The sequence below is a fragment of the Cupriavidus sp. U2 genome, from assembly GCF_009663685.2.
In the GTDB taxonomy this organism is placed as follows: Bacteria; Pseudomonadota; Gammaproteobacteria; order Burkholderiales; family Burkholderiaceae; genus Cupriavidus; species Cupriavidus necator_C.
In genome coordinates this window covers 57,672-106,358 of record NZ_RCOG02000021.1, presented here as the reverse complement: position 1 = coordinate 106,358, position 48,687 = coordinate 57,672, and the positions used below count along the sequence as shown (strand labels likewise).

At 60.2% G+C, this 48,687-nt stretch carries 38 protein-coding genes and 2 pseudogenes (1 of these 40 cut by a window edge); 18 read left to right on the top strand and 22 right to left on the bottom strand.

Features of this window, described 5'->3' with window-relative positions; genetic code table 11:
• The 8 genes from D9X30_RS16420 to D9X30_RS16385 form a co-directional block, all read right to left on the bottom strand.
• The coding region (locus D9X30_RS16420) for a transposase (protein WP_502799640.1) at nt 1-250 on the bottom strand (250 nt) is incomplete at its 3' end.
• Between the two features lie 291 nt (nt 251-541).
• Nucleotides 542-3,481 carry a Tn3 family transposase gene (locus D9X30_RS16415; protein WP_153950387.1) on the bottom strand — a complete coding sequence of 980 codons (2,940 nt, stop codon included), beginning with the start codon at nt 3,479-3,481 and terminating at the stop codon, nt 542-544.
• Nucleotides 3,482-3,923: 442 nt separating this feature from the next.
• Nucleotides 3,924-5,378 carry a toll/interleukin-1 receptor domain-containing protein gene (locus D9X30_RS16410; RefSeq protein WP_153950388.1) on the bottom strand — a complete coding sequence of 485 codons (1,455 nt, stop codon included), beginning with the start codon at nt 5,376-5,378 and terminating at the stop codon, nt 3,924-3,926.
• Between the two features lie 22 nt (nt 5,379-5,400).
• Nucleotides 5,401-6,444: a GPW/gp25 family protein gene (locus D9X30_RS16405; RefSeq protein ID WP_153950389.1), complete on the bottom strand. Its 1,044-nt coding sequence runs from the start codon at nt 6,442-6,444 to the stop codon at nt 5,401-5,403.
• A 404-nt stretch (nt 6,445-6,848) separates the two neighbouring features.
• The gene (locus D9X30_RS16400) at nt 6,849-7,106 is read right to left on the bottom strand and encodes a hypothetical protein (protein WP_153950390.1); all 258 of its coding nucleotides are present in this window, start codon (nt 7,104-7,106) and stop codon (nt 6,849-6,851) included.
• A 17-nt stretch (nt 7,107-7,123) separates the two neighbouring features.
• Entirely contained in the window at nt 7,124-7,411 is a 288-nt protein-coding gene (locus D9X30_RS16395) for a hypothetical protein (RefSeq protein ID WP_153950391.1), read from the bottom strand.
• Nucleotides 7,412-7,591: 180 nt separating this feature from the next.
• The gene (locus D9X30_RS16390) at nt 7,592-11,932 is read right to left on the bottom strand and encodes an AAA domain-containing protein (protein WP_153950392.1); all 4,341 of its coding nucleotides are present in this window, start codon (nt 11,930-11,932) and stop codon (nt 7,592-7,594) included.
• Nucleotides 11,933-12,152: 220 nt separating this feature from the next.
• Nucleotides 12,153-13,364 carry a DUF4236 domain-containing protein gene (locus tag D9X30_RS16385; RefSeq protein ID WP_194946625.1) on the bottom strand — a complete coding sequence of 404 codons (1,212 nt, stop codon included), beginning with the start codon at nt 13,362-13,364 and terminating at the stop codon, nt 12,153-12,155.
• A 154-nt stretch (nt 13,365-13,518) separates the two neighbouring features.
• On the opposite strand from D9X30_RS16385, the gene D9X30_RS16380 reads away from it, so the two are divergent.
• From D9X30_RS16380 to D9X30_RS16370, 3 genes are all read left to right on the top strand, one after another.
• Nucleotides 13,519-13,668 (top strand): hypothetical protein, encoded by a 150-nt coding sequence (locus D9X30_RS16380; RefSeq protein ID WP_153950394.1) that lies wholly within the window; start codon nt 13,519-13,521, stop codon nt 13,666-13,668.
• A 128-nt stretch (nt 13,669-13,796) separates the two neighbouring features.
• On the top strand, nt 13,797-15,500 hold the full coding sequence (locus tag D9X30_RS16375; protein ID WP_153950395.1) for a site-specific integrase: 1,704 nt from the start codon (nt 13,797-13,799) through the stop codon (nt 15,498-15,500).
• A gap of 350 nt (nt 15,501-15,850) precedes the next feature.
• The gene (locus tag D9X30_RS16370; protein ID WP_502799639.1) at nt 15,851-16,111 is read left to right on the top strand and encodes a site-specific integrase; all 261 of its coding nucleotides are present in this window, start codon (nt 15,851-15,853) and stop codon (nt 16,109-16,111) included.
• 296 nt (nt 16,112-16,407) lie between these two features.
• Here D9X30_RS16370 and D9X30_RS16365 read toward each other — a convergent pair.
• From D9X30_RS16365 to D9X30_RS16345, 4 genes and pseudogenes are all read right to left on the bottom strand, one after another.
• Nucleotides 16,408-16,707: pseudogene (locus tag D9X30_RS16365) on the bottom strand (IS30 family transposase); the annotation flags it as partial.
• Between the two features lie 195 nt (nt 16,708-16,902).
• On the bottom strand, nt 16,903-18,168 hold the full coding sequence (locus D9X30_RS29810; protein ID WP_349632232.1) for an IS30 family transposase: 1,266 nt from the start codon (nt 18,166-18,168) through the stop codon (nt 16,903-16,905).
• 596 nt (nt 18,169-18,764) lie between these two features.
• A complete protein-coding gene (locus tag D9X30_RS16350; protein ID WP_153949716.1) occupies nt 18,765-19,136 on the bottom strand; it encodes a type II toxin-antitoxin system VapC family toxin in 372 nt (123 codons plus the stop codon).
• A complete protein-coding gene (locus D9X30_RS16345) occupies nt 19,133-19,330 on the bottom strand; it encodes a type II toxin-antitoxin system VapB family antitoxin (RefSeq protein ID WP_061960214.1) in 198 nt (65 codons plus the stop codon). The genes D9X30_RS16350 and D9X30_RS16345 overlap by 4 nt, the downstream gene beginning before the upstream one ends.
• A 148-nt stretch (nt 19,331-19,478) precedes the next feature.
• On the opposite strand from D9X30_RS16345, the gene D9X30_RS16340 reads away from it, so the two are divergent.
• Both D9X30_RS16340 and D9X30_RS16335 read left to right on the top strand, forming a co-directional pair.
• Entirely contained in the window at nt 19,479-20,213 is a 735-nt protein-coding gene (locus D9X30_RS16340) for a type IV toxin-antitoxin system AbiEi family antitoxin domain-containing protein (RefSeq protein WP_228771075.1), read from the top strand.
• Between the two features lie 98 nt (nt 20,214-20,311).
• Complete coding sequence (locus D9X30_RS16335; protein ID WP_153949718.1) at nt 20,312-20,983, top strand: hypothetical protein; 672 nt, start codon at nt 20,312-20,314, stop codon at nt 20,981-20,983.
• Nucleotides 20,984-21,080: 97 nt separating this feature from the next.
• Here the strand turns inward: D9X30_RS16335 and D9X30_RS16330 are convergent, their stop codons facing one another.
• The 6 genes from D9X30_RS16330 to D9X30_RS16305 form a co-directional block, all read right to left on the bottom strand.
• Nucleotides 21,081-21,350, bottom strand: a complete 270-nt coding sequence (locus tag D9X30_RS16330; RefSeq protein WP_153949720.1) for a hypothetical protein — start codon at nt 21,348-21,350, stop codon at nt 21,081-21,083.
• 347 nt (nt 21,351-21,697) lie between these two features.
• Nucleotides 21,698-25,573, bottom strand: a complete 3,876-nt coding sequence (locus D9X30_RS16325) for an autotransporter outer membrane beta-barrel domain-containing protein (RefSeq protein ID WP_153949722.1) — start codon at nt 25,571-25,573, stop codon at nt 21,698-21,700.
• 352 nt (nt 25,574-25,925) lie between these two features.
• Nucleotides 25,926-26,948, bottom strand: coding sequence for an LLM class flavin-dependent oxidoreductase (locus D9X30_RS16320; protein ID WP_153949724.1), 1,023 nt, complete (start codon nt 26,946-26,948; stop codon nt 25,926-25,928).
• A gap of 84 nt (nt 26,949-27,032) precedes the next feature.
• Nucleotides 27,033-27,893 carry an oxidoreductase gene (locus tag D9X30_RS16315; protein WP_153949726.1) on the bottom strand — a complete coding sequence of 287 codons (861 nt, stop codon included), beginning with the start codon at nt 27,891-27,893 and terminating at the stop codon, nt 27,033-27,035.
• Between the two features lie 39 nt (nt 27,894-27,932).
• Nucleotides 27,933-29,126, bottom strand: coding sequence for an MFS transporter (locus D9X30_RS16310; protein WP_153949728.1), 1,194 nt, complete (start codon nt 29,124-29,126; stop codon nt 27,933-27,935).
• A gap of 136 nt (nt 29,127-29,262) precedes the next feature.
• Nucleotides 29,263-29,994 carry an SDR family oxidoreductase gene (locus D9X30_RS16305; RefSeq protein WP_153949730.1) on the bottom strand — a complete coding sequence of 244 codons (732 nt, stop codon included), beginning with the start codon at nt 29,992-29,994 and terminating at the stop codon, nt 29,263-29,265.
• 111 nt (nt 29,995-30,105) lie between these two features.
• Here D9X30_RS16305 and D9X30_RS16300 point away from each other — a divergent pair, with 111 nt between their 5' ends.
• The 4 genes from D9X30_RS16300 to D9X30_RS16285 all read left to right on the top strand — a co-directional run bounded on the left by D9X30_RS16300 (nt 30,106) and on the right by D9X30_RS16285 (nt 34,783).
• Nucleotides 30,106-31,014, top strand: a complete 909-nt coding sequence (locus D9X30_RS16300) for a LysR family transcriptional regulator (protein ID WP_153949732.1) — start codon at nt 30,106-30,108, stop codon at nt 31,012-31,014.
• Nucleotides 31,015-31,308: 294 nt separating this feature from the next.
• Nucleotides 31,309-32,775, top strand: a complete 1,467-nt coding sequence (locus D9X30_RS16295) for an ATPase domain-containing protein (RefSeq protein ID WP_153949734.1) — start codon at nt 31,309-31,311, stop codon at nt 32,773-32,775.
• A gap of 5 nt (nt 32,776-32,780) precedes the next feature.
• Entirely contained in the window at nt 32,781-33,158 is a 378-nt protein-coding gene (locus tag D9X30_RS16290; protein ID WP_153949736.1) for a response regulator transcription factor, read from the top strand.
• A gap of 896 nt (nt 33,159-34,054) precedes the next feature.
• Nucleotides 34,055-34,783, top strand: a complete 729-nt coding sequence (locus D9X30_RS16285; protein ID WP_153949738.1) for a response regulator transcription factor — start codon at nt 34,055-34,057, stop codon at nt 34,781-34,783.
• Between the two features lie 1,268 nt (nt 34,784-36,051).
• Here the strand turns inward: D9X30_RS16285 and D9X30_RS16280 are convergent.
• Both D9X30_RS16280 and D9X30_RS16275 read right to left on the bottom strand, forming a co-directional pair.
• Nucleotides 36,052-38,301 carry an ATP-binding protein gene (locus D9X30_RS16280; RefSeq protein ID WP_153949740.1) on the bottom strand — a complete coding sequence of 750 codons (2,250 nt, stop codon included), beginning with the start codon at nt 38,299-38,301 and terminating at the stop codon, nt 36,052-36,054.
• 715 nt (nt 38,302-39,016) lie between these two features.
• Nucleotides 39,017-39,175, bottom strand: a complete 159-nt coding sequence (locus tag D9X30_RS16275; protein WP_153949742.1) for a hypothetical protein — start codon at nt 39,173-39,175, stop codon at nt 39,017-39,019.
• Between the two features lie 236 nt (nt 39,176-39,411).
• Between D9X30_RS16275 and nhaA the strand changes: the two are divergent.
• Nucleotides 39,412-40,778 (top strand): annotated as a pseudogene (gene nhaA / locus D9X30_RS16270) (Na+/H+ antiporter NhaA).
• A 475-nt stretch (nt 40,779-41,253) separates the two neighbouring features.
• Complete coding sequence (locus D9X30_RS16260; RefSeq protein ID WP_153949743.1) at nt 41,254-43,689, top strand: CheR family methyltransferase; 2,436 nt, start codon at nt 41,254-41,256, stop codon at nt 43,687-43,689.
• A 40-nt stretch (nt 43,690-43,729) separates the two neighbouring features.
• On the opposite strand, the gene D9X30_RS16255 is transcribed toward D9X30_RS16260, so the two are convergent.
• Nucleotides 43,730-44,014: a hypothetical protein gene (locus D9X30_RS16255; RefSeq protein WP_066737583.1), complete on the bottom strand. Its 285-nt coding sequence runs from the start codon at nt 44,012-44,014 to the stop codon at nt 43,730-43,732.
• 392 nt (nt 44,015-44,406) lie between these two features.
• Here D9X30_RS16255 and D9X30_RS16250 point away from each other — a divergent pair, with 392 nt between their 5' ends.
• Nucleotides 44,407-44,739 (top strand): hypothetical protein, encoded by a 333-nt coding sequence (locus tag D9X30_RS16250; RefSeq protein WP_194946592.1) that lies wholly within the window; start codon nt 44,407-44,409, stop codon nt 44,737-44,739.
• Here D9X30_RS16250 and D9X30_RS16245 read toward each other — a convergent pair.
• Nucleotides 44,717-45,283 (bottom strand): transglutaminase-like domain-containing protein, encoded by a 567-nt coding sequence (locus D9X30_RS16245; RefSeq protein ID WP_249640983.1) that lies wholly within the window; start codon nt 45,281-45,283, stop codon nt 44,717-44,719. The two genes, D9X30_RS16250 and D9X30_RS16245, sit on opposite strands and share 23 nt — an antisense overlap.
• Before the next feature lie 177 nt (nt 45,284-45,460).
• Here D9X30_RS16245 and D9X30_RS16240 point away from each other — a divergent pair, with 177 nt between their 5' ends.
• From D9X30_RS16240 to arsH, 6 genes are all read left to right on the top strand, one after another.
• Nucleotides 45,461-45,790, top strand: a complete 330-nt coding sequence (locus D9X30_RS16240) for an ArsR/SmtB family transcription factor (RefSeq protein ID WP_153949744.1) — start codon at nt 45,461-45,463, stop codon at nt 45,788-45,790.
• Between the two features lie 3 nt (nt 45,791-45,793).
• Nucleotides 45,794-46,282 carry an ArsI/CadI family heavy metal resistance metalloenzyme gene (locus D9X30_RS16235; protein WP_153949745.1) on the top strand — a complete coding sequence of 163 codons (489 nt, stop codon included), beginning with the start codon at nt 45,794-45,796 and terminating at the stop codon, nt 46,280-46,282.
• Between the two features lie 87 nt (nt 46,283-46,369).
• Nucleotides 46,370-46,882, top strand: a complete 513-nt coding sequence (locus D9X30_RS16230; protein WP_153949746.1) for an arsenate reductase ArsC — start codon at nt 46,370-46,372, stop codon at nt 46,880-46,882.
• Nucleotides 46,879-47,943, top strand: coding sequence for an ACR3 family arsenite efflux transporter (gene arsB, locus D9X30_RS16225; protein ID WP_153949747.1), 1,065 nt, complete (start codon nt 46,879-46,881; stop codon nt 47,941-47,943). The genes D9X30_RS16230 and arsB overlap by 4 nt, the downstream gene beginning before the upstream one ends.
• A gap of 8 nt (nt 47,944-47,951) precedes the next feature.
• Nucleotides 47,952-48,374 carry an arsenate reductase (glutaredoxin) gene (gene arsC / locus D9X30_RS16220; protein WP_153949748.1) on the top strand — a complete coding sequence of 141 codons (423 nt, stop codon included), beginning with the start codon at nt 47,952-47,954 and terminating at the stop codon, nt 48,372-48,374.
• Nucleotides 48,371-48,687 carry the 5' portion of an arsenical resistance protein ArsH gene (gene arsH / locus D9X30_RS16215; RefSeq protein WP_153949749.1) on the top strand. 448 nt of this gene lie beyond the right edge of the window, so the window shows 317 of its 765 coding nt (coding positions 1-317); its start codon is at nt 48,371-48,373; its stop codon lies off the right edge, out of view. Before arsC ends, arsH begins: the two co-directional genes overlap by 4 nt.

The window sequence follows — 48,687 nt, the reverse complement described above, 5'->3', positions numbered from 1 at the left end:
GCGAGGCCGGGACCACAGCTTCGCCAGCGCTCACAGCGGCCAGGCTTCCTTCCTGGTACTGCTTGCGCCATGCGAACACCTGATTGGGATTGAGCCCATGCCGTCGGGCAACCGCCGAAACCGTGGCACCCGGCTCCATCGTTTCCTGAACGATGGCGAGCTTTTCTTGGACTGAACGGCGCCGCCGCCGCTCAGGTTCGGTAAGAATTTCGATGCTTTCCACGATTTGCCTAGGCTTGAAACTAGTCACAAGACTACCTCTTATTGTAAGAGGTGCCGGGTGTCCTGAGATTCAAGGGGCCGCTCCATTCGGCACCAGGTGCGTGATACCGTGGGGCATATTTAAGACAACGGATGTTTCACGCTTGTACTAATCGCAGGTCGGCACCGTCGCGGCACGTATTGATGGCGCCCCGTGATACAGACGAATACAAAGATTTTGGTAAAAAAGGCCCGGTAGCTCTTGAATACGAGGGGCGCTTCAGGCAGGAAAGCCTCCGCGAGATCGTAGTCTTCTCCACTCAACCAACTATGGATTAGGTCATGCTGTACGCGAGGTCGTCGGCACGTTCTGCGCGCTGGTTGCGCTCGGCAGTAGCCGGTGCGCGTAGCGAGCAATCGGGAAATCGAAAGTACCACGCAAGTTGATGCCTTCCAAACGAGTCGGAGCGATCTGGCGTAGGTCTCCGGCACGCATGGATTCTCCGCCGATGACCTCTATTGCCTCCAGAGCCTGCTGCATGTGCAGTGTGTTCCAGGCCATCACGGCGTTGGTCAACAGCGTCAACGAAGACGAGACCGCTGCCAGCGACGCATCGTGCCGAGCCAGTTCCAAGGGGATTTTTCCGTAGTGGATGGCCCGCTGGACGGTGTGCACAGCCTCGCCGCGATTCAAGGCATGCTGCATCTCCTGGCGGAACGCAGAGTTCGTAAAATAGTCGACGAGGAAAATCGTACGGAATAGCCGTCCCAGGTGCACCCCCGCGTCATACACGTGCTGGCCCCTCGCCGCCGCGCCGAAACGTGTCAGCGCCTGCACCGCCGTGCATTGGCCGGTCTGGACCGATGCCGCAATCCTGACCAGTTCATCCCAGGCAAGTTCGATCAATACCAGACGGACGTCGGCGTCCGCTACTGCGGCCAGTTCTGGCGGCACTTCATGGCCTTTGGGTACATGCAGCCGGCGATCACGCAGATGAGAAAGTCGCGGGCAGAGATCGAAGCCGAGCAGCCGTGACAGACTCATGGCGAAGTCGGTGTAGCCGTGGGTATCAACGGCGAGCTGCGTTACGTCTTCCCCGCCATTCTGGCGAATCACGCCCTCGATGGCGGCGCCGGCTTGTCTCTCATTCAGGAGGATTGGCTGGTCGTAGAAAATGCCCCACCGGTCGCGGACATGGGTGTACATCCCAATCGAAGCGGTACGCCGACGTGGGTCAGCCCGCGCTTGCCAGACCGAGCGCGTCGTCTCCAGCGACATCATGTCGGAAGACGCCAACTCGGCGCGCCCCCAATGCCGGGCGATGGGATGCTGATGCATGAAAGCAAGCACTGAATCAGCGGCTTTACGCAGTTTCCGCTCGTCCGCGATACGATGCATCATCTGACGAATCGCGCTTGGTGAAAGTTCCGGCACCATGCGAGCGAGGTCCGTCGCAGACATCGAGGTCCCGTGCGCGAGCACAGCGGCGTAGACCATGAGCAGCTCACTGCGAGAATACGGTTCTCGCCCCAGCAGAAGCCAACTGAAATGAGTGTGGCTGTCGATTTCCAGAAGAATTTCAGGCAGTTGTCCGTCTGGGTGCCGGTCAAATAGCGCACGCCGCAGGGCCTCAACCGAAGCTTCGGGCCGCTTCGCCTTTAATGGATCAACATGGATGGCGCTATCGATCCTTAGCTCGCCCCGCACGGCGGCATCGCGCAGCCGGGCGAGCCCCGCGTCGAGGTGCTCGACCACAGGTTCCAAAAATGCTCTTGCGTCCTGCGGCAGTTTGAGATGGCCATAGAAGTGGTTGCGCCGCGCCTGCCAATCCTGGCCGGAAATCAGCATGGTTGCTTGGCTGCGGAAGGCGAAGCTGTGATCCAGGAATACCGAGCCATTGCGTAGCGCCACCCGCAGGGCAAACAGCGTTCCCCATTCGAAGGCGGCCAGCGCTCGCTTACGGTCCTGCCCCTCCAGTACTGGCTGCCAGGCTCGCCCGAAGCGCACGGCAACCCGATTTGGTAGCCAATTAGCCTTCCGCGCATAGAGATTGTGCAAGATCTCCATTGCCTCTATCACTGGATGGGCGGACTGCGTGGCGAATGGCAGCTGGACCAGCCTGCCCAGCATGGCTCTCGCAAGCCGATGCCGCAACAGCAGTTGCTCTCGAATCATGCTGGCACGGCTTCGCAGGCGATGCTGGCTCGTTGCGGCGTCGGCCAAAGCATCCAATTGTTGGCAGAGCGTTTCTCGTGTGAGCGTGTCATCAGCGATGAGCCCTTTGACGGCTGCCGCAAATTCTCGCAGCTTGATTTCTGGATCCGGCCGGCCAGCGTCAATGAGCCGTCCTGCGTCGTTGACGGATTTGCGGATCCAGTGGCGCAGCATGGACGACATCTGGTCCGTGGCAGCACACAAGGCATAGCGCAAGAAGCAAGCAGACTCCAAGCGGCGGGATTGCTGCACCATGCGTTTGCTGACCGAGGCCGGTCGATTGGCGCAACGTCTCGCGTAGTGCCGTACCACCGCCTCATTGCAGACGGCCGGCCAGCGATGTTGGACGCCCAACTTGTACAGCCGCTCGATCTTGTCAAACAGCTCCCCCATTTGATGCGTGGAGCTGCGCAATGGAACCGCCCACAGCCATTGCTGCAGACTTGCTTGATTGCCTTCCGGACGAGGTAGCAATGCCCCCCAAGCGTCAAGCGATGCCTCGCCATATGCGAGCACCAACGCGTCAGTCAATGCCGCCTCGGAAACCTCCACGGCCTGGCTAATGAGGCGTTTCAGCGCACGGTCATGCGGGATCAGAACACGATGCTCGTACAGCCACCGCTTGAGCTCGTGCAGCATGTCACTGCGACTAGGTTGTCCCGCTAAGCGCTCTTTGAGCCAACGCGTCACGTAGCGTCGCTGATGCTCAGCCATCGGGCTGAAACCGAGCGCCTGATAGGCGAGCATCTGATGGTCCACCAGCGTGTCGGTGCGCCGGTCATAGAGGGCGCTCAGCGTGCCCATATCCGGTGGCGTGATGCCGAGTTGGGCGCCAACATATGCCCAGAGAAATTTCGGAACCTGCTTGGAGGCGTCAAGGGTGCGGCCCGTCATACGCACAAAGCCGATGTGGACGGCGCAGGCCAGCCGGTACAGCTGGCTGCGCCGTGCGTCGATCAGGGCGCGCTCCTTGGGAGAGAAAGTGAAGAAAGTGGCTAGCTCGAACTCGCTGAGCTCGCGCGGCATCTGTCGCATGCCGAGATACGCCAGTTGCCAGTGATCCATCGCGCTTTTCTCCCAAGCGGTAGACGGACCGCCGAGATTAACGGCAAGGACACGGAGACGCAATGAGCTGCCTGATACGTGCCTCGTGCGCCACTTATTACGTGCAAAATCTTGAGTCAGTAACCCATTGATTTACATGGCTATCGTGTTGGCCGTTGCCCGGAAACCCGCATGAATACTCGGGGTCGCTATCCCGGCAAACTGCAGCAATATCAAGGGCACCCCTATTCCGGGGCATAAACTACAGGGTGATTTTTCCGTTGTGTAGGATTCATGCCTTGTGTGGCGTGCCCTAAGCCTGCCCGAACACTGTGTTACTCGCGCATGGGCTGATCGCTACACCACATCGTACGCACTAGGTTCAAGATCCGAGCGCATCGCTCGATCACGGTTGGAGTTGAATACCATTACGCTTGGCTGGCCTCGCCCAGCAGGGCAAGTGCTACTTGGTCAGTTCGTTCAAGTTGATGGCCTCGATGAAGTTGAAGTCGCTGAAGTGACCCCTACCGAGTCGCCCAAATCCCTTGAGCCGCTCATTCGCGCTATCCAGCTTTGCTTTCAAGGTGGCACCCGTATCCACTCCTAGGGCGGCGTGAATTCCCCTTCGGACTTCTTCGTCTGCTGCTCGCATGAAGAGCGGAAACTTGCTCGAGTACGAGCAGTACACCGTAGTTCTCGCCCCCCAAATGCCCGGCCAAACGTTGCTCGGTTGTACACCGAGCCGCGCAACGCTCTCCAGCATCAGGAAAACGTCCGCTTCCATGAGTTCAACGAAACTCGTCTTATCGGCGGAGCATCGCTCCTTGAGGAGGTCTGCGCTGACTGATACTCGATTCAGCTTCAGTTGCTGGTTGCGATGCTCGTCGAGAGATACGAGACCTGCATCGAACACTGTGCAGCTTGACGCCTTGAATTCTCCTTGACTGCTTTTAACGACGTACGCAGCGCTGACAAGTCTGCGCAACGACTTCCAGCGCCCGTGCCGAATAAGCGCAGCGGTTTGAATAAGAAACGCTTCAAGTGCGAAATACGAGAATAAGTCGGACCATCCCGGGTAGTACTCCCCCGATGCAACGGGAGGTCCGAAGTGCCCACCGATTCCCTCCATCAGTTTCAGGAATGGGGAAACCGAACTCGGGTCGTCGAGCGAGAACGCGGCCACGGTTTCCGCGTAGTCAGCAACCTGGTCCCGGAGGCCTTTCGTGCTCGCGATAGCCTGGTATACACCTTCGTGATACCCATTCCCGGTGGGCGTAACGTACAGCTTTTCGAGCTCCGTTAGTACACCCTTAATGAACAACATTTCTAGGCCCTGCCGGTTCGGCTTGCCGTCCTGGACGGCTCGAATCGCAGCTCCCAACTCCTTGACGTAGCTTGCCCCCCCACTGGTCACAAAGGCCGGAATGCCGCCGAGCTTTGGCTTCTGATGGAACGGTTGCTCATAGATAAGTCTCAAGAGTTGGTCAAGACCGTTGCCGTACAGTTCTTCCGAAGATACGTCAATGTAGATGAGGCCTTTCATGAAGACCGGAAGGCACGGTTGTCCCTCGTCGTCATACTCGCAGACGACAGGGATGAACTTGTTTTGCTTGACCTTCCCGTAGAGCTCTTGCGAGATAATTTGCGACTCTGTTCCAACGCCGCCGGCACGATAGTTTGCCTTCTCCTGGTATTTTCGGTCGCACAAGACTAGAACCTTCAAGACGTCCGCGTCGACGACCATAGATTCCATGAAAACATACTTGTCCTGGCCGGGCTTGAGGTCCCATTTGTCGAGAATCGCATCAACTCCATGGTTGCGTAGCGAGGTCGCCAAGCCCAAGACAAATTGCTCGTGCTCTGCATCCGTCCAACTGTACGAAATGAAAACCTTTGGGTGATGGGTAGTCCTGCTCATGTCTCAGTGGATTTCCGTTGTTCTACTTGTTCGGCAGCTGATCCCACATGGGATGCCGCAGCGGCCGATCACCTCGCGGCAAGAAAATTGAAATCACTTGCTCCCATGGTCCGACACCCTGCACATCGAGCTTGAATCTGAAGTCTTGCCAATCGGTGTCCCGTTGCGCCGCAATCTTCTGAACATCATGTACGCGCAGCACGCTCTGAAGCAGGGTATAAGCGCTGTTCTGCACGCGGTCGCGGTACGGCACGCATGCCAGCCTTATAACCTCCAGCTTGATCCGGCGCTGCAACCACGGGGAATCTTCGAATTCGTCAAAGTATTCCTTTATGCGGGAACCTGCTTTGGGATGGAACGGAGACTCGCCCTGCAGCATGGATAGAGTTTCTTTGATCCGCTGAGGCAACGCATCGATTCCTGAAACCATTCCAATGTCACCATTCTCGACGAAGAGATCGTTTGCAGCATTTGTTGCCAGGGTCGCCCCTAGCTTGTGAGCGTCGACGCAGGGAAAACGGTCTTTGACTGTGCACATCAGTTCAATTGAATTTCCCCGCCGAAGCCACGACGGCTCCGTGGCAAGCTGCCGACCATCACCAAGCGCATTGACGACAAGATAGCGGTCGAAAGGATCATGAGCATCAAATCGCTCGCTAAAGTCAATCAGTGCTCGAATGTCTCCATCAACAAAGTGGTCAATCCGAACTGACCAGTTCTTGCCGGAGGTGCCCAAGAGCTCACCGACACCGACGACATGCGGGCCTACGGCGACGAGATCTGCACCACGCATGAATCCGCGCCCTGCGTTCAGCTCGTTCGCAATGGCCTGCTCGTGGTCGTTCTTCATCCGCCTGAGGACGTCAGCGGTGTAGCGAACCACGTCGCGATCAATTTCGACGCTATGCGTCGCACAGAGCCAAATACCGTTCCGAATGTTCCTCCGTTCATCTCGCGTCATATTCGCGTCGTAACGTCGGCCATTAGGTGCCGCCGCATAGATGTGCGCGGCTACACCTACGTCGACAACTGCGTGAGGCGATTCGTTGCTGGGACCGGTGGTCAAGGCGCCACAGCCTGGCATTGAGCAACGGAAACCGGCCCGCATCGCAAGGTGGCGTCTCGTCTCTGGTCGAAACTCGTCTCGCTTACTGGAGGCCATGATTTTCCGAAAAATGTTGTTAGCACTTATTCGAGCCAGTTCCAGGCGTAGGCCCCGGCTAGAATCACCAGAACGACTAGCATTAGAATTCGCCTTCCCCCGCGCGTTGTCGGCGAGTCCCCTTGGCCACCGGAGAGCACGCCTACCACAATCATGGCTAAAACAGCCACCGCGACCACGCCTTTCGCCAAGCCTCGGAACACGGATTGAGCGGCCCTCGCCGCACTAAAGCGGGGGCGGAACAAACGCCGCGAAGGCTCAATCCCCCGCTTAAACTCGGTCACATACCGTCACCTCTTTTCCATTTTCTAAATCGCCCCAGCTTTTCGAACCATGAGTTCGGTAGCAATTGCGTCGAGCGCTTGCACCACGTTCGCTTCGGGGACCTTCTCTTGGAGCTGCTTGTTAACAACGCCACTAAGCAGCCAATGCATTTTGGGCGCCCCGTGCAGCAGTTCCCACAGCAGTTCGACTGGCAGCTCCTTCGCAAGGGCAACCAGCGCAGCGTAGTCGGCAAGAGTCGGCTCTGCTCCATCAACAAGGGCATTGAAACGTTGCAAGTCCACGATATCGCTCCAACCGGCTACCGGTCGGCAACGGGACGCTCGCGCGCCAGTTTTCTCGACGTTCGTACAGATTGCGGAGCTGCATTTCCAGGCACCCCATCGGTCAACACAGCGCCATGCCTTTCAAATTTGATCCAGGCGCTGTCGACGATTGTGCGAATATGCGAAAACTGCCGGACGAATTGACAGTATGCGGGATTTTCCACACCGGTCTCACGTTCCTGCACGCTCCTGATGAAGCTGTCCCATGGCCTCGCATCCGCAAACCATGCACATATCCGGCTGATCTTCTCTTCGTCGCTCATACTTTTCCGTTGATCTAGAGGCCTGCTGGCAACTTATCATGCGGCCCGGACGGCATTCGGTGACCCTCGACCACGCATCCTTCACAACGTTCGGTGAATGTCGCTCAAGCTCAAGGAACTGCTGGAACACGGGCACCCGGTGAATGACTCCCGTCCAAAAATGCCCTTGCGAGACAACATTTACCCCCAACGCCGATAGCTCCTTGCCTTGGTCCTATTCCAGCCGCGCTTTCCGTGGGCTGCCTTGCGAGGCTTGGAGTCGGTCGCCTTGCAAGACATGCACACGCGCCCGTAGCCGCCCTGCCCCGACTTGAGCGCAGGATCATAGAAATCCCCTAACGAAAGTATCTCTTCGCAACGTGAGCAGGCCTTCATCTCCTTGCTGGCAAGCCCGGCCGCCTGGGTCTGCAAGTCCACAACGCTTTCGGAGATCATCTCTCCCAAGGCCATTTCGACCAAGTCCGTCATTCGGCCCGACAACGTGAGGATCGGGTCCACACCCAGATTGAATCGATTAATGCGGAGGAAGCGATAGCCGTAACTCTCCAGGGTCAGTTGCCGCTCAACATCCGCGCCATTGAGGTAGCGTTGGTGGTTCCCAACATGGATCTGCCGCCCTTTCTGGAAGTGGAACTCGAATCCGTCATACTCGATGACGATATGTAAAGGGCCCTTTTCAGTGCGGTAGATCACAAGGAAGTCCACGCGCCAGGCTGGATGCTCATACGTAGGATCAAGCTGGCGGAGATAGTCGCCCACCGGGAACTGGGGAATGATTTCGATCTCGTCCTGGTGTTCCTGCACAAACGGTGTCTGTTGGAGCCAATCGAGGACCTTTGCCTCCATTGGACTGGACGCATCCGTTTGGTCGGCCGAGGCCGCGCCCCGTTCAAGGATATTGGCGTAGTAGTTCAGCGCCTGCCCTATCGCTCCTTTGTATTCGGAAAGGGGCATTGAGTGGACAAACCACACCATCTCCTGAGCCCGGCTGAATCCGACGTTCAGACGCTGCACCTTGAGCTTGTCTTCGACCGACTCCTGTGCGTTCTCCAGGGCCACCGGGAAGATGAAATTGAGTGCATCATTGCCAGGCGTTGCCACCAGCGAATACATGATAAGGTTGCGCTCCTCGCCCTGACACGAGTCGAAAGTCATCACCTTTAAGCGAAGCTTGTCCTCGAACTCGCGGCCTCTGGCGTGACCGAAAAGCAGCTTCGAGAGGTAGGTCTGTTGCTCCCTGAATGGTGTAATGACGCCCACCGTCGGCGGGTCCTCTTCCTCGATCAGATCGAGGAGCTGCTCAAGAATGAAATTCCCCTCGGCCTCATTGAATCCCCTTGTGCACCGATAGTCCTCGGTATCCACCTCGTCGAACTGGACGACCTCATCGACCGGGACGCCGCGGATCTTGATCGCTTGTAGCTGGTGTCCATAGAACGTGCTCGACGAATAGCCGATCAGTTCCTTGTAGGAACGGAAATGCTTGCGCAGCATGACGGAGTAAGACGCCCCGAGATTGCAGAACTCGAGAATCGACCGCTTCACGTCGAACATCGAAAGGCGCTCAAGGGCATCGGCCTTATCGCTGATCTCAGAACGGAAGTGGTTGACCAAGTCCGCGCGATACTTGTCATTCGTCGCGATGCTGGCGTTCGATGACTTGACGTTCGAGAACTGCTTGCTGTCGCCCAGAACGACAACCTTCTTCGCGCGCAGCAGCGCTGGCAAAGCTTGCGCCACGCTCACCTGCGACGCCTCGTCGATCACCACTACATCAAACAGATCCGGCGCCAGCGGCATGAACTCACCGAACTCACGGATGCTCGCGACGATCACCGGGAATGAGTTTCGAACGCTGGCGAACTTCTCTTCCGGAAATTTCTGCCCACTTGCGATCACGCCTGCCAACGCACGCGCATCCGCACGATGCTCGTCCATGAACTTGATCAAACGTCCATCCACGTGGGAGTTCATGATCGACGTATTGAGGCGCTCAAGCGAATCCTTGGTTCCTACATAGTCGAACGCCGGGGCTTTCGCGAAGGCGGCGTGGTTCTCAAGCCATTCGCGCAGAAACACGATGGCCAACACCCACAGGCTGGCGTCCGCCTTCGGTTGCGCCATCAGTGCGTCGAAGATTGCGGGATTCGCCTTCTGCAGAGCGCCGAAAGCCTTTAGCGCGATAGCTGCGGCCGGGGATGGTTCCTCCCCACGCGCCAGACGTTGATACGCGAGCGCGAAGTGGGCGTCGAGTTTCTCTGCCTCGAGAGCCCGTTGTAGCAGATTGGCACCCACCACAAGGTCATAAAGTGCGAAGGCGTCTTGCTTAAGAAAGAGCGGTCGGCTCGTTGGAAGCTGATTGAGCCTTTCCTCCAACTCCCTTACCCTGGCTCCTCTGAAGAGATAGCCGAATAGCGGCATCCGTAGATGCTGGTATTTAACGAGAAGATCCTGAGTCGCTCTCACCTGTTCGGGCGTGAGCTTGTCAAAGAGGTTCCAGCTCGTTGACTCCGCGCGCGGCGCGGTCGTGCTCATGCATGCGTCCAGGCGCACCCGCTCTCGCAGGGCCGTCGCGTCGTCAGCGCCGTCAGCGATGAGCTGCGCCAAGTACTTTTGAAGCGCCTCACTCTGTTCGACGATCGCCGCCAACTCTGGCAGCAAGCTTGAATCGGAAACCTTGCGAATTTCCCCGAGGATGTTCGGCGCACGGTCCGCCAACTCGAACTCGTGCTGATGCATTTGCTGGAGGGCGGCGATTCGCACCTGGCCCAGAACCTCGACAGTTTTGTCAATCGATTGCTTGAGTTCCGTGGTGCGCATCTCACGCTCGGCATCCAGTGCCTCGCGATTGGCCCGCGTCGCTTTCGCGTAGGCGCCGATTTGCGTGACGGTGGCGTTAGACGTCAGCTTACGGAAGTTGGCGTTCTGCTGACCCAGGCGGAGGATGGGATTGGGGAAGTCGCGATCATGGCGCACCCGGGACATCGCCTCGGAAAGCTTCGATACGACGACATCTAGCGCCTCGGTCTTGTCGGACAGGACCAGGCATGACTTGTTGTTGAAGGCGCAGTCTGCCGCAATCGCTGTAATCGTGTGTGACTTCCCGGTGCCCGGCGGCCCCTCGACGACGACAATCTTGCCGTTTGGATTCCTGACCGCGAGCAGCACCTTACGCTGCTCCTCGTTAAGCGGGATGGGTGAGTCGAACACCATCCGCTCCACCAGCGGCAACTTCTCCCATTCCTCTTCGACCTCGGCGCGAATCGACCCCGCGTTGCCCATCAGGACACCTTCGACAAGTCCCTTGAACAGATCCGCAACGTTCGAGCCGCCGCGGTTGAACTGATCGATGATCTCCTCGTAGTCGTTGATGAGCGCCTCATCTGAACGCTCAAAGGCCGCGAGGTAGAGAGCGCTCGAGAGAGACACGCTCGCCGTCGCCACTTCTGACGCGGTCGAGGAAAAGTCGATCTGGCCGCCAAGATCCGTTGCATTCGCCACCTTGCGAAAGAGCGTCCGTACGACCTCAAAGATGCTCTGCTGAGGTGTGATGTAGGTAATGCGTTCAGTGATTGGGCTGACCCACTCCCGCTTCAGACCAGCCCCCAGTTCTTGAAGGACGAAGTCGATCGCCGAGCGGTTCGCGTAGAGATGGTTGACGATCTTCAGGGAGTAGCCAGTGCCATCCTCGCTGCGCGTGACATGGATGGGGACGAAGAAGAGCGGGTACTGAGCATTGCGATACTTCAGCGCACCGAGATAAAGATAGAGTTGCATGGAGTCGCCGGTGGCGACATACGTCTCAATATCCCTGAACTCAAGATATGCATCAGCCGCGACGAAGTTCTCAAAGAATGCCTGCAGGCCGGCACGCATCCCTTCCATGTTGAGGAAGTTGATTGCGGCATCCACGAGCGCCGCATCCTCACTTGTCGCCAGAAGCTTCGCCAACACCTCCGGCAAGACCCGATTCAGGTCACCGCAGACGCGGGCGATCAGGTCGGACTCTGCCGCGAGCAGCGAATCTATTACCGAGTAGGCTTGCTGACGCAGGGGGCCATCAAGGTGCGCCACCAACGGCCTGATCACCTGCGCCCCGACCTTCTTAGCTAACTCTTCTTGGACTGAATCGATCCACTGCTCGGGATTCTCGACGGCGGAAGTGTAGGTACTCCGCGCAAATTCAATGACGGCATTGCGGACTGAGACAAGAGCCGTTTCGGGAATGGCGTGGATCTGCTCTTGAATGACCTTGCGAAGCGAGGCGCTGACCGGGCGGGTATAACGCCTTGGCGTCATCGGCAAGGTCAGCTCTTCCCCCGTTGGCTTGCTCAGCAACGCCCACAACTCCAGGTCGAGCGCAGGATATGGAGCGGTCCGCATCCCGGCCCGAAAGCCCGTGTCGGACGTCAGGACAATCCGCCTGCGGGGCGCTTGTGCGCGCTTAAAGTCACTTTGGAGGAAGTCCCGAAAATAGCGAGACACACGAATTGCAATTTCGCTCAGCTTGTGGTCGTCCATTTTGTTCGATGGTGGATTTTTTGACCCGCTAACACGGAGGCATAGCTCGCCGTGGAAGGCTGATCAGCGATTAAAGGCACAACTAGGTCCGCTACCGAGACAATACGGAATCGGTCGCTTCAAGCGCCTGCATACACAATTCGACCACTAGGAAGTCGCGATCCTACGATAACTCGAAGTACTCACATCCAGTCAAGCCGCTTCGGGAGCAGTTCCGACCTTAGGCGCGCTTACTTCCGAGGGCCGCGAGGTCCTTAGACACCAGCGCGCTAAAACGCCCGCTACAGCCCAGGCGGGAAAAATGGAACATTTCGCGCACGCCTTGGGCGGTCGAAAGGCGGAGGGTTTCATATCGGACGACTGGAATCTGTCGATTGTCCTTGAATCGGCGATCCGGTGATCCATTTCGATTTACGTAGCGCCAAGTGTGTCCGATGACCTCTGCGTCTGACGGCACGTTGTCACTCTCGATGAACTGTGTCTGCCCACTTTCCGCCTCGAGACTTTGGTACGAACACGCGGCAATTCGCTTGCCGTCTTCCATCAGTATCCGGTCCGGATAGAAGAAAAATCGCATCCGGCCCGTAGTGATAGAAGGCACATCGATATTGCACTTGATGATTGCCACATTTCCGTAGCTCATGCTCGCCGCCTTGCGAATGACCTGAGAGCCCGCTCCGGCGTGATAACGACCATCCAGTACCCGGCCTTCTGCCTCAACGCGCCAGGCACGATTGCAGGTTCGCATCTCGTCAAATCCCGAGAGCATGCGTTCATAAGACTGGTTAAAATCTTGCTCGAGGTCATAAATCAAGACCACGGAACGCCGTGCTGAATCCCAAAGATACAGCCAGACTGTAGCAACAATCACTGTGATGAGTGCCAAGAGGCCTACCCCTTGCATCGCACGATTTGCCGGCTCTGCATTGTTAGCCGCCAACAGCATCGCCAGCACAGCAGTTGCCACAAGCGGAATGGGCCATACCGGGTTCATTTTGCTTTTGGCATCAATCTCCGAGAACAACGCATCGGCACTGGAATCGGACAGTTTCCCAATATCCGCTGATTGAATCACCTCAAGCGGCGCAACCGTGGAACTACCGCTGGGTAGAAAGCGCTGGCCTGCGGCAGCATCTCCGTCAGCCGGGGGCTGCGGGAAGCGTTCCTGATGGTCAGCTCCGCTCGAATGCCGATGCCGGCCACCCAGCGATTGCCGGTAGGTAAAGCCGCCAGCAGACACCGACACGTAGTGCCCACGCGGGCCTGAGCCAATACGAAAGCCTGGCACTCCGACCGAGACACCGACGCCCTTGCCCGAAATATTGAAGCGAAATGGCCCTGCCGAAATCGATTTGCGGTAAGACAGCCCCATATCATCCCCCCCCGTCTCAAATTGTTTTCCGGGCGGCCTCCACAGCCAGATTGCGACCATGCTCTCGTCGCAATTTCGGCGCCTCACGCCTAGCACGGTATCCCCTAGACATCGGGATTCCCGCGCCTTCGCGAACAAGGCGCTGTCCATGAAAGTCATACACAAGGCCTTTTCTGCCACCCAAACGCAAATGCTAGCACCTCGTGACGGCTAAATGTATGCCTCACAAGTAGGTCGCAGTATCTCGAATGCCCGAGGCGGCGATATCCGATACCAGGCGTTCGGCCGGCTCCGCCGTCTGCGGCTGCTGCTCGTCACGCTCTATTCGGCGCTGGTGGAAACCAACCTGTCTGATATTCCCTGATAAATGACTTCGCGACAGCTACTGCCTGAGTTCGCCGCCACAACACACTGCTATATCGATAACAAACATTATCGATACCGATGCGTTTTTGTGGCAAACTACACAGCAGCAATTTGCGTGTCTCTCCCATGCCTCGCTCGCGATCCGCCACCTCTCCGCTGCCGCTCGATCCCTCCGCATCCTGGCCCCGCGCCGATGCGCTCGCGGCCCTGCGTGCCTGGTACGAAGGCACGCCGTCGCGCGCGGCCGTCGCCCGCTTCTGGCCGGACGCGCTGACGCCGGGCCGCTCCGCACGAGGCGTGATCGGTGCCCTCCGGCGGCAGATGGCCGAGGCCGCCCGACTCCGCCAGCGCGAAGACCTGGCCGCCCTCTTCACCTGTACTGCGGAGGGCCGGACCGCCCATGCGGCAGCGGTCGTCCGGGCTCTGGAGACCCTGCGCCAATTACCAGCTGCCCTTCCGCAGATCACGGACCCCGTCGAAACCTGGCTGCCCGCGCGCGCCGCGGCGGCGCTGCAGGCGCACGGGCTGAAAACGCTGGCCGACCTGACCGTGCGGATCCCGCGCCGCCAGCGTTGGTGGCTCGCCATCGACGGGCTTGGCGAGCGCAGTGCCCGCGCCATCGAAGCGTTCTTCGCCGCGCATCCTCAGTTGACTGAGCGCGCGCGCGCTTTGGTCTCCCGTCATGCAATGGCTGCGTCGGGCCCTCAAATCGTGCCGTGGGAACGTATCGAACTGCCGCAATCGGTGAACGGCTCACGCGGGGCGTTCCGCGCGCCCCGCGCGATGTGCTCGCTGACCGCGGACAATGACTACGACGCCATCAATGCCTGGCTCGGCCTGCACGAGGCACCGGCCACTGCGCGGGCCTACCGCAAGGAAGCCGAGCGTTTGCTGCTCTGGGCGATCCTGGAGCGCGGCAAGCCGCTCTCGTCGCTGACCGCCGAAGACGCCACGGCCTACCGCGCCTTCCTGCGCGCACCCACTGCCCGCTGGGTGGGTCCTGCACGGCCCCGGCCATCTCCCGAATGGCGGCCCTTCGCAGGGGCCCTGGCGCCCCGTTCCATCGCCTATGCCCTGGGTGTCATCGCCGCGCTGTTTCGTTGGCTGATCGCCCAGCGCTATGTACTCGCCAACCCGTTTGCAGGGCTCAAGGTGCGGGGCGCCCAGCGCGCCGCGGATCTCGACACGTCAAGGGCCTTCACGGAAGGGGAATGGGCGCTGGTGCGTACTCTCGCCGATGGCCTGGAGTGGTCGCACGGCTGGACGCCGGATGCCGCGACACGGCTGCGCTTCTTGCTGGATTTCGGGTATGCGACGGGCCTGCGGGCGGCCGAGCTGGTCGGGGTGACCCTTGGCGGTATCGAGATTGGGCCGCGTGGCGAGCGCTGGCTCCACCTGGTCGGCAAAGGCGAGCACCGGGGCAAGGTCGCGCTACCCTCCATGGCCAGCCGGGCGTTGGACCAGTATCTGGTCTCGCGCGGTCTGCCTGTCACGCCCGCGAAGTGGGACCACAACAGCCCCATCCTGGCGCACCTGGAGAACGGATCACCGATTACTACGCCGCGACTGCGGGCCGTGCTGCGGCGCTTCCTTACCTTCGCTGCCAATGAGATCGAGTCGGACCACCCTCCACTGGCGGACAAACTCCGGCGCGCGACACCTCACTGGCTGCGTCACACGCATGCGACGCATGCGCTGGCGCAGGGGGCATCGCTGACCACAGTGCGAGACAACCTGCGGCACGCGTCCATCACGACGACCTCTCGTTATCTGCACGACGACGATGTGCAACGCACCGATCAACTCGAAAAAGTTTTTGCCCGGCGATAGCAGGGTATTCCGCGCAGCGCCGCAACGAATGTCATTTTCGCCTCTCGACTTGCCGCGATATGGGTGTCATCCCTTGTACTTCGCCGCTTTATTCGCTGGCAATCGCCCGGCTTTGCATTCTCTTCTCTTCTCTTCTGCTCGCCTAAGGCGGAACGCATAGCACTCTAGGATGCGCCTCCGGCGTCGATACCGCATCCGATGCGCATGCTTAGGTCAGTTGTCCAAAAGGCACTTGGCTCTGGACGAATATCTCGTCTCACGCGGTTTGCCTGTCACGCCGGCCAGTTGGGACCGAAACAGCCCCATTCTGGCGCCTTGGAAGACGAATCGCCGATCACCACACCACGACTGTGGGCCGTGCTGCGGCGCTTCCTCACGCTCGCGCCCGAGAGATCGAGTCGGATCATCCTCCATTGGCCGACAAGCTCCGGCGGGTGACACCCCACTGGCTGCGCCACACTCACGCGACCCACGCGCTCGCCCAAGGGGCATCGCTGACCACAGTACGCGACAATCTTCGACACGCGTCCATCACGACGACCTCACGTAACCTGCACGACGACAAGGTGCAACGCGCCGATCAACGCGAAAGAGTCTTTATCCGGCGATAACAGAGCGCCGCGCCCCCAACGAACGTCGCTTCTCATCTGGCCGTGTCGCGATATGGGGTCACATTTCCTCGCCGCGCTATTTAATGGCGCCCCGCTTTGCATCAATGGGGTTCGCTTGACGCTTGGCTATGACGAGCCTCCCGGCACTTATCCAACAAGCTGTTGGATGTCGCTGCGGGGGCGATCCCAAATGCAGCGCAATTCGCGACTACAAAAGTGCATTAAAAATATCATTTAGCCGGTTCTCACGCACTTTCACACTTGAAAGCGCTTTTTTCTGTATTAGGAGGGCGGTTTCAAGTCTGAGATGCAACACCAGTTCGTAATTTGTTGATCTCTTCGGCCATGGCTTCGGCGGGAGTGGCGAAGTCGAGAACCGCCCGAGGCCGATAGTTCAGCGCCTTCGCGACTCTGTTCAAGTACCCCTGCGAGAAGACCGATAGATCGTCGCCTTTCGGTAGATACTCCCGAACCAGTCCGTTCATGTTCTCGTTGCTTGGCCTCTGCCACGGACTGTGCGGGTCGGCAAAGAACACTTCGATACTGACCCGCCTGGTCAGTTCTGCGTGATGCGCCATCTCTTTGCCCTGGTCGTAGNGGGTGGCAAACAAAACCTCATCCGTTCTAGCATATAACGCAACGAATACATCAGGGTCATCATGAAGAAGACGACATTGGCGGTATATTCAACGGCGGCACTTCTAACGATATATTTTTCTATAAAATTTTTGTCGCCGCCAAATTCAAGCCAATCAGAGGCTCAGCACCGTGAGAAGAATGACCTGGCGGTTTCAAGTCTGAGATGCAACACCAGTTCGTAATTTGTTGATCTCTTCGGCCATGGCTTCGGCGGGAGTGGCGAAGTCGAGAACCGCCCGAGGCCGATAGTTCAGCGCCTTCGCGACTCTGTTCAAGTACCCCTGCGAGAAGACCGATAGATCGTCGCCTTTCGGTAGATACTCCCGAACCAGTCCGTTCATGTTCTCGTTGCTTGGCCTCTGCCACGGACTGTGCGGGTCGGCAAAGAACACTTCGATACTGACCCGCCTGGTCAGTTCTGCGTGATGCGCCATCTCTTTGCCCTGGTCGTAGGTCAAGCTCTTGCGAAGCGCCAGCGGCACACGACGAAACTTCTTGGTCAAAGCCTCCAGCGCTGCCTCGGCCCCGCAACCGTCCATCTTCGCCAGCACCACGAAGCGCGTCTTGCGCTCCACCAGCGTCGCCACCGCGCTGCGATTGCCCGCGCCCTTGATCAGGTCGCCTTCCCAATGTCCGGGCACCAGCCGATCGAACACCTCCTCGGGCCGCTCGTGGATCGAGCGCATATCCTGCAGCTTGCCTCGGCGATCGTTCCCCGCGCCCCGTGAACGACGCTCCTTGTGGGCCTTACGCAGGCTGCCGATTAGCTCGCGGCGCAGCTCACCGCGCGGCGTGGCGTAGATCACGCAGTAGATCGTCTCGTGGGACACATGGAACTCCGGCTGGTGGGCATACATGCGCCGGAGTCTGCCTGCAATCTGTTGCGGTGAATAGCCCACGCGCAGCCATGCTCTCACCAGTTTCAGCAGCGCCGTGCCTGCTGCCAGCTTGCGCGGNCGGCGATCGTTCCCCGCGCCCCGTGAACGACGCTCCTTGTGGGCCTTACGCAGGCTGCCGATTAGCTCGCGGCGCAGCTCACCGCGCGGCGTGGCGTAGATCACGCAGTAGATCGTCTCGTGGGACACATGGAACTCCGGCTGGTGGGCATACATGCGCCGGAGTCTGCCTGCAATCTGTTGCGGTGAATAGCCCACGCGCAGCCATGCTCTCACCAGTTTCAGCAGCGCCGTGCCTGCTGCCAGCTTGCGCGGCCCACGTCGACGCCTTCTCAGCGCCATACCCTGCGCGCTCGCAGCATCGTAGGAACGATGACTTCCGGCCCGGGCAACCTCGCGTGAGACAGTCGACGGACTTCGCCCCACCACTCTCGCGATCTGACGCAGGCTGCACCCCTCGTTTAGTAGGCGATGAATCCAGTTACGCTCTTCGATACCCAGTTGACTGTAGCTTTGTCCCATCCCAACACCCTAACATCAGGGTGTTGCACTTCATTCTAGAGACCGCCGAGCCTTTTGCAACGACGAAAGTGCCTTGTAAATCGCTCAACGCTATGGACATCGCCAAGGCAGACTACAAGGAGATCTGCAATAGCTGTACAGAAAGTCGCCAGCGTGTAGGACCGATGGAACACACCCAGCACAGGCCGCGACGATGAAAATGCGTTCGGCGTTAATGATGGCCTTGCAGGGCTATATCGCTCGCAAAGGCATCACGCAACGCGACATTTGTCATGTGCCGTAGAGGAACGGGCGCACCTATGATGGATCGCGAAGACTATGGCGCGGCGGCGGACAGGGGCAGATACACGCCCCAACCTTGCTCAGCAGCCACAGCGAGAAGCATGTCCAGCGCCTCCCGCCGAGTGTAGCCATACGCAATCCGGCGACCGTCGGAAAGGGCCTAGTGGTACTTTCGATGAGCGGGGCCTACCTCGTCTGCGGGTACCGTCGTGATTGTCATCGTTGCATCCAACTGGGACATTGCCCCTGTCGTGTACAACTGACGAATACCGCGGCAAGCTCTTGCGTCGTGTAGCCAACCCGACCGCACAAGGTTAGTGCGAAAGGACTGCGCCGAGATTGAGTTCATCGACAACTTTCTTTAGTCGCTTGTCGCGAGTCCAGATGGTGATACCCGGCTGCAATCGCGCGGCAGCCAAGAGCGATGTGTCGACGTATCCGATCCCACGATTGAACAAGTTCTCGCGTTCGATCAAATAGAAGACCTCTTCATGGGTTGCGACCGGCGCTCGCGGCAAATCCTGCAGTGCGCCAAGCACCGCGCCTCGGTTCCGCAGGCTACCGAGCGAAATCTCGCCTATTACATATGGATGAATAAGAACACGCTCCTCAGTTAAGAGGCTAATGAGCATCGAATCAGAAGCGTTCAGGTGGTCGATCCAAACCGAAGTGTCGACAAGAATCATTCGATGTCCTGCCGACGACGTGGTACCCCTTCGATGCCCGGCTGGCTCCCGCCAAGGTTCGCCAGTCGCTTGGCAGCTTCACGCTGGATCAGGGCCTTTAGCGCTTCGCGCACAAGCGCGGTCTTCTCCTCCAATCCTGTGTAGGCTTGGGCCTTGGCCAATAAATCATCATCGAGCGCAATGGTGGTACGCATGAGAACCCCTAGTATGAGCATAAATTATAGCATCAAATGATGCCTATAATGACGCACAAGGCGTTTCGGAGCCTCGGATAAATGCTATTTGCAAATTTAATGCAAAAACATACAATTCGGCGGGGCCTCCTGCATCCAAAACCCACACATGGCAAAAATGCGCAACAAGCCACTCCACAATCTTATGGCGCAAGCGCCACGTGGCCAGCCGATGGACACACAGATGCTCCGCGAGATTGGCGTGTCTGAGCGCTCCCTTAGCCATATGGTCAGCGAAGCGTGGCTCGAACAGCTTGGGAGGAGCGCCTACTTGCTTCGAGGCGACAAACCCACCCGTGACGGAATACTGGCGTTCTTGAGTCGTCGGATCAAAGGTCTTCACGTCGGGGGAAAAACCGCTCTGGATTGGCATGGCGCCCCCCACAACATTGCATTCGGCGAGAACGTCATGCTCTGGGGTCAGAGTTCATACCGGTTTCCGGAATGGGTCGGCAAGTACCTCACCTACACGTACCAAACGACCAATCTGTTCGACAATTCGCTCCCCTACGACCAAGGCCTCAAGCCAACATCAGAAGAAAATCCATCTGTTCTCGTCTCCGTGCCAGAACGCGCCTTCCTGGAACTCGTCAGCGATGTAGGGAAGGGACAAACCCTCGAGGAGGTCAAGAACATCACCGTCACAATGCCAAGCCTTCGCCCTGCCGTCCTCCGCAACTTCCTGGACCATTGCACACGGTTAAAGGTTCTCAAACTGGTGAAGACGCTCGGCGAAGAAAGCGGCCTCGCTTGGACGCACAACCTGAACGAGCATGTCCAACTACGCGTGAAAGCTAAACAGGCGGCAAGGAAGCTGATAGCCAGCGTCATCCAAAGGCCATGAATAACAGCTACCTCATTGCCGATCGGGCGTCGGGAACCGACGCCAGGCTGTGAAGAAGGCAACCCTTCAGTATATAAATCTCCGCGGACAAACGAGGGTTGGATGACGGTCGCTGGCTATATCAGTCGGCGCTCAATCTGCAGCTTGAGGGCGTGGTCGGCCTGTCCCAGGCGACGGTCACCGCCTATTCGACGCACTATCACCGGCTCGACATGCTGGCGCACGTAGCCATGCGACAAGACGCAGGCAACTGGCTGGACAGCGACGAAGCGTTGCCAAGGCAGGAGCTGCTGCGTTCCGAGTTTTATACGGACTATCTAAAACCGCACGGCCAGGCTCAGATCCTCGCACTGATGATCAAGCGGAATGAGCACGGCCTCTGCGCTATGGCATTCCAGCGTTCGCGCATCGAGCAAGGAGCCCGTCAGCGATTGGCTTCGGACGAAGCCGGGATTTTTGTCGGCCCCTTACCGCGAGATCCCAGGTGGCATCTTCCGACGATGGTTCGCTCGCCGCGTATGTCAATGGCCGCGGCGAGTTCGTCTTGCGGAAGCTCGCCAACGGGGAAGAACAGGTGCTCCGATCCAACTTTCCGCTGGACGACATCTATTTCTTTCAGATCCTCGGCAACCGGTTCATTGCCACCTCCGGCACGAATCCCGAGGTCTTCGACGCGACCGGCAAATCCCTGGCAGCGTCGTACCGGCAGAGCGCGGCAATGGTCGGCAACCGACTACCGCCCGCTATGTTCGGCGGCACTCGCCGCCTAAAGCGCCTACGGTCTGCTCCAAAGAAAACAGCCGACATCGTCGGCTGTCTTCTTTGCGGGCCCGCCTGTGGCGTCAACTCGCAGACCTACTGTCGCGATTACTGCTTCTTGACGGCGGCTGCGGGCGCGGCGTTTTCTGCCTTGACCGTAGCCTTCTCGGCCTTGGCCGGCGCAGCAGGCTTCTCGGCGCTCACCTTGGTTGTCTTGGCGTGCTTGGTGGCGTGCTTGTGGGTCGCGGTAGCGGCAGGTGCTTTCGCGGCTGGCGCCGTAGCTGCCGGAGCGGCCGTGGCGGCGGCCGGGGTAGCACCCTGAGCAAAAGCGGCGCCAGTGATGGCGAAAGCGGCAATGGCAGCGAACAGCTTCTTCATGATCGACAATCCTTCTGAGAGGTTTAGGCGCTGCGTTGTGCCGCGCTTAGCCAAAAAACGGGGCAGCTTCACGCTCAGTTGACTGCTGACTCGTGACAATCCGTAAGGAGTGTTTCCGCAGAGGCAAGGCCGCGTTACAGACGACCCAAACGTGTCGCAATCAAGGACAACCATCCGTAGAAGTCGCCCCCGCCGCAGCACGCCTTACGATCTGCAATTGCACCTTATTGATATCGCAAGGTGGGGGCTGCTACCGGCCAGGAACTCCGAGCATGCCCCTGCGGATGGTGCCATGCAGAGGCCGCCTTCCGGAGCGGCCGAACCGCCCTCCTCGCTCGCCCTCAACGCTAGAACCTCCACCGCAATCCCAACGTGCCGGTATGGTCCTGGTTGCCGCCACCGAACTGGCCGGTATAGCGCAAGCCAAGCGTGGCCATGGGCGAAATGGCGAAGTCGGCGCGCAGTTCGGCCAGCGCCGCGTTCTGCGCAATCGGTGCACCCGTCACCGTGAAAGGCTGGCTGCCGTCGAAAGCCAGCGTGGTAGCCGGGCGTACGTCGCCAAACGCATGGCGCCAGCCGGCTCCGACGTAGAACGCCGCGTCAGTGCCGCCAAACTGGACGCGGGCGCTGGTACGCAGGCCGAGCGTTGTGGTGGTCAACGTGTTGCTATCGCCAGGGCTGTGCAGGGCAGCCGAGCCGCCCGTCTCCGCGAAGCTGCGCGTGCGTGTGTCGCTCCACGCCACGCCCCCGTACGGTTCGAGCTGGATGGTCGCCGATAGAGGCATGGCGAAGCCGGCTTCCGTGAAGACTTGCGCCGTGCTGGCGCGATAGCTGGCGGTTAGGGACTGCACCGTACTTCCGCCGAGGCTGGCCTGCCGATCCGTGTCGGCGTCGTGCCAGCTATAGGCGGTACCGAACAGCCATTTGAGCTTGCCGCCGCCAAGCGCGAATGCGCGGCCGCCGTAGAGCGTGGCGCTGAATGAATCGGTGATGGCGCGCGACGACCGTTCGCTCACTCGCAGCGTACTGTTGGCGTAGCCGAACGCGCCGCCGATGCGCCAGCCTTGCCCCACCGCACCGTCGCCACCCAGATAGAAGCCGCCAGTCTGCTGGCGCACGCGCGCTGCATCCGCGCTCCCATGAAAGTTCTGCCAGTTGCCAAGCACTTCCACCCACAGCGGCTGGGCGGCGGAAATGGGCAGTGCCGCAGCCGGCAGGAGGCCGCCAAGCTGGGCGATGGGCGCGCCGGGCAGCATGCCGGCGGACAGGCTGTCATTCAAATGCGCCAGCGGCAGCGCCCGCGCCCCACCCGCCAGGGTCATCAGACCCGTGGACACGCTGGCGTGGGCCTCCCCGGAAAGGCTGTCGAAGACGGCCGGCGGCGCGCCCTCGGGCAACGTCACCACGGCTTCGTGCACCGGGTTGCTGTCCGTCAGGGTCTCCAGTGCGTTAGCCACGGCACGCTGGTTGCCGGTGACTGCGGCATCGGCAAAGCGCATCGCACGCGGGGTGCCCCCGCCAGCGCCACCACCTGCGCCCGGAACTAGCGGCGAGACGGGCGGCGAGACGGGCGGCACGGGGTCCGTCACCACCTTGCGCGTGAGTGCCAGGGTGACTTCATTGGCGCCATAGGTCAGCGTCGGGTCGAGGAACGCGTAGTTCGAGCTCACCGATGCAAAGCGGCCCTGCACCGTGCCGGCGGTAAGGATGCTATAGCGGCGCGTGGACGCGAAGTTGCCGTCGGGGCCGACATGGACCACCGCACCGCCCAGTGTGGCTGTACCGCTCACCGCAACGCGGTCGCTGGCCGACGATGCCGGGTCGGCTTCCACTCGATAGGTCGAACCCGACGCCAGCGTCAAGTTGCCGTTGACCGTCAGCGTGCCGATGGAATTGCCCGGTGCCAGCGTGCCGCCCGATGCAATCACGGTACTGCCGACGCTGCCAGCGCCGCTCAGCGTGCCGCCGTTGTTCACCGTGACCGCCCCTGCCACACTGCCGTTCACGGCCAGCGTGCCCGCGTTCACCGTCGTCGCCCCGGTATAGGTATTCGCGCCGCTCAGCGTCAGCGTGCCAGCGCCGATCTTGACCAGTCCCCCGCCGCTGCCGCCACCGGCCCCGCCGTCCTCGATCGTGCCGCTCACGGTGGTGGACGTGTTGTTGCCTCCAACGGTCAGGAGGTTCTGGCCAAGCTGGAAGCGGCCCGCCCCGGCGATGGCGCCGGCGGTAATCCGGTGGTCGAACGCCGGACCTGACGTGCCCGAGAAATCGACCCAGCCCCCAGACTCCGTCACCAGCGAGGCGTTGTCAGCGGTACTCCAGCCCCAGAACTCGGTGTAGCTGCCACTGCGGGTCGTCACCTGGCTGTTACCGCCGGTGCTGCCCTCCTGAAACGACATCACGCCGCCGTTGTTGATGATCGTCGCATTGGCCGCCGTGCTGCTGCCGAGCAGGTATGTGAACCCGCCGAGGTTCGTCACCTGCGCATTGCCGAGGGTGCCTGCGCCAAAGAGTTGGATGTAGCCGGAACGATTGACCACCTGCCGGGCACCGAGATCAAAATTCCCATAAAGACGAAGCGTGCCGCCATCGACACTGACCCCGCCAGTGCCCAGCGCCCCATTGACGTTGGCGCTCAGCGTGCCAGCACTAACCAGCGTGCCACCGGAATAGGTATTGACGGCGTTCAGGTCGAGCGTGGCGCTCCCCGTCTTGGTCAGGCTGCCGGGGCCATCGATGACACCGTTGTGCGTGAGCGTGCCGTTCGTCACCTCGAACGTACCGCCCCCAGCCCCGAGCGTCGTTGCACGCGCCGTGGTCATGGCTGCGGTAGTCTGCAGCGTGCCGCCGTTCAACCCAAGTGTGCCGGCTGGCGCGCCAAGGTTGGCGTCCGAGGCAATCGCAAGCGTACCGCTCAGGATTTGCCAGCTTGTGATATCGGTATTGGTACCGGCGAGGGTCCAGACCGAGGCACCGATCTTCTGGAAATGCTCGAAGCCACGATAAAGGCCGGCGTTGCCGATACCGCCAGTCAATGTGGCAGCGCCGGTGTCGCCAGCCAGCACAAACGTGTCATCCGTGCCGTAGGCTTCGATTCTCCCCACCACGCTGTTGGTCCAGAACTCGAAGCGGTTCGTGCCGCCCGTGAACTGGACAGCCGCCAAGCCGGGGCCACCTGCTACGATGGTCCCCTTGTTGACGATGGTCAGGTTGCTGCCGAGCACGCCCACGCCGCCGGCGCCTACGGCGCCGTTTGCTGCCCGCGAACCATCCATGTTCATGCCGCCCGAGCCACCGGCGCCTCCCGCGCCACCCATGATCATGCCCTCGTTTAGCAGCGTGGACCCGCTGGCCAGCTCCATGCCGCTGCCCCCCACCCCGCCCTTTCCTCCCAGGCTGCCATAGAGATCGTAGACGCCGTCGCCGCCGTTGCCCCCGGCCCCGCCGTTGCCGCCCGCCACCACGGCATTTGCTTCGATATGTACGGTGGCCGCACTGCTCACCAATATGCCGACACCGCCGTCGCCGCCGTTGCCGGCGCCCGAGAAGCCGGGCATCGGTTTTGACGCGCCGCCATTCCCGCCGCTGCCACCCGAGCCGCCGTACACCGCGCCGCCCGCCTTCACAAGGATATCGGCGCTACCCGCGTGGATCAGGCCGTATCCGCCTTCGCCGCCACCGCCGCCGCCGCCCTGGTAGCCCGCTTGCGGGTCGGTCGCATCGCTTCCACCGTTGCCGCCCCGGCCGCCGTTGCCGCCGAACACTGCGGTGGAGATGGTAGTCGGCACGGCAGCCCTGACCATGCCATCTGCCCCACCTCCGCCGCCGCCGCCACCGCCCCCTGTGAACCAGGCATAGTCGAATTGCCCGTCGCCACCATTGCCGCCGAACTGGCCTGGCGCGGTACCTGCTGTGCCGGCCAGCCCCAGCGGCGTTGTCTGAGACGAACTGATGCCACCCGAGCCACCGGCCCCGTTGCGAGCGCCACCGCCGCCACCAGTCCCGTCGCCATCGAACACCGTAAGACCGCTCTGCCCAGCCTGGCCCGCGAGGTAGCCGCCCCACCCACCTGGTAGGAAGGCAGTGTAGCCCCCGGCACCGCCGTTCCCGCCAGAGGCTTGTGCCAGCGACGCGGCAACGGACATCGTGAAGAGGGCGACGGCGCCGGCAATGGCGCGCAGGCACGGCTGTTCACCGGCGGAGAGACTCGAATGTCTTGTCATGCAGATTTTTAACCGGCCAAGCCGGCGACCCTTTTTACGCGCGGCAGCCGTCTGCTTGCTGGCTATGTCCGCGCTTTCATTGTTTTAATGTGCGGGCGCCCGTGCGAACCTCAGCGGCGTCGGCGAAAAGCCGCAACGGCATAGGCGACTGGTCCCTCGGGACCGGATTTTCGCATTTTACGGATCGAAAGATGCGTTTACGTGGCTTGGAAGCGTTGCGGCCTGCAGGCTCCGTGTTGCTTTTGAACCACTCCGAAAGGCTTCTGTCGATTCCGAGGCATCATCGATCAAACATCGACTGGCATAACCGAGCGGCGATAAGAGGTGCCGGCCACAGATGCAGAAGCGCCCTTCAACGCCACCCGAGACCGGGAGACACCTGCTGCAGAACGGTCTCAATGACGTGGGCGCAATATTCCACGCCGAGCTGGTTCGGGATCGTCAGCAGTAGCGTATCCGCCGCGGCGATGGCCTCATCCTTTGCCAACATGTCGATGAGTACGTCAGGTTCTGCAGCGTAATTCCGCCCAAAAATCTTCTGCACGTCATCCTCGAGGAAGCCGAAGGTATCCGCGGTCTGCGTGCCACGGCCGAAATAGGCCCGGTCCTGCTCGTTGACCAAGGGGAAGATGCTACGGGTAACCGAGACCCGCGGCTCCCGGGTATGACCTGCCTCTTTCCATGCGGCACGGTAAGCGCGAATCTGCTCGGCTTGCTGGATATGGAGCGGACGGCCGGATTCGTCGTTCTTCAGCGTCGAGGTCTGCAGGTTCATACCCATTCTGGCGGCCCATTGCGCGGTCGCATTAGAGCCCGAACCCCACCAGATGCGGTACCTGAGCCCATCGGAATGCGGCTCCACGCGTAGCAGGCCGGGCGGGTTAGCGAACATCGGACGTGGATTGGGCTGCGCAAAACCCTTGCCTTGCAGGACTTCGTAGAACACCTCTGTATGCTGCCGTGCCAGATCGGCGTGGCTTTCGCCTTCGGCAGGCGCGTAGCCGAAATAGCGCCACCCGTCCACGACCTGCTCACCGGAGCCTCGGCTGATGCCAAGCTGCAGCCGGCCGCCGGAAATCAAATCAACCGCACCGGCTTCCTCCGCCATGTACAGAGGGTTTTCGTAACGCATGTCGATGACCCCCGTGCCGATCTCGATGCGTGTGGTTCTCGCGCCGACTGCCGCAAGCAGCGGGAATGGCGAGGCCAACTGCTGCGCAAAATGATGGACGCGGAAGAATGCCCCATCCGCGCCCAGTTCCTCGGCGGCGACAGCCAAATCGATCGACTGCAGCAACACGTCTGCAGCGGTTCTTGTGCGAGAGCTTGGGCTTCGGCCCCAATGGCCGAAAGAGAGAAATCCGATCTTTTTCATGACGGTGTACTACAGTGGTGCTCCGATTCGGGTTGGGGGGTCGAGCGTCAGTCGGTCAATCAGCGGGTAATCCGGGACGGCGGCCTATTCCGCCGGGAAGTCTGTCGAGGCTGACAGCATCTTCCATATTTCCGTTTCCGTGGCCACATACGCGTTTTTCTCGGCGATAGCTTGCAGCGTATCGGTCCCGAGCGGCAAGCGCAACGGCGGTGTTTCCGCGTCGACCAGCGCGACGACAGCAGTTGCCAACCGCTCTGGATCGCCGGGCTGGTTGTGATTGATGACAACGGCAAGCTCGCGCAGCTTGCCCGAGCTCTCGGCGTAGTCGTCGATGACGTCCGTGCCGACCACAAGCGACGATGTGTCAAGGAAATCCGTGCGGAAGAATCCTGGCTCGATCATTGTTGCATGGATGCCCAGCGGCTTCAGTTCCGCGTGCAGCGCTTCCGTAATGCCCTCGACCGCGAACTTCGTCGAGCTATACACGCCCACGCCCGCTGACGCCTGATAACCCACGATCGACGACAGGTTGATGACGTGGCCCGAACGCTGCTTGCGCATCGTGGGAAGCACCGCTCGTATCACGCCTAGCAAACCGAAAACGTTGGTTTCATAGATACGGCGGATGTCGGCGTCGCTCGATTCTTCGATGGCAGCAAGCAGACCGAACCCCGCATTGTTGATCAGTACGTCGATGCGACCGAACCTGTCGATGGCGGCATCGACGGCGGCGTTGACTTGGGCTTCGTCCGTCACGTCGAGGGGAACCGCCAGCAGCGCAGGCGATTCGCCCAGCCGCTCGACGATTGCGGAGGCATTTCGACCCGTGGCAACTACCGCGTTGCCATCGGCAAGGGCTGCCTTCGCCATCAGCGCGCCAAGACCGCGCGTTGCACCGGTAATGAACCAGACGCGCTTGAACTGCTCTTTCGTATGGGTAGTCATGAGTTGCTCCTGAGTGGGGGTGAAATTCGATGAACGGGCTCAGCATTGCTGGCGTCCCAACACCGCACCCGCCCGATCCGGGATGATGCGGGGACTTCTGGCGGCGAGGGCGATCACCGTCGCGACACCCAACGCCAGGCCACCGATCAATGCGCCAGCAACACCGATCTCGCGCAGGCCCAGCGCGCCGATGACGTTGCCGCCAACGACCGCACCCATACCGATTCCGGCGTTGAAGATGGAAACGCTGAGCGATGCCGTCACGTCTTGTAGCTCAGGAGGCACTGCACGAATCGTCCGCACGTGGTTGGTCACGAACCCGGCCGCGTGTGCGGCTCCCCAGACCGCGAGCGCCGCCATAGCGGCGAGATGGCTATCTAGTAGGTAGGGAAAAGCGGCCATGGCGGGTCCGGCGATGACAACGGCGGCAACTGCCGCCCGTAGAGGATTCTCATCCACGAACCGGCCCGCTATTTCATTGCCAACGATGCCCGCAACGCCGAACCCCATCAGGATCCAGCCGGTCGAGGTACTGCTGAAATGCCCGACCCGCGTCAGTAGGTCGGCGAGGTAGGTGTAGGACGTAAACATGGCCGTCAAGGCGAGAAAAGACATCGCCAGATGGCTCACGATTTTGGGTTGGATCAGCGACCTGAAAGACGCATGGGGGGTGTCCTCGGGCAGCGCCTCCATGCGGGGAAAGAACTTCCACATCAGGAGCGCCATGGTGGCGCAGAGTGCGGCGCCGGCGGCAAATGCCATCCGCCATCCAAACGCGTCGGCCAATATCGTGGTGATAGGCGATCCGATGACGCTCGCGATGGACACGCCGGCGAATACTGTGGAGATGGCGCGTCCGGCGTTGCCTGGCTCGGATATCCGGGCCGCTGTCGATGTAGCCATGCTCCAGAACACGGGCAGCGCCAGGGCCGAAGCGATCCGTCCGGCCGCCAGTACCCCATAGTTCGGTGCCATCGCTGCGATGGCCGCACCGACGGCGGTGACCGCGAGGACGCCGGTGAAGAGCTGTCGCCGCTCGACCCGTCGCAATGCGAGCGTCAGGAAGGGGCCCGTTATCGCCACGGTGAAAGCGAAGGCAGTGACCAGCAACCCGACCTGTGGCACCGGCACGTCAAGATCCTGCGCGATCAGCGGAATGACGCCGATGATATTGAATTCATTGGTGAGTATAGCAAAGGCGGCTGCGGCCAACAGGGGAACCGGAAGTTTCATGATCTCTGTCCTCGCGCGCGGTCCCGGCCTGGCTGGTGGCTGCACCGCATGATTAATCGGGGGGGGGCGCCAACCGCAAAGGCCGGCGCGTGGAGACTTTTCCAGAGGCGGCGGCGCGATACCGGCCGCCTGCTTCTTAGAAATCCTGCACCGTGGGACGGATCACGATCTCATTCACGTCGACGGACGCAGGCTGGGCGATGGCATATGCGATAGCCTGGGCAATCGCATCGGCCGGAATGGCCATCTTGTAGAAATCGACGACGAAATCTCGGCTGTCTTTGTCACCGGAGCCGAACTTGAGATCGGTGTCGATCGCCCCAGGTGAGATGACGGTGGTGCGAATGTTGCCGCCGACCTCGTGCCGCAGTCCTTCGGAAATGGCGCGGACCGCGAACTTGGTGCCCGAATACACCGTACCGCCCGGGCTGAAGACTTTCAGCCCGACAACCGACGCGATATTCACAAAATGACCGAATTGCTGCTGTTCAAAGACCGGGAGCGCCGCAGCAACGCCGTAGAGAAGCCCTTTGATGTTGATGTCGATCATGCGGTCCCATTCTTCGGTCTTCCGAAGCGTCAGAGGCGCGATGGCCATCAGCCCGGCGTTGTTCACCATCACATCCAGACGGCCGTGCTGGGCGACGACATTGCTGACCAGGCGATCGACCTGCGCCTGGTCGGTGACATCGACGTGGTGCGCGGACGCCTTGCCGCCTTTTGCCTGAATATCGGCAGCGATTTGCTTGAGCTCGTCTATGCGACGCGCGGCCAGTGCGACGGTTGCGCCTTGCGAGGCCAGCAGCCTTGCGGTGGCTTCTCCGATTCCACTCGATGCACCGGTGATGAGGACGACTTTGCTTGACATGACTGTTCTCCAAGGGAGGTTGAACTGCTTGGAGACAAGTCTCGGCCACGGAGCGATCTTTGATTAGAGTAGAATATCTGTAATCTCTTTTCCACGTATGCAAAAGTCGCCATGACCGAACTTACGGATCTGAACGACATCGCCGTCTTCGTGCGTGTGGTGCAGCTCGATAGCTTTAGCCGCGCAGCGCAAGCGCTGGGCATGCCGGTCTCGACGGTGAGCCGGAAGGTTAGCGCCCTGGAACAACGCCTCGGCGTGACGCTCTTGCAACGTACGACGCGCAAACTCAGCCTGACGACGCAGGGGCGCGCTTACTACGACCAGTGCAGTGAGCCGTTGAGTCACCTTTTCGACGCGGAGCACGCGATTACCGAGACGCAGCGCAAACCGGAAGGGCTGCTCCGAGTATCGGGTCCGGTAATGCTGGAATATGAGCCCTTCTATACATTTCTATCGGCATTCTTGAACAAGTATCCAGGCATCCAAGTGGACCTGTACTTCACCAACCTGTTCGTGGACCTGATCGCGGAGAACGTGGACGTCGCCATTCGCTTCGGCGATTTGCAAGACTCCAGCCTGGTCGCGCAACGCGTAGGAAGAAGCGTGCGGTACTTGGTTGCGTCGCCGGAGTACGCGCGGACTCATACCCTCCCCGCTCGGCCAGAAGACCTCCGCGAGCATCCATGCGTTCTGATCAATGCTCGGAACAATGAGACGGACTGGCACTTGATGAGCGGCCGAAAGTCGGCAAAGATCCGGGTGACCGGCCCTGTCGCCGCACGTGACTTTCACATCGTGAACGCATTTGTACGTCGCGGGCATGGTATCGCGCTCCTTCCTTCCGGATATGCCGATGCGCAGATCGCCAGCGGCGAGCTTGTGCGCATCTTGCCCAACTGGTCATCACCGGAGATATCGGTGCACGCCGTTTATCCGACGCGCCGCTTTATGCCGTCGAAGCTAAGAGCTTTTCTTGACGAGTTGAAGGCTTGGGACAGCCCTCTTTGGCTTCCGCAGTGAGTCGCGAAACCTAATTGCAATGGGGGAGACTTTCGAAGACGGTGGTGAGCAAGGCCGGGCGTGGGCCAGTGGCTGTACACGACCCTTCCCACCTGTCGCGCCCGGGCGCACGCAAGGCCATCAGCGCCGTCGCCACGCCAGATTTTTGAAGATGTGGTTCTCATTGACTGCATCCCGAGTACTTTCGGCACACAGAGTCGTCTAAAATTCACGTGATCCGAAGCGCGCAGAGGCTGAATTCCCCCCCATCCCGGGTCGGGCCACATCGCCATCTGTCCTGACATTGAATTGGCTATGACAAAAGAGCTTGTCCGCGTACAAAGCGGCGTTCCCGGCCTGGACACGATCCTCTGCGGTGGCCTGGTGAAAGGCGCCGCCTATATCGTTCAAGGCAGCCCTGGTGCCGGAAAGACCATCCTGGCCAACCAGATCGCATTCAACCAGATCCGCGATGGCGGCCGGGCGCTATATGTGACCCTCCTTGCCGAGTCGCACGACCGGCTCTTTCAAGCCCTCTCGATGTTCGACTTCTACGATCCGTCTGCAGTCGGGCGGGATCTGTTCTATATCAGCCTGTTCAAGGTACTACGTGAGGAAGGGCTCGCCGCACTGGTCAACGCATTGCGCAACGAGCTTGCACGGCATCACTGCACGACCCTAGTGCTCGATGGACTGCTGATCGCAAAAGACAAGGCGGAGTCCGCGCTTGACGTCAAGACATTCGTGGCCGAGCTGCAGAGTCATACCGCTTTCACTGGCTGCACGGTGCTATTCCTGACCAGCGCCTCAATCGACGATGTCAGCCCAGAGCACACCATGGTCGACGGGGTCATACAGCTCAAGGAAGAACTAGTAGGTATCCGCACGGTCCGTCAGTTGCGCATTTCCAAGTCTCGAGGCAGTGCCGCCCTGGGTGGCTTGCATCAGTACCGGATTTCGGAGACCGGCATTGACGTGTATCCCCGGCTGGAGGCACTTCTTGGTACGCCGTCGAGCGAGGAATGGCTGCGCGACGAGCGCATTGCAACAGGCGTACACGGCCTGGAACAGTTGATCGGAGGCGGCCTGCCCCCTGCGGCCGTCACCCTCCTGATGGGCCCTGCCGGCAGCGGCAAAACGACCTTCGGGCTGAACTTCCTAAGTCTCGCGACGCCCGAGAAGCCCGCGCTCTACTTTGGCTTCTATGAATCGCCACAACGACTGAAAGCCAAAGGCCGAGCACTCGGGATTGATCTGGAGGCACTGGAACGCGCCGGTGCGCTCATTATCCTTTGGAACCCGATGACCGAAAACCTGCTCGACTCTCTCGGTCATCAGCTTCTCGATACGGTTCGCCAGCGACGCGTGCATCGCCTGTTCATTGACGGTATGACCGGATTCGAACGGGCGGCGGTTTATCCAGGGCGGCTGAGCGAATTCTATACGGCCCTGACGAACGAATTGCGCGCCATGGGTGTGTCGTCCGTCGCGACGCTGGAGATGCGAGACCTTAACGGGCTTGCCGGTACAGACCCCCTTCCTGAATTCACCAGCTTGATGGACAACCTTGTTTTGTTGCGACAGGCAGGCATGCACGGCGAACTGAGGCGGTTTATTGGCGTGGTGAAAATGCGCGACAGCGCCTTTGATACTGCCTTCCACGATGTCGTCATTGGCCCCGGGGGCTTGCAGGTTGCGAACCGCTTGATCATCCCAGGCGATACGGTCGACAAAGACGCTAGCATCGCATCCCCAAGTGTCCAAGCGCCCTCCGGGGCCTGAGTATCATGGCTACTGTAGTGGTCATCGACGACGAGACCATGAATGCCGACGCCCTGGCATTCGTGCTCACGGCCGAGGGACTGGAGGTTCGAACTGCAGCGGACGGCGAGGTCGGATTGCGGCTAATCTCGGACATACAGCCGGATGTCATAGTCACTGATTTCATGATGCCGATCATGACAGGATTTGACCTCGCACGCGCTGTTCGCGCCGACCCTTCGCACGTAATCTCCAAGATTCCAATCGTTCTCTTAACTGCGGCACAGGCAAAAATCGGGCGCAGCCATCCTGATTTGTTCGACGTTGTCTTTGAAAAGCCTTGCTCGCCCAAGGAAATTGTTGCGGCAGTGCTTCGTCTGGCGAAACAGCAACGCAACACGTGAATGCCCGTCTGGTGCGCCTCGCTGGCTGCTTTTGGCCATGGGTGCGCCAGCCTAGCAATCGCATAGCATTTCCCGATTTGAAGATCACGCAGCGTGGCCACTCGTAACGCTCCAGCGAGACCGTTTTCCGCAATTGAAACCGTGGAGGCGATCATTGAGCGCACCCCTGCACTCGTGGCAGAGCTCGATGAAAGGGCAAATCCTCCTCCCCGCATTGCCAATCCTCAGGCCCTGACGCTGTGTAGACGCCCCCCAACTTCGAAAGCGGCAAAGAGCCAAAGAAAAGCCCCAACGAACCGGGCGGGACGTCGGGGCACAATGGTTTCGACCAAGTCGCGGAACGTGGCCGAGCTGCAATTTCAGCGCAGAAATTTCGGCTTCGCAATACCTCAGCTGCGTTAGCCGCGTTTTGATGGGTCAACATGCCACAGCACAAACACCAAGGAAGTTATCAACGGGCCGAGACGGCAACGGCGGACGCTGACCCGTCCCAGTGGAGCCAGCCGCACACTCAACACAGACCAGCACCGGTTTCGATCCGAAATCACGCAGGGGAGGGCGGGCGAAGAACGGCCATCACAGCCTCTCTTGGGAGTCGAACGGCAGTTATCACCTTAGACCGTTCATCGTCGCTGTTCCTTAGTTGTGGCAGCGGCCCATTGAGCACAAAAGCCAAGCAGTTCCAGAATGCGGTCTAGCATCTCGCTTTCCTGGCCTGCCCGCGTTGCCCCACCCGTTTCCGCGGATCAACATATCTACCTTCAGTTCCTATGAGTTAGATGATTTCGCTCGTCGTGATGAAACTTTTCGCGTGAGCCGGGATGCCGGTTGTCGAGGCAGGCAGCGCTAGGTAATGTGGACAACGGTCAACCCCAATTCCTAAGAGGGTGAGCGCGATGATCGGGACTGTGTTTCTTGTTGATGATGATGTAAGCGCCAGAAAGGCTTTAGGCCGGCTGCTGCAGGCAAAGTGCTTTGCCACAAAGAGCTTCGGTTCGGCCGAAGAGTGTCGAACAGCCCTCGATACCGTTTATGGCCCTACATGCGTGGTAGCCGATCTGATCCTGCCAGGTATCACCGGCCATGAACTGTTGAAGCGGCTGCCACCGCACGTGCCCTTCATCATGCTCACTGGCCACGCGGACGTGAAACAAACCGTTGAGACGATGATGGCTGGCGCCGTGGATCTTCTTGAAAAGCCAGTTGACGAGCACCGACTCGTCATGGCGGTGCGCAGCGCACTCGAATTGGCAGTCCAAAGAGGAATCGAACGCGATGTCAAGGCGGCGCTTGACACAAAGATGCAACGGTTGACTCCTCGTGAAAGAGAGGTCATGGCCATGGTGACGACGGGCCTTCGAAATAAGGAGGTCGCCAACATCCTCGGAATTGTCGAAAAAACCGTGAAAGTCCATCGCGCCAACATCATGGGCAAGCTGGAGATCGATTCTCTTGCGGAGCTCGTGCGCTGCGCCGATAGATTGGGAATTACATACACCAGACCTGCGCGCTGTCCGGAGCACGGCGTCGCAACTTTGCACTTTTCCTTTACGAGTGTGAAGAATCGCGCCTTGCCTGTGGATGGGCCGCCCAGCTCACCGGCTCCTTCCTCCGCACGCACTTGATCCAAGCTCGCCTACGAAGGAGAATATTTTGTCCGCGCTCGGCACACGACCCATCTTGCAGAGAGAAGCGCATTGGGGCGACCCACTATTGTCGGCGTGGAATATTGAACCCCCGTGGGCCGATATAGGGACGACCAGTCGCATAAATAGGCGATTGTCGCGCAGGAATGAGGCCGGCGCGGATGCACCTTAAGCTTGTTTGGCGGCAGGAAATGAAAGCAAAACGAATTTTCATTTCTAATATCAATGGGCGTTGGCACGCAGTTGTTATGTTTTCTGATAACTCAACTGCCAACTCCGTTTCTTTCTACACTGAAGATGGGGCAACAGGGTGGGCGCTTTTTCGTTACCCGACGATCCCCGTCACATTGCGTCGAAAAGCGAAGTACCCGCCACCCAAAAAATGGCATGTACCGTGATTCGATCTGTTGTGAAATGACGGCTCGCGACTAAAGTCGTCTGCGGAACGGTGCTGCTACGCCCTAGCGTTGCCAGGAGCCCTGCTGTAGCGTGCCGAGACCCGTCGGACGATCCCTAGTTTGGCGCCACAGGGACGGCGTCGGGCGCCGGTGAAAACAAGAAGGACCCGCGATTCGGAGAATCGCCGGTCGTGGCACAGAGCGACCAGAGCCACGGGGAGGGAGCGAAAGGAGCAGTCTGCAACACTACGCAAACTTTCCTTTAGGATAGTTTCTGCAGGCGTCCCCCGCTATCCAACCAACAGCTAGCGCCCCCCGCAGTCGGAGCGAAAAAGGTTGGCCGTCGCGTGATTGTGCGATTGTGCTCGCGTGCAGGGCATACTCTATCGCGTCGAGTCAGGTGCAACCGTCCGTCACTTCGGCACTGAAGTAAGTGAATAAGTGCTTCGATCTTTCGTTGACGGTTCCGAGGTCCGCTTGGCTGCGTGCCCACAAGACATTCTGCGTCAGCAGTACTGATCATTTGAGCGTCAACGCGAAGGACAGATGCTTCGTTCTATTAATATCAGTTCGTTATGATTCGGAGGCTCGGTGTTGGACCCGAATATGGAAGCCGCTACTCGGGATTGGCTAGAGGCGATGGAGGCGGTGAGACGATGCATGGAGCAGATCCGGCGCAACGATATTGATGAGCACATCGTGCTCACAGTCGACAGGGCGCTCGCCGTCCGCAGCAAGATGCGGAAACTGGTTAGAGCCACTCCACTTCACAATCCTCCCGGCTTTCCGACGAGGCCGTAGTCTCTGACTGGATCGGCAAAGTCCTTCAGTAGCGGCGTGGCGTTGCGCCTAGGGCCCTCTGCTATCAAAGGTTTCCCGGACCTTTGCTGCGAGATCGTCGAACGAAAATGGTTTTGCCAGTAGCCGCACCCCGCGGTCCAGCCGACCGCCGTGCATGATGGCATTGCGTCCATATCCGGTCGTAAAGAGCGCTTTGATGGCCGGGCGTAGTGTTTGGGCGCGCGTGACGACTTCGACGCCGGTCATTCCACCGGGAAGGACCACATCGGTAAAGATGAGATCAATCTCGTTTGCCTCCAGTATGGCCAGCGCGGCGGGGCCACTGCCGGCTTCGAGTACCTGATAGCCAAGCTCCTTCAGCGCAGTGACCGTGTAAGTGCGAACGTCTGGATCGTCCTCTACGACAAGCACGCACTCATGCCGCTTCGAGTGCACGGTGGGAAGCGTCAAGTCGGCGTAAGCCAGATCGCTGTGCTCGCCCAATCGCGGCAGAAAAATCCGGACCGAGGTCCCATGGCCAGGCTCAGAATATAGCTTGACGTGACCTTTTGATTGCTTCGCAAAGCCATATACCTGGCTCAGACCCAAACCAGTGCCTTTTCCCTCCCCTTTCGTTGTGAAGAACGGCTCAAACGCGCGCGACAAAGTGGCAGCATCCATTCCCATACCGGTGTCGGTCACGGTGACCGCCACATATTGCCCTGCCTCGACATCCACAAGGCGCGACACGTAAGCTTCGTCCAGCGTCTCGTTGGAGGTCTCGATGGTTAATATCCCGCCATCAGGCATCGCATCGCGCGCGTTTACCGCGAGATTGAGCAAGGCGGCTTCCAATTCGTTCGGATCGGCCTCAGTCCGCCAGAGGTCCGTTGCGAGCGCAGTGTGCAATTGCACGTTCTCTCCAAGCGTTCGATGAAACAGTTCCTGTACGCCTTGGACAGCCAAATTGATATTCAGCGGCTTCGGATCGAGTGGCTGCCGCCGGGCAAAGGCAAGAAGCTTCTGCGTCAGCGCGGCGGCACGTCGCGCGCCGGTCATTGCGAGCGACGCCGCCCGGCGCTGCCGGGGCATCTCTTCGGGCAAGGTTCGCGTCAACAAATCGAGATTTCCGACGATCACTTGCAAAAGATTGTTGAAATCATGTGCGATACCCCCCGTTAGCTGGCCGACTGCTTCCATTTTCTGGGCTTGTCGCAACGTCTCGGCGTTCTTAACCAGCTCCTCGGTGCGCAGCCGAACCTGCTCCTCGAGGCCAAGGTTCAGTTCCCGCAGGGCGGCTTCCGCTTGACGACGCTCCTCGATCTCCCGCTGTGTACTTTCGTACAGACGGACATTGTCGATGGCAACCGCCGCCTCGCCCGCCAGACCGCTCAAACTCAATTCAGACGCTTCGGTAAAAACACCCGGTGTGGCGTGGCCGAAAAATAGGCCGCCCAGGACGCCCCCGGATCGCGACAAAACAGGAACTGCCAGATAGCTTCGAACGGGAAGATGGCCTTCCGGCATCCCAGCATACGGTACGTTGTGACCATAGCGCGGATCCTGCGTAATGTCGGCAGAACGAACGATGCCTGTTCCGGAGAAGGTCGGGGCGAACACAGCCGTGTTTCGGGGCATCGGAAATTTGGTAAAGCGCTCGCGCGGCGCCCCCGAAATTGTGTAGAGCGTATAGCTCTCACCCGTCGCATCCACCATGTTGTAGAAGAACGCACCAAACTGGGCGCCGCTGAGTTCCACTCCTGCATCGGTGACGGTCTGAAGGACGGCATGAAGATCGGTCTCCTTAGCCAAAGTCGTGCCCGCGCGATTGAGAATCTCCAGGGCGCGCGTCCTCTCCCGCAGTGTAGCCTCAGTCTCTCGCTGTGCCGTTCGGTCGCGAAGCACCTTAACCAGTCCGGCGTCCGCACGCCCGTAGGCAAGAGGCTTCATCTCCCCGACCGCCCAAATCCGCGTGCCACTTTTTGTGACTCGCCATCCCTCTGCGCCACCGCTGCCCCCTTCCAAAGCCCGCGAGATTTCCGTCCGAAGGATTGCTTCTCCGCCTTCGTCGTCAGGAATAATGCGGCTTAGCGATTGTCCCAACATCTCCGCTTCGGTCCATCCAAGCAAGTGATGGGCGCCTTCGCTCCACCCTGTGACGCGCCCCTCTTCGTCGAGGGTGATGATGGCTGTCTCCACTGCACTGTTCAAAATGCAACGATAGCGATCCAGGAGACTGATGTCCGGGTTTTCGATCTGGACGTCGCCGGGCTGGCTTTGTGTAGACAGAGGGACGAATGGACTGACGGCCGAACGCATGGGTTTTCTCCGGTCTTCTCTTGTACGGACTGTCGCTGCCGAAGCTGCTTTCGCCATCACGAGCATTGGAGACCCAGGTTCTCCTGGGGCGAATACGACACCTTAACTGCATTTCGCATCTTTCGGACAAAATCCTACAGCGAAGAAACGGCTCCTCTCATAAGGTAGTCGTACATCCACCGTGCGTCGATGCCCTCCCGACCTTTTCCTTGCTCGCCTCTGGCGGGCTCTTTTTTCAACGTCTAATTCGGTCGTGGCGGCTGCGATCCCGGCCTGCCCCCGGGTCTACCTACTGTGAGAAAAAGTGGACGAGCGTCGTGTTGGCACCCTCAATATTCCGCAACGTGCCCGAGTCTGAGCGCTGCATCGTCGAAGTCTCGCGCAAAATCGAGACTCTGCGGCGCTATGTGCAGTTCGTTGAATCACAGGGCGGAGAAGCCTCCCACGCCAAATATGCCATGCAAAGCATGTGCAGCGCGCTCGTGGTTCTCCGACGTCAACGGAACGCGACCTTGGAGCTCATAGGCGCTCTCAATTCGGTATCGACAGCAGACTTAGCAATCGCCAATACTTCCGGCGCATCGGCTGAATGAAGATGCAACTTAAAAGAGCCTGAGCCAGGAGGGGTCATGGTTGAACAGCCCTCGGCGAGTCGCGGTTTCCGGTTTGTTTGTGATCCGGCACGGGCGGCTCAACGAAGTGGAATTCGTAATATTCAGTTCTTGATCTGCACATTCAGGTCCGTGCCGGTAGCATTGACCTGCCACTGCCACACTAACCGTCCGACCTCCAGCGCGGTCAAGACGCTGACAAACAGTCCGACAGACAAGGCAATGGCGCCAAACAACCCGGAACCATAAAGAAGCGATCCCATGTCTGCCTCCCCTGAATCGCGCGCGATTCGCTACAAATTGGCTGCTCCGATATAAGCAGCCCATTCATTTCAACTCACCCGGAAAAGCTGTGTCCATTGGGCGAAGGTCCATCGCAGAGTCTGGGAGGTTGACCCGTGCCGCTTGCCCCTATAATCTGCGACGGGGTGTCCGTTTGCGTCAGGTAGCGGGCAGGTTATTTGCGTCGGTCGGGCCGCCACGCGGAACGACCACGATCATGATGCGACACCCCGACTATCGAGATATCCCGCGGACGCAACGTCTTGCCCAGCAGGCTCTAACAACTCTGGACCGGTTTTTTCACGTCGAAGCCGTCAGCGGTATCGTGCTGCTGCTTGCGGCCGCAGCCGCCCTCCTTTGGGCCAATCTTACAGACTCACACAGTTACGAGGCCTTGTGGCACACGCCGGTAGCTTTCGGAATCGGGTCCTATCAATTTGCCCGGTCGTTGCATTTCTGGATCAATGACGGGGTCATGACAATCTTCTTCCTAATCGTCGGGATGGAGATACGAAGGGAAATTCACGAAGGTGCGTTGAGCCAGCTTCAACAGGCGGCGCTGCCCTTGGCTTCCGCGCTCGGGGGCGTGGCGGTACCCGCCATGATTTACGTCAGTCTGAATAGCGTGACGCCCGGCAGAGACGGTTGGGCGGTGCCAACCGCCACCGATATTGCCTTCGCGGTTGGCATTCTTGCCTTACTGGGGCGCGCCATCCCCTCAAACGTGCGGGTCTTCCTACTGGCGCTGGCCATCATCGACGATATCATCGCCGTTCTGATCATCGCTCTGTTTTATTCCGCCAGCCTGCAGCCCGCCGGTTTCGCGATTGCCGCCGGCGGCCTGATGGTCGCCGCAATCATGCAGCGCGCGGGCATCAGCGTCGCCCTCCCGTATGCGGTACCCGGGGCCGTGGTGTGGGCAGGGCTGCTTTTTGCCGGCGTCCATCCTACTCTGGCTGGCGTCGCGCTGGGCCTCATGACGCCCGTGCGGCCGACACCCACCCGCGAACGTCCTAAAGATATTCTTTCCCGGGTCGCCGCCGATCTGCAACAACGCGACGAAGATCCACACGCTGGCATTGAAGAACTAAACCAATCCAGGAAGGAACTGCTTCTCGCCCATCGCGAATTGCAACCGCCCGTGGTGCGCGTGCAAACCGCGCTCCATCCTTGGGTCGCCTATGGCGTAATGCCCTTGTTTGCGTTGGCAAATGCTGGCATCAGCTTGGACGGTGTCGACTTAGCTCCGCGACGCAGCTCGCAGTGCTATTCGGGGTTGCCGTAGCTCTGGCCATGGGAAAACCGGCAGGCATACTGGGCGTGGCTTGGATTCTGGTAAAGCTAGGATGGTGTCGGCTACCCCAAGGAGTAACGTGGCGTGGTGTCATTCTCATCGGCCTTTTGGCGGGCATCGGGTTCACCATGTCCATTTTCATTGCCATGCTTGCCTTCGACGATCCCGCGCTGCTAGCGGCTGCGAAGTCCGGTGTGCTGGTTGGCTCCATTGTGGCGGCAGCCTTTGGTTTGACGTGGGGGTTCTACGCCGTGAAGCCCACGCCCGAAAGCAAGGCGGCCGACGCCTGATCACCTAATGCCCCGATGAAGGGGTCATGTCGTTTCGGTGTCATTGCCAGCGATGGGTGGCGATGCAAGAAAGGCCCGTATTATCGCTCGCCGACGCTGCACCCACAGAAGATCGGCGTGACGCCTTCGCAATGCGCCAAGGACTGCCATCGCTAAGGCAACGTCCCCGCCGTCGTCGCGTACGACGCGCACTCGAGGTGCCTGGGCCCATGCAAGCCGGCGCGCCTGGGCAATATGAGCCCGAAGGACGTCGTCGCGTGTTTCTTTTCCGTTCAACATCTCGTACATGTTCCGCCGTCAAACCGACCTTTTAGCAGCATCCGGCTGCGCCAGGGACGTGCGAATAAAGCACATTTCGGACAGGGAGGGGACTTGGGTAGCCAAACGAGGTGTCGCCCTTGCGCGTGGATTGCGCGTTGCTACGCTAGAAGTGCCACCGGAAGTCGGCTGATGCTCCGCTATGTGGGAGATGACAATGGATAAGTCGTTAGCTAGAAGCCCGGTCGACGTTCCTGTCGTTGCCGTCGGCGCGTCGGCCGGCGGCATCACCGCCCTGCAGAAGCTTTTTGAGGGACTTCCTGCCAAGCTGCCGTTTGCGCTCGTCGTGCTGCAGCATTTGCCCAGCGACCGCCCCAGTGGTTTGCCAGATCTGCTGGCGAGATGGACCCGTCTGCCGGTCCAGGTCGCTGCAGACGGCATGCGACCCGAAACGAATACGGTGTACGTCCCAGCGCCTGATCATATCCTGACGCTTGAAAATGGCCGGTTTCATACAAGCCAGGCGCAAGGCGGCGGTCGACGGCCCGGCATCGACACGATTGACGCATTCCTTGAAAGTCTGGCGCTGCGTGAGGAACCGCGCTCCATAGCGGTCATCCTGTCAGGTACCGGCATGGACGGAACCGCAGGTGCGGTCCGCATTCGTCAGGCTGGCGGCATCGTCATCGTACAGGACCCCCTCACGGCCTTGCATGACTCGATGCCTCAAGCCGTCATCCAGCGCGGCATCCATGACCATATCCTGCCTGTCGGCGCGATGGGTCGACAACTGGTGGCCTGCGCCGACCCAGCTTATGTACGTCCTACGGGCTCCGCGGACTGGACAGGTGGCATGTCGCAGACGCTGGGCCGGATAATCGAACTGGTGGGACAGCGGGCGGGATTCAACTTGAGCGGATACAAGCCTTCGCCGCTGCTTTGGCGCGTCCAACAACGTATGGATATGCGAAAGGTCTGGTCGTTCGACGACTATGCCCTGCTTCTCGAGGATGATCCCGTCGAACTGGAGGCACTGGTGCGCGGCATCCCCATCCATGTTACCGAATTCTTCCGTGACAGCGATGCCTGGGAGACCCTGGGCAACGAAGTGCTCAGACCGCTGGTCGCCGCGGCCGGAACCGCTCGCACGGTAAGGGTATGGACGCCGGCATGCGCGACGGGCGAGGAGGCGTACTCCATAGCGATGCTCCTCGACGAAATCGCGCACGAATTGGCCACCCCTCCGGACTTCCAGATCTTTGCTACAGACGCTGCGCCGGAGCTCGTCGCGAAGGCGAGTCGTGGCGTGTTCCGAAGTGAGGCTCTGACGGGGCTATCGCCCGCGCGCCAGAGCCGGTACCTTTACCAGGTCGACGCGTTCTTCCGCGTGAAACGGTTCCTGCGTGAAAAATTGGTGTTCGTGCCGCAGGATCTACTCTCGGACCCACCGTTTGCGGAACTCGACCTGGTCACCTGCCGTAACCTGTTCATCTATCTGGAGCGAGAGACAGTCGAGGAAGTCTTGTTCCGTCTTCACGGTGCGTTGCGCACTGGCGGCGTCCTATTTCTGGGCAGGAGTGAAGCCCTGCCTGCTAACGCCCAAGGCTTCGAAGCGGTCTCTGCAAAATGGAATATCTATCGCAAAGTCGGCCCAATGCCAGGTGTCCGACGCCACCCCGTATCGACTGCTCCGAGTAGCACAGCGCGGACAGCGGCTGCGCTTCGCGTAGCCCATGAGCAATTCGACGTTCCGTCGGCACTGATCGACCACAGGGGCGACGTGCTAAGGACATACGGTAGCACGAAGGGTATCTTGACACTGCCCGCCGGGGAGCCCTCCCTCAATCTCACGGATCTCGTCCCACGGGAATGGGTGTCACAACTTCAATACGGCATCCGCCAAGTGCTGGAAGCGCACGAACCTCTGACCATGACAAACCTGAAAGCCGGCGTTGCAAAGGACACTCAGCTAAGCATGCGACTTACCCCGCTCCAAACCTTGGGTGGAGGTGCATGGGACCGTATTCTGGTGTCGTTCATACAGGAGCAAGACTGTGCTGACGCACTTGGTGCGGGCGACTCCGACCTTTTACACGACGATCTCGCTGCGGGCGCCAGCGTCAACTGGAAAGACGAAGCGCGCACGTCCCGCGAGGAGCTGGAAGCGTCGCGCGAGGAATTGCAGGCCCTCAACGAGGAACTCAAGGCGTCCAACGAACAGCTCAAACAGAGCAACGAGGATCTCAACGATGTCAATCGCGACCTGACGAGGAACATCGAGCGGCTCGCGATGCAAAGCCGCGTGTTGCTTTCCGGCCAGGTCATGGCTCTTTTTCTTGATCTGGAACTGAGACTTCAGTGGTTCACCCCGACGATGCGGGACGTATTTCCACTGAGGCCGGCCGACACCGGGAGGAAAATCGCTGACCTCGTGCCGATATTCCGCGACCCTGACTTCTATAACGACATCCAGCATGTGGTCCGCACCGGCGAATCGCGCGAAGCCGTCACACGCGACGACAAGGGCCGAAGCTTTCTGCGCAAGACATTTCCGTACCTCTCAGAGACAGCCGCGATCGCCGGTGTGGCAATTACGTTCGCCGATATCGGCGCTTATATAGGCTCAGAGGCGCTAGACAAGCGAGGAGCCTAGGACCCAGAGTAAGGTACGCATGGCAGGCGGCATCCCCGTGTCAGATACCCGCCAGCGATTCGCCGCTGACCAATCCTTCGATGATGTCCGTCCCGTGCTGGACCGCTGCGCGCTTGGCCACACCCAAATCGGCCCACTGTGCATCCGGTACTTGAAAGACTCGCCCACTGTCGGCTGTCGGCGCGATACCCTCCCGACAGATCACTACGGAGGCGCTGTAGCTACGGTCCGGCCTTCGTTCATGCCATTCACGCGGCGGATCGTATTTGTAGACTAGCGGGTAAATGTCGAAGCCTTTGCTGTTTGCTGCCGGATAAGTGTCCATGCCATGCTCCCAAGGAGAAGTCTCCCACTCTACGCTGATTGTCCGCGACGGCCAGCATTTATTTTTGGGCCTGGACGCACCCTAGACGACGTAGGACAACGGCCTACATCCCTCGACGATGTTCCCGTTCAGCATGACAGTCTCTCGCAAACTCTTGCGACACGGGCTAACCGCCGCATTGATCAACTTCACCGGGGCGTAGCTCTTGGCCGATCCAGCAGACACGACCGCGCATAGCTATCGCGGGCTAGTACTGTCCGTAAAGGTATTTCTTGAGGACTCCGATCCCCTGAAGTTCAGTACTGGCTGGGGCTATGAGGTATGCGTCGATGAGGTGCAGCACGGCACGCGCGTTTGGGGGCCGCTTCATTCAGGCACCCCCTATGAGTCGCATGGTTGCGCCGAACACGCAGGTGTTCAGCGAGGCCGTCTCGCCATCGACCTGCTGCTGGGCCTGCTGCAGGCTTCTTGGCGCTGATCTGGAGGCCCCACGCTCTGTCAGAGAGACTACGCCTGAGCCATGGCAGATCCCGCTGGAACGCATCCCAGCGGCGTTCGTCGATGAAGCCATGGAACCGAAGAATGGAACGCGGCAATGGAAAACCCAGATCATGGAAGGCGGCCAGCAACTGAGCGCGGATCACCAGGTCGAGATGGCGCGTGTTGTGGCGAGCGGCATGCCAATGCCGGCGGCAGAATCGGTCAGAGCCTCGATTTCGATGTAGGGCCGCTCCGACCCGACCTTGCCGAATATCGCGGCAAAGGGAACATCGGCGGCATCCCGGCCGGTGCCGATGCGCAGCAGTCCGGTCGGAATGGACATCCCGACGGATCAAGCAAATACCAGCCGTTCGAGAGATACACCTCGAGCACCGCATGGAAATCGGGTGGCCCCATCGCCGGATCCGCGCCATAGTCCAGGCTGCTGGAAATACGGGCCTGGATGCTCAGCGCGCGACAGATGGCGATCATCAAATGAGCGAAATCCCGGCACACCCCCGTACGCTCCATGAGCGTATCGATCGCCGACGTCCCCTCGTTGGTCGACCGTGAAAGAAAGCGCACATGGTTGCGCACCCACTCCCGTATCGCATACACGCGCGGGTAGCCCTGCCGCATGCTGCCAAACTCGCGCATCGCAAATTCCATCATGCGGTCAGATTCGCAATAACGGCTCGGGGCCAGGTAGGGCAGCACTTCGAAAGGCAGGTCGGCGACCGCGACCTGCGATAGCGTTTCGCCATCATCGAGCCAATGCTCGATCTCCACCACTGCCTCATACCGAATTCCCAAGCGGCCCTTGTTCTTTACTCAGGACACGTTGCTCGCTGTCTCACGTACCTCGCTAACTAGACGCCGTATATTGACCCGGCTGAGCCACCTGCTGAGGCCGACCGTCACAACAGTACGCTTGCAACGCTTTTATGATTCGACTATAGTCGAATCATGGAAACCGATAACGCCCTGGAAGCGCTTGCCGCGCTCGCCCACGCCGTCCGTCTGGCTGTGTTCCGCCTGCTCGTGCAGGCCGGCCCCGAAGGCCTGCCGGCTGGCCGCATTGCCGAACTGATGGAGATGCCGGCCTCCTCGCTGTCATTCCACCTCAAGGAATTACACCGCGCCGGTCTGCTGGCCAGCCGCCAGGAGGGCCGCTCGATCATCTACATGGCGCGCTTCGAGACCATGAATGCCCTGCTTGGCTATCTCACGGAGAACTGCTGTGGCGGCCATCCGTGTTCGCCGGTGTCCTCCTGTTCCGTCGCCACGGGGTCCTGAACCATGAAGCGCTTCCACGTCCATGTCAGCGTGGCCAATCTGCCGGCCAGCATCCGCTACTACTCGGCCCTGTTCGCTGCCGAACCCATCGTCGTCCGGGACGACTACGCCAAGTGGGCGCTCGACGACCCGCGCGTGAACTTCGCGATCTCCAATCGCACGGAGAAGCTCGGCGTCGACCATCTCGGCATCCAGGTAGAGACCGACGCGGAGCTGGCCGAGATGCAGACGCGCCTCGCCAGCGCCGACCTGCCCCTGCATTCCCAGTCCGAGACGAACTGCTGCTACGCAACTTCGAACAAGCATTGGTCGGTGGACCCAACGGGGATCGCCTGGGAATCGTTCCACACGCTTGGTGGCGCGCCGACCTATGGTGAGTCACGGGAGCGGAGCGCCGAGGCCGCCGCGTGCTGCGTGCCGGTCCAATTGAGCGCCACGCCGAAGCCAACCGCCAAAACCGCCTGCTGCACGCCGGAATCCGGCTGCTGCTGAGCACTCCCTAACCCGCCTCCCGCATCGGGACCTCGCGCGAGGAGGCACCCGCTCGCCCCAACGTCGCTCAATCGCCCAACAACCACCATGTCCGACAAGACTTTCAACGTGCTGGTGCTGTGCACCGGCAATTCCGCCCGCAGCGTCATGGCCGAAGCGCTGTTCAATGTGCTCGGCAAGGGGCGCTTTCACGCCTACAGCGCCGGCAGCCATCCCTCTGGCACGGTCAATCCCTTTGCCATCGAGCGCTGCCAGTCGATCGGCTACGACACGTCCGGCCTGCGCAGCAAGAGCTGGGACGAGTTCGCCCTGCCCGATGCCCCCGGGATGGATTTCGTCATCACCGTCTGCGACCAGGCCGCAGGCGAGGTGTGCCCGATCTGGCCTGGCACGCCCATCACCGCACATTGGGGCTTCATGGACCCCGCCGCCATCCAGGGCTCGGACGACGAGAAGCGCAAGGTGTTCGACCAGGTCTTCCGTCAGATCCTCAATCGCGTCAGCCAGTTCGTGAACCTGCCGCTGCACGTGCTGGACCATAACGCCATCCAGAAGGAGATGCGCGCGATCGGCGAGCAGCCTGTGGAGGCCGGGCAATGAGCACGGCGCAACGGGCCGCGGGGGTCGCGCAACCCAGCGCCATCGGCTTCTTCGAGCGCTATCTGACCGTCTGGGTGGCCCTCTGCATCGTGGCCGGCATCCTGCTCGGCCAATGGCTGCCGCCGGTCTTCCAGGCCATTGGCGCCATGGAGGTCGCACAAGTGAACCTGCCGGTCGGCATCCTGATCTGGATCATGATCATCCCGATGCTGATCAAGATCGATTTCGGTGCCATGGGCCAGGTCGCGGGACACTGGCGCGGCATCGGCGTCACGCTCTTCGTCAACTGGCTGGTTAAACCGTTCTCCATGGCGCTGCTGGGGTGGATCTTCATCCGTCACCTGTTCGCGGGCTGGCTGCCAGTGGATCAACTCGACAGCTATATCGCCGGCCTGATCCTGCTGGCGGCGGCACCCTGCACGGCGATGGTGTTTGTCTGGTCCCAGCTCTGCAAGGGCGATCCGTACTTCACGCTGTCGCAGGTGGCGCTCAACGACGCGATCATGGTCGTGGCCTTCGCGCCCGTCGTCGCGCTGCTGTTGGGTCTGTCGTCGATCACCGTGCCGTGGGACACGCTGATCACGTCGGTCGCGCTCTACATTGTGGTGCCGGTGCTGATCGCGCAGGGTATCCGCAGGGCGTTGCTGGCACGCGGCGAAGCCACCTACAAGCGAGTGGTCGGTGCGCTGGGGCCCTACTCGATCACCGCGCTGCTGGCGACACTGGTGCTGCTGTTCGGCTTCCAGGGCAATGCCATCGTCGAGCAGCCGCTCATCATCCTGCTGCTGGCCGTGCCGATCCTGATTCAGGTCCCGCTGAACTCCGGCCTGGCCTACCTGCTCAATCGCAAGCTCGGCGTCGCCCACTGCGTGGCGGGCCCATCGGCGCTGATCGGCGCAAGCAACTTCTTCGAGCTGGCCGTGGCCACCGCCATCAGCCTGTTCGGTTTCCAGTCGGGCGCGGCGCTCGCCACCGTCGTCGGCGTGCTGATCGAGGTCCCCGTGATGCTGTTCGTCGTCGGCGTGGTCAACCGTTCGCAGCACTGGTACGAATCGCACTGAGATACCCCATGACCGTCACCATCTATCACAACCCCGCCTGCGGCACATCGCGCAACACGCTCGCCATGATCCGCAACGCGGGCATCAAGCCGACCGTCATCGAGTACCTGAGCACGCCGCCCGACCGGCAGACCTTGCAGGCAATGATCCGCGACGCCGGGCTCACCGTGCGCGAAGCGATCCGCGAGAAGGGCACGCCTTATGCCGAGCTTGCTCTCGCCGATCCCTCGCTGACTGATGACCAGTTGCTGGACGCGATGCTGGCCCATCCGATCCTGATCAACCGTCCCTTCGTCGTCACCGCGTTGGGCGTACGGTTGTGCAGGCCCTCCGAGCTGGTGCTGGACATCCTGCTGGCGCCGCAGCAAGGCGCCTTCACAAAGGAAGACGGCGAAGCCGTCATCGACGCGCAAGGGCGGAGAATCCAATGACCGCGGATCTTCCCAATATCGTCCCTGCGGTGCTCGATACGCCTGAGCTCTATAAGCTGGAACCGCCACGCGTCAGCACCCACCCGCCGCGCATCCTGCTGCTCTACGGTTCGCTGCGCGAGACTTCCTATAGCCGGCTGCTGGTGCTGGAAGCCGAACGGATTCTCCAGCACTTCGGGGCGGAGACCCGCGTGTTCGACCCGCGCGACCTGCCGATGGCGGACAGCGTGCCCGCTGATCACCCCAAGGTGGTCGAACTGCGCAAGCTCTCCGAGTGGTCGGAAGGCCAAGTCTGGTGTAGCCCCGAGCGCCA

Bases quoted from the DNA above. Each gene is read 5' to 3' on its own strand.
- D9X30_RS16385 (WP_194946625.1), bottom strand. From the start codon at position 13,364: ATGGTCGCAATCTGGCTGTGGAGGCCGCCCGGAAAACAATTTGAGACG.
- D9X30_RS16310 (WP_153949728.1), bottom strand. From the start codon at position 29,126: ATGAAACTTCCGGTTCCCCTGTTGGCCGCAGCCGCCTTTGCTATACTC.
- D9X30_RS16350 (WP_153949716.1), bottom strand. From the start codon at position 19,136: ATGATTCTTGTCGACACTTCGGTTTGGATCGACCACCTGAACGCTTCT.
- D9X30_RS16230 (WP_153949746.1), top strand. From the start codon at position 46,370: ATGTCCGACAAGACTTTCAACGTGCTGGTGCTGTGCACCGGCAATTCC.
- D9X30_RS16275 (WP_153949742.1), bottom strand. From the start codon at position 39,175: ATGGGATCGCTTCTTTATGGTTCCGGGTTGTTTGGCGCCATTGCCTTG.
- D9X30_RS16330 (WP_153949720.1), bottom strand. From the start codon at position 21,350: ATGAAGAAGCTGTTCGCTGCCATTGCCGCTTTCGCCATCACTGGCGCC.
- D9X30_RS16235 (WP_153949745.1), top strand. From the start codon at position 45,794: ATGAAGCGCTTCCACGTCCATGTCAGCGTGGCCAATCTGCCGGCCAGC.
- D9X30_RS16285 (WP_153949738.1), top strand. From the start codon at position 34,055: ATGATCGGGACTGTGTTTCTTGTTGATGATGATGTAAGCGCCAGAAAG.
- D9X30_RS16345 (WP_061960214.1), bottom strand. From the start codon at position 19,330: ATGCGTACCACCATTGCGCTCGATGATGATTTATTGGCCAAGGCCCAA.
- D9X30_RS16260 (WP_153949743.1), top strand. From the start codon at position 41,254: ATGGATAAGTCGTTAGCTAGAAGCCCGGTCGACGTTCCTGTCGTTGCC.
- D9X30_RS16305 (WP_153949730.1), bottom strand. From the start codon at position 29,994: ATGTCAAGCAAAGTCGTCCTCATCACCGGTGCATCGAGTGGAATCGGA.
- D9X30_RS16320 (WP_153949724.1), bottom strand. From the start codon at position 26,948: ATGAAAAAGATCGGATTTCTCTCTTTCGGCCATTGGGGCCGAAGCCCA.
- D9X30_RS16415 (WP_153950387.1), bottom strand. From the start codon at position 3,481: ATGGATCACTGGCAACTGGCGTATCTCGGCATGCGACAGATGCCGCGC.
- arsB (WP_153949747.1), top strand. From the start codon at position 46,879: ATGAGCACGGCGCAACGGGCCGCGGGGGTCGCGCAACCCAGCGCCATC.
- D9X30_RS16255 (WP_066737583.1), bottom strand. From the start codon at position 44,014: ATGGACACTTATCCGGCAGCAAACAGCAAAGGCTTCGACATTTACCCG.
- D9X30_RS16395 (WP_153950391.1), bottom strand. From the start codon at position 7,411: ATGAGCGACGAAGAGAAGATCAGCCGGATATGTGCATGGTTTGCGGAT.
- arsC (WP_153949748.1), top strand. From the start codon at position 47,952: ATGACCGTCACCATCTATCACAACCCCGCCTGCGGCACATCGCGCAAC.
- D9X30_RS16300 (WP_153949732.1), top strand. From the start codon at position 30,106: ATGACCGAACTTACGGATCTGAACGACATCGCCGTCTTCGTGCGTGTG.
- D9X30_RS16375 (WP_153950395.1), top strand. From the start codon at position 13,797: ATGCCTCGCTCGCGATCCGCCACCTCTCCGCTGCCGCTCGATCCCTCC.
- D9X30_RS16240 (WP_153949744.1), top strand. From the start codon at position 45,461: ATGGAAACCGATAACGCCCTGGAAGCGCTTGCCGCGCTCGCCCACGCC.
- D9X30_RS16325 (WP_153949722.1), bottom strand. From the start codon at position 25,573: ATGACAAGACATTCGAGTCTCTCCGCCGGTGAACAGCCGTGCCTGCGC.
- D9X30_RS16315 (WP_153949726.1), bottom strand. From the start codon at position 27,893: ATGACTACCCATACGAAAGAGCAGTTCAAGCGCGTCTGGTTCATTACC.
- D9X30_RS16290 (WP_153949736.1), top strand. From the start codon at position 32,781: ATGGCTACTGTAGTGGTCATCGACGACGAGACCATGAATGCCGACGCC.
- D9X30_RS16340 (WP_228771075.1), top strand. From the start codon at position 19,479: ATGGCAAAAATGCGCAACAAGCCACTCCACAATCTTATGGCGCAAGCG.
- D9X30_RS16390 (WP_153950392.1), bottom strand. From the start codon at position 11,932: ATGGACGACCACAAGCTGAGCGAAATTGCAATTCGTGTGTCTCGCTAT.
- D9X30_RS16250 (WP_194946592.1), top strand. From the start codon at position 44,407: ATGGTTGCGCCGAACACGCAGGTGTTCAGCGAGGCCGTCTCGCCATCG.
- D9X30_RS16380 (WP_153950394.1), top strand. From the start codon at position 13,519: ATGTATGCCTCACAAGTAGGTCGCAGTATCTCGAATGCCCGAGGCGGC.
- D9X30_RS16295 (WP_153949734.1), top strand. From the start codon at position 31,309: ATGACAAAAGAGCTTGTCCGCGTACAAAGCGGCGTTCCCGGCCTGGAC.
- D9X30_RS16280 (WP_153949740.1), bottom strand. From the start codon at position 38,301: ATGCGTTCGGCCGTCAGTCCATTCGTCCCTCTGTCTACACAAAGCCAG.
- D9X30_RS16410 (WP_153950388.1), bottom strand. From the start codon at position 5,378: ATGAGCAGGACTACCCATCACCCAAAGGTTTTCATTTCGTACAGTTGG.